This window comes from Kribbella capetownensis (genome assembly GCF_004331485.1).
GTDB classification, from domain to species: domain Bacteria; phylum Actinomycetota; class Actinomycetes; order Propionibacteriales; family Kribbellaceae; genus Kribbella; species Kribbella capetownensis.
In genome coordinates this window covers 110622-165359 of record NZ_SJKD01000011.1, presented here as the reverse complement: position 1 = coordinate 165359, position 54738 = coordinate 110622, and the positions used below count along the sequence as shown (strand labels likewise).

Here is a 54738-nt window from a genome sequence, read left to right as displayed (position 1 = left end):
ACGCCAACCGGTCCCACTTCAACCGGTCCTCGGCAGTCCGGTTCCGCACAGTCCGGTCCCGCACAGGGTGGTCCGGGACAGGCCGGCCCCACGTGGTCCGGTCCCACGCAATCCCGTCCTGCCCAGGGTGGTCCCGCACAGGGTGGTCCGGCCCAGGGTGGTTCCGCGCAGGGTGGTTCGGCGCAGTCCGGTCCGGCGCAGGGTGGTCCTGCTCAGGGTGGTTCGGCGCAGTCCCGTCCGGCGCAGGGTGGTCCCTCGCAGCCTGGGCCTCAGTCTCGTGCTGCGCAGTCCGGTGCGGCTGGCCCCGGCCAGGGTCAGCCGCCGCAGCAAGGGGGACCGTACTCTGAGGGGTCTTACCTGTGGGGCCCGCCGGAGCTCGGTAAACCACAGCAGGAAGGCTCCTCGGCCTGGAGCGCCACGCCGAGCGCCCAGCAAGGCGCTCGCTCCAGCGGCGCCCGTCACGCCGCCACGCCAGGCAGCCAGACCGGACCGATGGGTCAACCCGTCCAGCAGGCACCGACGTGGCAGTACCCGCCCGTCCCGATCCCCCAGCCACCCGGCTCCGGCCGCGGCCACCGCGCGAAGCGCAACTCCCGCACTCTCCTGATCGGCCTGGTCGTCCTCGCCGTACTCGTGGTCGGCTCCGGCATCACCCTGCTCGTCCGCAACGCCGGCGACGACACCCCGCAGGCGACGAACACCCCATCGACGGCAACGTCGGAGTCCCCATCGGAGTCACCGTCCCCGAGCCCGACCCCGACCGAGCAGGTCCCGTCGCGCGACGACCAACTCGTCACCGCGAACAAGCTCTACAAGATCGGCCCGATCGCCACCGCGAGCTGCGCCGAGCCGCCGTTCGCGCCGGTCAACTTCGCCGCCGCGCGGAACTACTACAACCGCTTGCTGCCCTGCCTCAACCGCACCTGGTCGCTGGCGATGAAGAAGGCCGGCATCCGGTTCGTCCCGCCGAAGGCGGTCGTGTACGCCGGCCAGATCCCCAGCCCGTGTGGCATCCAGCGCAGCATCCGGGCGGCGTACTGCGCCACGAACCTGACCATCTACATCCCGTACGCCGTGGACAACAAGAACTTCAAGTCCAACGCCGTCTACTCCCGCGCGCTGCGGCTGAACACGTTCGCGCACGAGTACGGCCACCACGTGCAGTACCTGACCGGCATCCTGGTCGCGTCGATGGCCCGGGCACAGAAGATGAACCCGACCCAGAAGCTGCTCGAGAGCCGGCGTCGTGAGCTCCAGGCGACCTGCCTCGGCGGTGCGTACCTCGGGGCGAACGCCGCGGTCATCCCGATGAACGGTCCGCTGCTGGTGAACTGGAAGTTCCTGATCGCCCACACCGGTGACGACTACTCGCGGCCGCGGGTACACACCCACGGCAACCGGGTGAGCAACTACCAGTGGCTCGTTGCCGGATACAACCGCAAGTCGCCCAACTACTGCAACACCTACACCGCCGCCCCCGCCCGGGTGGGTTAGAACAACCGGCGGCCGGCGGACACCGAACCGCCGAACGCCATCACGAAGTTGCTGAGCGATTCGCCGACGTCGGACAGGTTCCAGTTCTCCGGACCGGAGTACCAGCCGATGCCGGCGTCCGCTTCGGCGTCGTCGTCGGTCGCTGCGATCTCCAGCGCCCACTTCTCGGTCAGCCCGAGGACAGCGGCGTACGGGAGGCACCGGGAGGCGAACTCGAGGCGGTGGCTCTGCGGCAGGTCTGCCGACGTCTCGTTGGCCAGGTACTGCTGCAGGCCCGCCACTCGGCCGAGTACGGCGGCGCCGCGGGCAGTGCGGGCCGGTGCGATCTGTCCGACGAGTGCGAGCGCCAGCCCGGCCAGCATCACCGCGAAGCCGACCAGTCCGAACTTGCTGACGATGGCGAGCACGATGGTCAGTACGACGCCCGCACTCAGCAGCACGAGGCCCGCAGTGGTCCAGCGGTTCCGTACCGCGTCCGGCCGGCTGCTGAACCAGCCCTGAGTGACGACATCGGCGTACAGCTGCTCGCGTACGAGATTCAGCCGCGGCCGCAGCGACGGTCCGAGCGCGGAGACGACCGCTGTGTCGCCGTCGGCGAACACCGCGTCGAGCAGAGCCTTCTCGTACGGCAGCAGCTCCGAACCGCCCTGGTTGAGGCGGTGCAGCTCCCAGTCCAGCTTGCCGAAGTGTGTCTCCCGCGGCAGCTCGACGATGGTGAGGTAGTTGCGGACAGCAAGGTCCAGCAGCGTCGCGGTGATGTCGACGACGTCGGCGGTCTCGTCAACCACCGTGCCGACCTGACCCGGGCGGATCCCGTCCGGTGCGGCGAACTGCGGACCGTCGGAGCCGTCCAGCACAGGCCGCTCCGGCGCGCCGCCGACGACCTTGCCGGCGTCACGCCCGCGGAGGAACCAGAGTGCCACCGCAGCGAGCAGTCCGATGGCCAGCACGATCACTGCGAGGCCGATCGTGCTGGAGTCGGCGGTGAACGCGTGGCCGAGCGTCCAGCGGGTCTTGAACTCCGCGTTCGGCTGCACCGTCGCCTGGTCGCTCAGTCCGGTCAGGAACGTCAGCCGTCCACCGGCCGGTACGCCGTTCTGCTCGATCTGCAAGGCGGCGGACTCGGCCAGCTGCGACGACGTACACGGCATGCTGGAACCGACACGTCCGGCGATGCAGGTCACCCAGGTCGCGAACGGCACGTTGACGGTGACGCTCGCCTTCGGGACCGCCGTACCGAAGCCCTGCAGGATCGGCCAGCTGACCTCACGGCCCTCGGTGGAGTCGGCCACCACGTTGTCCACGGTGTAGCTGTAGACGACCTTGGACTGACCGGACACGTTCACAGTGAGCCGGCGGCCGTCGTCGGTGCTGTCGTTCTGGAAGCCCTGGGCCGGCTGGCCGTTCACCGTCGCCGACACGTCGCTCAGACCGTACGTGCGGTCCCGCTCGGCGTCCGCGCGAACCCGCGTGGCCAGCGTCCGGCTGAACGTGCTGCCAGCGGCGGCCAGGTCGACCGTCTCCTTGACCTGCAGCTTGCCGTCCTTCGTCAGCGTCGCCTCGGCCGAGTACGCGGTGATGCTGTCGTCCGCGGCCTGCGCGGGCAACGTGCTCAGGGCAACGATCGGGACGGCCAGAGACAGCAGCAGGGCGGCCGGCAGGAGGCGGCGCTTCAGTGACATGGGTCGAGGGTAGTCTCGTGCCGGTTCGTCCAGTGCAGGGGCAGGAGGGCAAGATCCGTGAGCAGCCAGTACGGCTACGGCGGTCGTCCACAGGACCGGCCGGTGGGTCCGCCGCCCGGCGTTCTGCCACCTCCACAAGCGGCACCGCAGTTCCAGCAGCAACCGCCGTACCAGGGCCAGTGGGGCCCGCAGCAGCCGTACTACGGCGGCGGTCCGGGCCAGTTCAACGGGTTCCATCCACCGCCGCGCCGGTCCGGTGCACTCCGGCTGATCCTGTTCGGCGTGTTCGTCGTCGTGGTCCTCGGTGTCTCGCTGACCGTGATCAGCATGATCATGTCCGGCGGCAACGGCGACGACAACACGGCTGGCCCCGGTGTGACCGGCCCGTCGATCGTGCCGACCGCCACCACGCACCCGCAGGAGGGCACCGCCGAGGACTTCCTGCTCCACGCCGACATCTACGACACCGGTGCGCTGCCGGAGCAGAGCTGCAAGGCTGCCGACCTCGGTGACGGAAGTCTTGCCGCGCAGAAGGTGTACTACGAGAAGCTGTTCGGCTGCCTGAACGAGGCCTGGCGGCCGATCTTCAAGGAGATCGGGCAGGAGAAGCCGGACCCGGGTCTGGTCGTGTTCGACAAGCCGGTGACCACGCCGTGCGGCCGGTTCGAACCGCTGTCCGGCCGGGTGCTGGCCTTCTACTGCTACGGCAACCAGGTGATGTACACCGACGTCGCGCAGATGAACAAGGCGTTCGGTCCGACCGAGGATCTGGCGTACCTGATGACCATCGCGCACGAGTACGGTCATCACGTTCAAGGCGTCAGCGGCCTGTTCTATGCGCGAGCGGTCTACCTGCAGGACCACCCGGACCAGAAGCTGGAGTCGTCGCGCCGCAACGAGTTGCAGGCGTCCTGCTTCGCCGGTGTGTTCAGCAAGGCGGTCGAGCAGTCGTATCCGCTGACCGGCCGGCTGGACGAGTTCAAGCGCCAGTCCAGCAGCAGTTTCGGCGAGTCGTCGGACACTCCGGAGGACGAGCGGACCCACGGCCTGGCGACCAGTCAGGGCTTCTGGATCCAGAACGGGTTCAACATCGGTGAGAACAAAGCCTGCAACACCTTCGCGGTAGCGGCGGATCTGGTGAAGTGACCGATCGGCTGATCGGGGGCCGCTATTTACTGGGGCAGCCGCTCGGCACGGGGGCATGGGATCGGTCTGGCGTGCCCCACGACCGGCAACTGGACCGCGAGGTCGCGCTGAAGCGTGCGCGACGAGCACTGGCTGGTGCTCGAGTACCTGCCGTCCCGCAGTCTGGACGAGTTGATCGCGGACCGCGGCACACTGCCACCGGACGAGGTCGCACGGATCGGTCTGCAGCTCGCACTGGCGTTGCAGGCGGTGCACGCGGCCGGAGTGATCCACCGCGATCTCAAGCCCGGCAACGTCCTGGTCACGACGGACGGTACGGCGAAGCTGGCCGTCTTCGGGATCTCCCGCCGGCTGTGGGCCGAAGCGACGCTGACCGACAGTAACACCGTCGGTACGCCGGCCCACCTTGCCCCGGAAGTGGCCAACGGCAATGAACCGGCGGCGGCCTCGGACGTCTTCTCGCTCGGCGCCGTGCTCTACACGGCACTCGAAGGGCATACGCCGTTCGGCGCTGTCCACCACCCTCGTTCCGTCGGACGTCGACAGACTGGACGACTGAGCTCGGGAGGGTTCCCAGCAACATGACTTAGCTTCGCGGCACAGCCCGCCAGAAGCAGGAGTCTCCAATGCCCCCGCAGCTCACCGCCATGAACCCGCGCCGAGACAATTCCATCAACACCCCGGTCTAGTTCTGGCAGCCGAAGAGCCTGACGAGCAGATCGTAGGTCTGGGGCGGCGCTGCGTCGGTGGTGTTGATGGACAAGGTGACCTGGCGGGTGGCATCGGCCGAGTGATAGCTCCAGGTGCGGTAGCCGAAGATACCGCCGCTGTGGCCCCAGAGGACCAGTCCGGGCAGGCTCAACCGGCTGATGCCTAAGCCGCCGGTGTGGAAGGCGGCGTCGGTTGGCACGGTCATCTGCATGGCTTGGAATTCAGCTGGGCGAAGCAGTTCGCCGTTCAACAGGGCGGCGTAGAAGTGGTTGAGCTCCGTCGCGGTGGAGACGATCCCGCCGGCGGACCATGCTTGGGAAGTGTTGAGCTCGGTCATGTCTACCAGTTCGCCGTCCGTTGACATGTAGCCGTGGGCATGCGGTTCCGGAAGCGTGGCGTCGTCACCGGGGAGGAAGGTCTGCCGCAGATCGAGAGGGCTGAGGATGCGGTCCTCGAGCTCTGTCGCGTACGGCTTGCTCGTGGCTGCTTCGATGATCAGCGCCAGCAGGATGTAGTTGGTGTTCGAGTACGACCGCCTGGCGCCGGGCTCGAACGAGGGCTCGTGTCCGGTCGCCATGCTGACCGCACGCATTGGCTCCCAGTGCAGGAATCGGTCCCGGACAATCCCGGCGGCCTCCGGCAGGTCGTCTGTGTAGTTATAGAGGCCGGTGGTGTGGTTGAGGAGCTGGCGGAGGGTGATCGCGTCGCCGGCAGGCACGACGCCGGGCAGCCATCGGTCGACCTTGTCTTCCAGGCCCAGCGCGCCCTCGCCTATCAGCTGCAGTACGACGGTCGCGGTGAACGTCTTGGTGACGCTGCCAATGCGGAACGATCCCGTCGGATCGACCGGATCCTGCGTGCCGAGTTCTGCCACCCCGCTCGCGCCGCTCCAGGGACCGTCGGCATCGCGGTACTGCACGAGCACCCCAGCTGCGCCCGCGGCAACCAGTGAGTCGAGGACTTCCTGCAGACGCTGCTCCCGAAGCCGCATGCTCTACTACTACACGAACGCGGACCCTTCGGCACTCGGTTACATGGGATGGCTTGTGGGGGTTGGGGTTTCACGGAGGAGGGGTGGTTGCGGGGTGGGTGTCTGGTGGTTGGTTGGGATGAGGGAATTGTCAACTTTGCGGCGTATTATCCGGCCGTGACGTTGCGACGCGGGGAGCTGGCGGCGCCCGCGCGAACGTTGGTGGGGGTGCTGCAGGACACGGCCGACAAGTACGCCGACGAGCCGGCGCTTGATGACGGCAGCGTGAGCCTGAGCTACCGCGAACTGCTGGCCCAGGTCACCAAGTTCGCCGGACGCCTGACCGCAGCCGGCCTCGGCCCGGGCGATCGCGTCGGCGTACGCATCTCGTCCGGTCACAACGACCTGTACGTCGCCATCCTCGGCACCCTGCAGGCAGGCGCGGCGTACGTCCCGGTCGACGCCGACGACCCGGACGAACGCGCCGAACTGGTCTTCGGTGAGGCCGCCGTGGCCGCGACCGTCGCCGACGATCTCGAGCTGACTCTCCTCCGCCCACAACCAGGCCCCATCCCGGACAACGAGAACGCCGACGGCTACTTCGACTACCCGTACAGCGCTCGGATGGACTCCCCCAGTACGACGGACGCCCGGCCATCGCACCAGGACGGTCCGCGACCGGAGGACGACGCGTGGATCATCTTCACGTCGGGCTCGACCGGCGTACCGAAGGGTGTCGCGGTCACCCACCGATCGGCGGCCGCGTTCGTCGACGCCGAGGCGCGACTGTTCCTCCAGAAGGAGCCGATCGGTCCGGACGACCGCGTACTCGCCGGCCTGTCGGTCGCGTTCGACGCGTCCTGCGAGGAGATGTGGCTGGCCTGGCGGCACGGCGCCTGCCTGGTCCCGGCGCCGCGATCGCTGGTGCGCAGCGGCATGGACCTCGGCCCCTGGCTGGTTGCCCAAGGCATCACTGTCGTCTCGACCGTGCCGACCCTGGCCGCACTCTGGCCGGCCGACGCGCTCGACCAGGTCCGGCTGCTGATCTTCGGCGGTGAAGCTTGTCCGCCCGAGCTCGCGGAGCGGCTCGCGGTCGACGGCCGCGAGGTCTGGAACACCTACGGCCCGACCGAGGCGACCGTGGTCGCGTGTGGCGCACAGCTGACCGGCGAAGGCCCGGTCCGGATCGGTCTCCCCTTGGATGGCTGGGATCTCGCCGTCGTAGATGCCGAAGGCAACGAAGTGGCCGAAGGTGGCATCGGCGAGCTGATCATCGGTGGCGTCGGCCTGGCCCGGTACCTCGACCCGGCCAAGGACGCCGAGAAGTTCGCCCCGATGCCGGCCCTCGGCTGGGATCGCGCGTACCGCAGCGGCGACCTGGTCCGCTATGAACCCGAGGGCCTCCTGTTCCAGGGCCGCGCCGACGAACAGATCAAACTGGGCGGCCGCCGGATCGAGCTCGGCGAGGTCGACGCCGCGCTCCAGGCCCTACCCCAGGTCACCGGCGCGGCAGCCGCGGTCCGTGCAAGCGCGGCCGGTAACCAACTGCTCGTCGGGTACGTCGTACCCGACGACCCCGAGACATTCGATCAAGGCAAAGCGACCGAGCGGCTCCGCGAAGCTCTCCCTGCCGCGCTCGTGCCGCTGCTGGCCATCGTCGACACCCTCCCCACCAGAACGTCGGGCAAGGTCGATCGCAACGCCCTCCCCTGGCCGCTGCCCGGCATGGATTCCGACGGCCCGGCCGCCATGCTCGACGGCACGGCCGGCTGGCTGGCCGAGCGCTGGACGAAGGTCCTCGGCGCCAAGGTCACCGGCCCGGACAACGACTTCTTCCTGCACGGCGGCGGCAGCCTCGCCGCGGCGCAGCTGGTGTCAGCACTGCGCGAGCGCTACCCCGACGTGACCGTCGGCGACATCTACGAGTACCCGCGACTAGGCGCACTGGCCGACCGGCTCGACGAGTCGACCGTCCTGATCACCGGACCGGTCGAGGTCCGCGAGATCAGGCCAACGCCGAAGTCCACGCAGCTGCTCCAGACCGCGCTGACCCTGGTGCTCCAGACAGTCGTCGGCATCCGCTGGCTCGTCTACCTCTTCACACTGAACAACCTGCTCGGCGAGCTGGCCGGTCCACTGCCCTGGCTGCGGACGGTCTCGTGGTGGTGGATCCTGGCCGGCTGGCTGATCCTGATCACCCCGGCCGGGCGGATGGGGATCGCCGTCGTCGGCGCCCGCCTGCTCCTGCGCGGCGTGAAGCCCGGCACCTATCCACGCGGCGGCAACGTCCACGTCCGGCTCTGGGCAGCCGAGAACCTCTCCGACGCGGCCGGCGCGGCCAACCTGGCCGGCGCACCCTGGATCGCGTACTACGCCCGCGCCCTCGGAGCGAAGATCGGCCGCGGCGTCGACCTGCACACACTCCCACCGGTCACCGGCATGCTCACGATGGGCCGCGGCGCGTCGGTCGAGCCTGAGGTGGACCTGTCCGGCTACTGGATCGACGGCGACCAACTCCACGTCGGCACGGTGAGCGTCGGCGCCGAGGCGGTCGTCGGCTCGCGCAGCACACTGCTCCCCGGTGCCGAGATCGGCCGGAACGCCGAGATCGCCGCCGGCTCGGCCGTCTCCGGCAAGGTCCCCCCGAGCGAGCGCTGGTCCGGCTCGCCCGCGACCCGCGTCGGCCGAGCCCGGCACCCCTGGCCGGACCATCGCCCCGCCCGCGCGCCGTGGTGGGTTCTCGCGTACGGCGCTCAGTCCGCGGTCATGTCGTTGATCCCGGTAGCCGCTGCCGCCGCCGCGATCGTCGTACTGGGTCGTGCTCTCCAGGGAACGGACACACTGCAAGCGGCCGCGCTCAAGGCCCTGTCCGCCATCCCGCTGATGACGCTGGTCGGGTTCGTCACGCTGGCCCTGCTGACACTGATCGGCGTACGGCTGCTCGGCATCGGCATCAAGCCCGGCCACTACCCGGTGCGCAGCCGGATCGGATGGCAGGTGTGGGCGACCGAGCGACTGCTCGACTCGGCCCGCACCCTGCTGTTCCCGCTGTACGCGAGCCTGCTGACGCCATGGTGGCTGCGCGCCCTCGGCGCGAAGATCGGCCGGGACGTCGAGGCCTCGACCGTGCTGCTGCTGCCGAAGATGACGACGGTCGGCGAGGGTGCGTTCCTGGCCGACGACACGATGATCGCGTCGTACGAGCTGGGCGGCGGCTGGCTGCACGTGGCCGGCGCGAAGGTCGGCAAACGCGCCTTCCTCGGGAACTCCGGGATGACCGCACCGGGCCGCTCGGTGCCGAAGAACGGCCTGGTCGCGGTCCTGTCGGCGGCGCCGAAGAAGTCCAAGGCGGGTACGTCGTGGCTCGGTTCACCCCCGGTGAAGCTGCGCCGGCAGGCCGTCGAGGGCGACCAGAGCCGCACGTTCAACCCGCCGACGCGGTTGAAGGTCGCCCGGGCGCTGGTCGAGCTGTGCCGGTTCGTGCCGATGATGTGCACGGTGCTGATCGCGCTCGGCGTGCTGTTCGCCCTGCAGGGGATGGATCTGTGGATCGGCCCGTGGGCGACGTTCCTGCTGTCCGGCGCGGTGATCCTCGCCGCCGGCGCGGTCGCGGGCGGGATGGCGACGGTCGCCAAGTGGCTGATCGTCGGCCGGACCCGCGCGATCGAGTACCCGCTGTGGAGCTCGTTCGTCTGGCGCAACGAGGTCGTCGACAGCTTCGTCGAACTCGTCGCGGCGCCCTGGTTCGCCAACGCGGCCGCGGGTACGCCGGTGCTCGCGCTCTGGCTGCGGTCCCTCGGAGCCAAGATCGGCAAGGGCGTCTGGTGCGAGACGTACTGGCTGCCGGAGGCGGATCTGGTCACCCTGGGCGACGGCGCCACGGTGAATCGCGGCTGCGTGCTGCAGACGCACCTTTTTCATGATCGAGTTCTCTCCATGAGCACAGTCACCTTCGGACCAGGCGCCACCCTCGGGCCGCACGGCATCGTCCTGCCGGCCGCCACGGTGGGCGCGGGAGCTACCATCGGTCCGGTGTCTTTGGTGATGCGTGGTGAAGGTGTGCCGGCCGGGACGCGCTGGGCCGGGAACCCGATCGCCCCCTGGCAGGGCTGATGGTTGCCCGCACGACAGGGCAGCCCGGAGCGTCGACCGCAGGCGATCCCTACGTGCCCTCCCACGGCAACGGCGGCTACCACGTGGAGTCGTACGAGCTGGACCTGGACTACAGGGTCAACAGCAATCGGCTGAGCGGCAAGGCGACGATCACCGCGGTCGCCAACCAGGCGCTGTCCCGGTTGACCTTCGACCTGACCGGTCTGCGGGTCACGAAGGTGTCGGTGAACGGCCGTCGCGCCGCCCGCTACACCCACCGCGCCGGCAAGCTGCACGTGACGCCGCCGGCCGCGATCATGGACGGCGCCGAGTTCGTCGTCGACGTCCAGTACGCCGGCAACCCCAAGCCGGAGGACAGCCCGTGGGGTGAACTCGGCTGGGAGGAACTCACCGAGGGCGTGATCGTGGCCAGCCAGCCGAGTGGCGCGGCCACCTGGTTCCCGTGCAACGACCACCCCGGCGACAAGGCCCACTACCGGATCACGGTGACCACCGATTCGCCGTACCAGGTGGTCGCGAACGGCCGGCTCGTGTCGCGCCGGGTCAAGGCGAGCCGCACCACCTGGGTGTTCGACCAGGCCGCGCCGATGGCGACGTACCTGGCGACGGTCCAGATCGGCCGCTATGACGTCCTCGACCTGGCCGCGTCACCGGTGCCGACCCGGGCGGTGCTGCCGGCCGCGCAACTGCGGGACTTCAGGACGGACTTCGGCCGGCAGCAGGAGATGATGAAGCTGTTCTGCCGCCAGTTCGGGCCGTATCCGTTCGAGGGCTACACGGTCGTGGTCACGGACGACGACCTGGAGATTCCGCTGGAGGCACAGGGGATCTCGATCTTCGGCAGCAATCACGTCGACGGCCGGCGTACGTCCGAGCGGCTGGTCGCGCACGAGCTCGCCCACCAGTGGTTCGGCAACAGCCTGACTCCTTCGACCTGGCAGCACATCTGGCTGAATGAGGGCTTCGCCTGTTACGCCGAGTGGCTGTGGTCGGAGGCGGCCGGCGGCCCGACCGCCGACCAGCAGGTGTCCAAGGCATACACGCGGATGCGGGGCCTGTCCGCAGACCTGATGCTGTCGGATCCCGGGCCGGAACTGATGTTCGACGACCGGCTGTACAAGCGCGGTGCGATGACGTTGCATGCCCTGCGCAAGCATCTCGGCGACGACGCGTTCTTCGACCTGCTCCGCACCTGGACCAGGACGCACCGCCACGGCTCAGTGACCACCGACGACTTCATCAGCCTGGCCGCGACCTTCAGTCCCGACGAGACCGCGCTCCAGGAACTGTTCGCCGCCTGGCTGGACAACTACGAACTCCCCCGCCGGCGCTAGCTGAGCGCTAGGCGCGCGCAACCTCTGCCGCGCCCTTCAGGAAGCGTTCGGTGAGCGGCGTCCGGGTCGACCACGCGGCGCCGATCCACCACGACGCGGCGCGCCCGGGAAGCGGAGTCAGCCGGAGCTCCGGTGGGGCGATCCGTTCGGCGGACTGCGGTACGACGGACGGCCCGGCACCGGCAGCCGTGAGAGCGAGCACCGTCTGCAGGTCGGCGGCCTCCTGAAGCACTTGCGGATGGCAACCGAGTTCGGCGTACAGGCCGTTGATCTGGGCGGTCAGGCCCGGACCCCGCGACGGCGTGAGGCGGACCAGCGGACGGTTGTCGAGCCAGCGGCCGACGTCGCGCGGTACGTCCTGGCCGGCCGGGAGGGCCAGGGCGAGCCGATCCCTGCGGAGCCGGAGGCGTTCGAGGCCGGCCGGGACCGGCAGCCGGACGAAGCCGACCTGGAGGCTGCCGGCGAGCAGGCGTTCGCATTGCACCGCTGAAGACATGTCGTCGAGGGAGATCGACACTCCCGGCCAGCGGCTGCGGAACAACGCGACGGCTCGCGGCGCGAGGTCGATCGCGGACAATCCGAACCCGATCGCCAGCGACCCCTCGTCACCCGCAGCGACCTGCACGGCGCGCCGGTCGAAGGCCTCGGATCGCTCGAGCAGTTCGAGTGCGTCGGGTAACAACAACTCCCCGGCCGGGGTCAGCCGGGCGCCGTGCCTACCGCGAGTGAACAGGACGGATCCGACCCTGCGCTCGAGAACCTGGATCTGCTTGGTCAGTGCCGGTTGACTGGTCGCCAACTCGTCGGCCGCGGCCCCGAAGTTCCGCAGCCGCGCCACCGTGACAAAGGTCCGGAGCAGCCGGAGATCCATAACCCCAGGATATGGAATGTCGACCAATCGCTATTGGACGTCATGGATCGATCGGCGTTTCGATGGGCGCATGACCCTCTTCCGCAGCGCCGTCGTCCAGTTCGAGCCGGTCCCGGATCAGCCCGCGGCCAACCTCGCGACCGTCGAGCGGCTGGCTCGCGAGGCGGTCGCCGACGGCGCCCAGCTCGTCGTACTCCCGGAGATGTGCCTGCTCGGGTACTGGCACCTCCGCAACCATTCCGCCGAGCGGCTGCACGAACTGGCCGAGCCCGCCGACGGACCGCTGGTGAGCCGGATCGCTGCCCTGGCTCAGGAGTTGGAGGCCGGCCTCGGCGTCGGCTTCCTGGAAGCTGCCGACGGCAAGCTGTTCAACTCCTACGCCGTCTGCCTCCCCGACGGCGCCGTCCACGTGCACCGGAAGCTGCATGCGTTCGAGCACGAGGAGATCGCGAGCGGGTCGTCGTACACGGTGTTCGACACGCCGTGGGGCTTCCGGGCCGGCGTGCTGATCTGCTGGGACAACAACCTGGTCGAGAACGTCCGGATCACCGCGTTGCTCGGAGCAACTGTCCTGATCGCGCCCCACCAGACCGGCGGGACGAACTCGCGCAGCCCGTATGGGATGAAGCCGATCCCGGTGGAGGTGTGGGAGAACAGGAAGCAGGATCGGGCGGCTGTCGAGGCCGCGTTCAACGGGCCGAGCGGCCGGGAGTGGCTGATGCGCTGGCTGCCGGCGCGGGCGCACGACAATGGTCTGTTCCTGCTGTTCAGCAATGGTGTCGGGCGGGACGACGACGAACTGCGGACCGGCAACGCGATGATCCTGGACCCGTACGGCCGGATCGTTGCCGAGACCCCGGTACCGGACGAGGCCGTGGTCACCGCGGACCTCGATCTGGATCTGGTGCCGTTGGCAACCGGACAGCGCTGGATGCGCGGCCGTCGGCCCGAGCTGTACGGCCTGCTGACCCAGGTGATGGGCAACGAGCTCGATCCGCGGGCAGCCCGGTTCTCGAGCGCGCCGGTCAGTAGATAAGGGCGGTCGCGAACGCCGCGATGCCTTCACCGCGGCCGGTGAACCCAAGGCCGTCTGTGGTTGCCGCGCTCACCGACACCTCCGCATCGCAGCCGGCGGTCAGCACCTTCTCGGCCTCCTCGCGGCGGGGTCCGATGCGAGGCCGGCTGCAGACGATCTGGACCGAGACGTTGCCGATCTCGAACCCCGCGGCTCGAACCCGCCGCGCCGCCTCGGTCAGCAAGGCGATCCCGGACGCGCCGGCCCACTCGGGCTCGGCGGTGCCGAAGTTCGACCCCAGGTCACCCAGCCGGGCCGCACTCAGCAACGCGGTGCAGATCGCATGCGCGGCCGCGTCGCCGTCGGAGTGACCCGCGAGCCCAGCCGTCTCCTCCGGCCAGTGCAGGCCGGCCAGCCACATCGGACGGCCCTCCTCCAGCGGATGTACGTCGATACCGTTCCCGACCCGTGGGATGTTCACCCGAGCCGCCTCTCCGCCAGCAGCGCCTCGGCCAGCAACAGGTCCTGCGGCCTCGTCACCTTGAACGCGTCCTGGGATCCCTCGACCGTCATCACCGGCACCCCGAGCCGCTCACACATCATCGCGTCGTCGGTCGCCCCAACGATGCCGGCGGCATGCGCACGCCGCAGTACGCCGGGCTCGAAGCCCTGTGGAGTCTGTACGGCGACCAAAGTCGAACGGTCGGGCGTGTCGACCACCTCGCCCGTCGCCGACACTCGCTTGATCGTGTCCGTCACCGCAACCGCCGGCACGACAGCCGGCGCGCCGCCACGAACCGCCGCGACCACCCGCTCCACCACTTCGGCCGGGACGAACGCGCGGGCGGCGTCATGGACCAGGATGCAGTCGATGCCCTCGGTCGGCACCACGTCCAGGGCCGCCCGGACCGAGTCGGGGCGTTCCGCGCCGCCCGGGACCACGAGCAGCCGGGCGGCACCGGCGTACGGCTCGAGTTCCTTGGCCACCGACTCCTCGAACCCGGGCGGAACGGCGACCACGAAACAGACGAGGTCGGCGGCGGTCGCTGCCTTCAGTCCACGAACCGCGTGGACCAGCAGCGAATCGCCACCGACCTCTCGAAATGCTTTGTAGTTCTCACCACCGAGTCGCAGTCCCAGTCCGGCCGCCGGGATGATGGCCGCAGTGCTCATGCGACGCGATCTGACCGAAGTCAGGAAGCGAGAACCTCGTCGAGGATGGCTTCCGCCTTGTCCTCATTGGTGTGCTCGGCCAGGGCCAGCTCGGAGACCAGAATCTGACGTGCCTTCGCCAGCATCCGCTTCTCACCGGCGGAGAGACCGCGGTCACGCTCACGGCGCCACAGATCGCGAACGACCTCTGCCACCTTCATCACGTCACCGGAGTGCAGCTTCTCCAGGTTCGCCTTGTAGCGACGCGACCAGTTGGTCGGCTCCTCCGTGTGCGGTGCGCGCAGCACGTCGAAGACGCGCTCCAGGCCAGCCTGATCCACGACGTCACGCACGCCGACGAGATCGAGGTTGCACGCGGGGACCCGGACGACCAGGTCGTTCTGAGCGACGATCCTCAAGACCAGATAGGTCTTGTCCTCACCTTTGATCTGACGGGTCTCGATGTCCTCGATGACGGCCGCTCCGTGATTGGGGTAAACAACCGTCTCGCCGACTGTGAAAGTCATATGTCACGTGCCCCTTTCCGAGATCCATCTTACCACGTGCTGGGTGGTCCGGTTTCGGCGTTTGCGCTGGTCAGAGGCCACTTCGTGCCTTGACAAACGCTGGCGGCCGTGCCTCGTGCGCGCGTGAATGGTTGCCGGGGACACCGTCGCGACACCCCGTGACGGGCATCCCGCCGTCGGGGCCGGAGCAGCCGCGGGCTACGCTTTCCTGCGCCGGAGGCCGCTGCCTGACGGCGTCGAACAGCTTGCAGAAGAGGGATTCCAGTGCCGATCACGTTGTCCTCGCGGTTCGTCCGGCGTACCGCGCTGGCCGGTGCCGCCGCCACTCTCAGTATCGCGCTGGCGGCGTGCGGCGCGAACTTCAACGCCCAGACCGCGAAGCCGTACCAGGCCGCCGAGGGCACCAACGCCGACTCCGGCTCGATCAAGGTTCGCAACATGCTGGTGCTGGCCACCGCGGACGGCAAGGGCGAACTGCACAGCGCGATCGTCAACGACGGCAGCACCGACGACACCCTGGTCAAGATCGAGCAGGCCCCGCCCGGCACGCAGGACGGCCAGGCCGGCGGCGACCAGCCGGGCCAGGTCACGTTCAGCGAGTTCGCACCCATCGACCTGAAGGCCGGTACGTCGACCCTGCTGCCGCCGGCAGCCGGTCCGGAGACGGCGAGCGCGACCCCCACCGAGACGCCGACGGAGACGCCGACGGAGACGCCGTCGGCGGACCCGACCGCGACCCCGACCGAGACGCCGAGCGGCGACTCCAGCAAGGGCATCACCGTCACCGGGGGCAAGCCGGGCCAGATGATCAACGTGGTGATCACGTTCGGCGAGGCCGGCCCGATCACCACCTACATCCCGGTGCTGACCGACGACCACTACTCGCCGACACCGCAGCCGGCCGAGTAGTAGCCCTCAGTCAGTCAGCGGAGGGCGGCCTGCGTCAGCCGGCCGCCTCGGCGGCCTTGGCCAGGTTCGGGATGGTCTTGTCGAGCACCCACGGGACGCTCAGCACGCTGACCGCGCTCATCCCGGAGATGACCTGCTGGTCCTCCATCGCGTACGCGCTGCCACGCTTCACCGCACCCAGCGAGGAGTAGACCGGGTCGGCCAGGAACTTCTGCGCCCCGAGGCCGTCGACGTACGCGACCAGTACGTCGGCGTCCACGTCGGCCACCTTCTCCTTGCTGATGGCCAGCGAGAACTCCTTCTTGGTGTTCGTCTTCTCCAGGGCCTCGACACCCGGCGCGTTCTTGAAGCCCATCTCGTTCAGGATCTGCACCCGCGGGTCGCCCGGCATGTACACGTAGTTCTCGGCGCCGAACGAGCCGACCGTGATGGTCTTGCCCTTGAACTCGGGATGATCGGTCGCGACCTGCTTGATCTTGTCCTGGATGCCGCTGATCAACTTCTCCGCGTCGGTCTTCTTGCCGAGCGCCTCACCGACCAGCAGGGTCTGGTCCTGCCAGGTGGTCTGCCACGGCGCACCCGGGTACGCGACCGTCGGCGCGATCCCGGACAGGGTCTTGTACGTCGCCTCGTCGAAGCCCTCGTACGGCGCCAGGATCACGTCCGGCCCGAGTGCCGCGATCTTCTCGAACGGGTACTTGTCCCCGATGTCGAGCAACTGGGTCTTCGCCGGGTCGAACTTGCCGGCGTCCCAGGCGGTCACGCCGGCCGCGGTCGGGCCGTAGGTCACCTTGGGCATCCCGACCGGCGTCTCACCGAGCGCATAGACGACATCCTGCGCGTTCCAGCCGAGCGTGACGATCCGCTCCGGCTTCTTGGTGATGGTGGTTTCACCGAACGTGTTCTTCAACGTGACCGGGAACCCGGCGGCCGCCGTACTGGCGGAGCCGCCGGCCTGCTCGTCGGCGTCGTTGCCGCACGCGGCCAGCGTGGCGGTCGCGACCACCACGGCGGCAACCGCGCTGACCACCCGGGAACGGGACCAGGACATGGTGACTCTCCTTAGACAGATTGCCTCAACTAAGGAGAGCCTAAGCTAACCCCAAAGGTCGTCGCGACCCGCGGGGCTGTGACTCAGGACTCGAACTTGTAGCCCAGACCACGCACCGTGACCAGGTGTTGCGGGTTCGACGGGTCCTTCTCCAGCTTCGAGCGCAGCCGCTTCACGTGCACGTCCAGGGTCTTGGTGTCGCCGACGTAGTCGGCACCCCAGATCCGGTCGATCAGCTGCCCGCGGGTCAGCACCCGGCCGGTGTTGCGCAGCAGCATCTCGAGCAGCTCGAACTCCTTGAGCGGGAGCCGGATCTCGGTCCCGGACACGGTCACCACGTGCCGCTCGACATCCATCCGGACCGGACCGGCCTCCAGCGTGTCGGGCAACAGCTCGACGTCCTGGCCGCGGCGCAGCACCGCCCGGATCCGGGCCAGCAGCTCGCGCGGACTGTAGGGCTTGGTGACGTAGTCGTCGGCGCCCAACTCCAGGCCGACCACCTTGTCCACCTCGGTGTCCTTGGCGCTGACGATGATCACCGGGACGTTGCCCCGGCTGCGCAGGGCCCGGCACACCTCCGTGCCGGACAGACCCGGCAGCATCAGGTCGAGCAGGACGATGTCCGCACCGGCCCGGTCGTACTCGTCCAGCGCGTCCGGCCCGGTCTCCGCGACGGCGACCTCGAACCCTTCCTTGCGCAGGACGTACGACAACGCGTCGCTGTAGCTCTCTTCGTCTTCGACGACCAGCACTCGGGTCACGAAGCTGCCTCCTTGGTTCTTTCCGACGGGGTGGGCGTCAGATAAAGGGCCGGCTCATCCTGGCTGGAGGAGTCGGTCTGACCCGCCGCGGGTTCGAGCCGCAGCGGGAGTCTCACGGTGAAGGTGGAGCCCTGGCCCTCGACACTCCAGACCCGTACGTCGCCGCCGTGGATGGAGGCGATGTGCTTGACGATCGAGAGGCCGAGACCGGTGCCGCCGGTCTCCCGGCTGCGGGCCCGGTCGACCCGGTAGAAGCGTTCGAAGATCCGCTCCAGGTCGCCGGTCGGAATGCCGACACCCTGGTCGCTGACGGTCACCTCGACCAGGTCCCCGATCGGGTGCGCGGCGACCGCGACCCGGGTGCCGTCCGGGCTGTAGTTGACCGCGTTCTCCACCAAGTTGCCGATGGCAATGGACAGCTGGTCCTCGCTGCCCATCACCTCCAGGTCGGGCTCGGTCTTCACCACGATCTTGATGTCGCGGTCCTCGGCGTCGACCCGGCAGCGGTCCACCGCGGCCTCGATCACGCCGTTGATGTCGACCGGGCCGGGGTTCTCCAGCGGGTCGTCGCCCTGCAACCGGGACAGCTCGATGATCTCCTTGACCAGCCGGCTCAGCCGGGCCGCCTCGACCTGCATCCGGCTGGAGAACCGCTGCACCGCCTCCGGGTCGTCGGAGGCCTCCGAGACCGCCTCGGCGAGCAGGATCAGGGCGCCGATCGGCGTCTTCAGCTCGTGGCTGACGTTGACGGTGAAGTCGCGCCGGATCGCTTCCAGGCGGCGCTCCCGGGTCCGGTCCTCGACCAGGACGAGTACCAACTGGCTGCCGAGCGGGGCCACCCGGGCGCTGACGTACTGCGTCGCACCCAGCCGGCCGCGGACGATCTCCAGGTCCTGCTGCCGGATCTCGCCGTCGCGGCGGACCGCGCGGACCATGGTCAGGATGTCGTCGACCACCAGGCGTTCGCCGCGCACGATGCCGAGCACGTGGGCCGGCGCACTCGCCTGCAGGACCTGGTCCTCCGGGCCCATCACGACGGCGGACGAACGCAGTACCGACAGAACCGTGGCGACGCCGGTCGGAACGATCGGGTCCGGGGACTCCGGGATCTTGCGCTGGGCCCGCTCGCTGAGCATCATCGCACCGAGTGAAAGCAGAGCCAGGGCCGCGCCGATGACGCCGCCCAGCACCGCAGCCAGCGTGGGGTCCACGGCAACGATGCTACGCGGGCAACCAGCAGGGAAAGACCGAATGATCACGGGATGACCGGGACGCGACCTAACTGTTCATCAGGCGTTCACCACTCGTCGCCATCCGGCAACCTCGACGGCATACGGTCACCGGTGGGCGGTACCGGGCCGGCACTGGCCCGCTCCGCACCTCGCGGCAACCGGACACCAGAGATCGGAAACGAACACAATGCGTGACACCTACCACGAGCAGCTCGACGACATCCTCGCCGAGCTGGAACGGATGACCCGCACGGTGTCCACCGCCGTACGCCGCTCGACCTCGGCCCTGCTGGAAGCCGACATCCGGATGGCCGAGGAGGTCATCGCGTCGGACATCCAGCTGGACGCGGCCGGCGAGGGCGTGGAGGAGAAGGTCTTCGAGCTGATGGCGCGGCAGTCGCCGGTCGCCAACGAACTGCGGATGCTGGTCGCCGCGCTGCGGATGGTCGCCGACCTGGAGCGGATGGGCGACCTGGCCGCGCACGTGTCGAAGATCGCCCGGCTGCGCTACCCGTCGCCGGCCATCCCGGACGAGCTGCACGATGTGATCCAGGAGATGGGCACGGTAGCCGGCAAGATGGTCGACGCCGCCGGTGACGTGATCAAGAGCCGCGACGTCGAGGCGGCGAGCCGGCTGGAGTCCACCGACGACCAGATGGACAAGCTGCGCACGAACCAGTTCCGGCTGATGATGGACGACGACTGGCCGCACGGTGTCGAGGTCGCGGTCGACATCGCCCTGCTCGGCCGGTACTACGAGCGCATCTCCGACCACGCGGTCTCGATGGCCCGCCGGGTCGTCTACCTGGTCACCGGGGAGCTCCCGGTCGCCATCGGCGGTACGGCGGCAGGCTCCGGCGCGGGCGCCTCGACCCCGAACCCCAACGGCACCAACTGACGGCCCCGATGGTTGCCGGGGGCTACTTTTGCGTACCTGCAGCGTAGGAGTGGCGTCGCGGACGCATGCCACTCACCAACCACGCGCTGCCGAAGCGGATCCCGCTCAGCTCGGCGGCCGGAGGGTGGCGGATCGCGCACTTGGTGAGTGCCACAGGTCCGGCCGGGCCCGTCGGCGGAAGCAGGGATGTTTGCCACGACCGTCGTGCTGCTGCGCCCCTGGGTGTGCAGGTCGACAGGTAGTGCACCTGCCATACGCCCGACGCGTGGACGCAGTCACGCTCAGGTGCACTACCGGCTACCAGACACCACCTGTCGGCTTGCCCGCCGGCGCGTGACGATCAGGCGGGTGTTTCCGATAGCTTGCTCGGCATGGACGAATCTGTGACCGAGCGGCTGGTCAACGCCGACGTGTCAGCGATGGACGGCGCCGAGATGCTCGCGCACGTCGACGCGGTGCAGCAGCAGCTGAGAAGCCTCCAGGAGAGCAAGCTCGCACTCCTGGAGGACAATCCTCAGCTCGTGGCCCAGAGTCCCGAGCTGCAGGTCCTGCTCGAGCAGCTGCGGGCCGAAGTCAGCGGCCCTGGTTCTTGACGGCTTCGATGGCTTCCTTGGCGGCCACCGGGTCGAGGTACTCGCCGCCCGGGGTGATCGGCTGGAAGTCCTCGTCCAGTTCGTAGTACAGCGGGATGCCGGTCGGGATGTTCAGGCCGACGACGGTCTTCTCGTCCAGCTTGTCCAGGTGCTTGACCAGGGCGCGCAGCGAGTTGCCATGGGCGGCGACCAGGACGGTCTTGCCGGCCCGCAGGTCCGGCACGATCGCGTCGTACCAGTAGGGCAGCATCCGCTCGACGACGTCCTTCAGGCACTCGGTCGCGGGCATGATGTCGGACGGGAGCCCGGCGTACCGCGGGTCGCCGGCCTGGTCGTACTCCGAGCCGCGCTCGATCGGCGGCGGCGGGGTGTCGTAGGAACGGCGGAACAGCATGAACTGCTCCTCGCCGAGCTCCTCCAGCGTCTGCTTCTTGTCCTTGCCCTGCAGGCCGCCGTAGTGCCGCTCGTTCAGCCGCCAGGACCGGCGTACGTCGATCCACTGACGGTCGGCGACCTCGAGGGCGATGGTCGCGGTCCGGATCGCCCGGCGCAGCACCGAGGTGTGCAGTACGTCGGGCAGCAGGTCGCGGTCACGCAGCAACTCGCCACCGCGCTGCGCCTCCTCGACGCCCTGGGCGTTCAGGTCGACGTCGACCCAGCCGGTGAAGAGGTTCTTGGCGTTCCAGTCGCTGTGGCCGTGGCGGAGCAGGATGAGGCGATAGGTCATGCGGCTCAGCCTACTTGGGCTCCAGCCAGCCTTTGAAAGCGTCCAGGTTGCGGGTGGATTCGCCGCGGGAGACGCGCCACTCGTACTCCTTGCGGATCGAGGACGCGAAGCCGAGTTCGAGGATCGTGTTGAACGACGAGTCGGCGTACTCGAGCACCGCACCGAGCAGCCGGTCCACCTCGGTCGGGGTGATCGCGTGCAGCGGGACCTTACCGTCCAGGTGGATGTCACCCAGGTGGTCGACCGCGAACGCGACGCCGTACATCTTCAGGTTCCGCTCCAGCAGCCAGCGATAGACCGCCTCGTGGTTCTCGTCCGGGTGCCGGGCCACGAAGGCGTGCACCTGCAGCGCCTGCGCTCCGACGATCAGCGAGACGGTGGTCTTCAGCTTCCGCTCGCCCGGCAGGTCGGCGCTGAACTCCCCCGGACTGGTCTCGGTGAACTCGAGCTCGTTCTCCGTCAGCACCTGGCGGATCACGTCCGCCGCCGAAACTCTCACCCAGCCACCTCCGCGGCCAGCTCGGCCGCCATCGTCTCCGTGGCCGTCCGATACGCGGCCAGCGTCTTCTTGGCGGTCAGTTCCCAGCCGAAGGCCTGCGCATGCTTGACCGCCGCCCGGCTCATCGTCTCGCGGGTGTGCGGATCCGTCGCGATCCGGGCCAGCGCGTCGGCGAACTCACCGACTCCATGGCCGCGCACCAGCAACCCCGTCTGCCGGTCGACGACCGCGGTCGTCAGGCCGCCGACAGCCGCCGCGACAACCGGCGTACCGCAGGCCTGTGCCTCCAGCGCGACCAGCCCGAAGGACTCCGAGTACGACGGAACGCAGACGACCGATGCGGCTCGGTACCACTGCGCCAGGCCGGGCCGCTCCATCGGCTTCACGAACCGGGTCACATCATCGACGCCGAGCGCCCGGGCCAGCTCGGCGTGCGACTCCGGGTGCTCCATCCCGTTGCCGGACGGGCCGCCGATGATCGCGACGACCAGCCGGCTGCGCAGCGACGGGTCCTGCTCGAGCATCCGCGCGGCGGCCCGGATCAGCAGATCGGGGGCCTTCAGCGGCTGGATCCGGCCGACGAACGTCAGTACGACGGCGTCCTCGGGTACGCCGACCGCCCGCCGGGCCGCGGCCTGGTCGCCAGGGCTGAACATGTCCAGATCCACGCCAGGGTTGACCACACCGACCTTCGCGGGCTGAGCGCCGTACAAGGTGATCAGCTCGTTGGCTTCGTCGTCGGTGTTGGCCAGCAGCCGGTCCGCGGCCTCGACCACCTGCTCCTCGCCGAGCAGCCGCGCCGGTGGCTCGGGTACGTCGTCCTCCGCGAGGCTCGCGTTCTTCACCTTCGCCATGGTGTGCATGGTGTGGACGAGCGGCACGGCCCAGCGGTCGCGGGCGAGCAGCCCGACCTGGCCGGAGAGCCAGTAGTGCGAGTGGATCACGTCGTACCAGCCGGGCTCGTGGATCGCCTCGGCCCGCAGTACGGCCCGCGCGAACGTGCACAGCTGGGCGGGGAGCTCGTTCTTGCTCAGGCCCTCGTACGGCCCGGCGGCGACGTTGCGGACCATCACGCCCGGCATCAGCTCGACCCTGGCGGGCAGCGCCGACGAGGTCGCCCGGGTGAAGACGTCGACCTCGATCCCCAGCCCGGCCAGCCGTTTGGACAACTCCACCACGTAGACGTTCATCCCGCCGGCATCACCGGTACCCGGCTGATCCAACGGCGACGTGTGCAGGCTGATCATCGCAACCCGCCGAACGGGACGGTCAGCGGACGGTACGGTCACGTGGTCAGCGTAACTCCGCCGACCCTGAGTGCGCTTCGCCGGCAAGGTACACCGCGGCTACGGCGGTCAGCGCGGAGATGTCCCGGGCCGGATCGCCCTTGACCACCAGCAGATCCGCGTCGTACCCGGGGCGGACGCGGCCTTTGCGGAGACCGAGAACCTCGGCCGCGGTCGACGTCGCCGCGGTCAGTGCGGCAACCTCGGACAGCCCCGCGAGCACGTACTCGGCGAGGGTCGCGGGGAGCAGTCCATGCGGTTTGGGCGGCGCGATCCCACCATCGGACCCTGCCACGATCCGTACGCCGCCGTCGTACAGCCGCCGCGTGGTCTGCTGCAGCCCGGCCTGGCTGATGCCGGACTTGGCCGCCATCTCCAGGACCTCCGGCGGTACGACGATCGACGGGTCCGAACCCAAGGTCGCGCAGACCGCGATCCCGGCCGCGGCGAGCCCGTCGAGCAGGTCCGCGTCGATCCGCACTCCGTCGGGGGTCAGGCAGGTGCAGTGCTCGATCCCGTCGACGCCCGCCTCCAAAGCCTGGCGTACGGCGGACAGCGCGTGCGCGTGCGCGGTGATCGGCAGGCCCAGGTCGTGCGCCTGGTTCACCGCCGCTCTCAACTCGTCGCCGGTGAACTGCGGACTCATGGTGTCGGAACCGGGCGTCATGGCGCCGCCACTGGCCATGATCTTGATGACATCGGCCCCAGCCTCGGCCCGGACCCGGACCGCTGCCTCGAGCTGTTCCACGCCTGCGGCCTCGCCGCCCAGGTACCAGCAATGCCCACCGACACTGGTGATCGGAGCACCGGCCGCGACCACGTGCGGCAGACCCGCGACCCCGCGGGCCCGCCAGGACAACACGGCGTCGTTGTGGTCGCCGAGATCGCGGACGGTGGTGACGCCGGCCGCCAGGTGGATGCGCAGCGACTGCTCGATCGTCGCCGCCAGATCCCCTTCGCTCGTCTGCGGCAGGCGATCGAGCGCCCCGGGACCACTGTCCGCGCACAGGTGCACGTGGGCGTCGATCAGCCCCGGCAGGATCGTGCCGCCCGGCACCTCCTGCACCTGCCAGTCCGAGGGAACGGTCGCAGCCACACCGGCGATCTTGCCGTCCTCCACCAGCACCACCCCCGGGCCGGAGAACCGCTCCCCGTCGAAGGTCCGGTCAGCCTTCAGCGCGATCCTGTTCATGTCGGCAGTGTCTCCGAGCCAAGGTCCAGGTGGGTCTACCTCCACCACGATCGAGGGATTCGCTCCACTGCGCTCGAAGCCCCGCGCCGAAAGCATGGATCACATGCGTAGAGTCCTCGAAGAAGTGCGGTCCTGGCATCGTCCGCTGATGGTCATGGTGCTGGCCATGGCCGGTCTCGTCCTGGTGGCCGGCGTCGGCCTGGTCGCCGACCATCGCGAGATCCTCAACGAGTCCGTGTGGCTCAAACCGTTCAAGTTCGCCATCGCGTTCGTCCTGTACGGCGCGACCCTCGCCTGGCTGGTGTCCCGGCTGCGCAAGGCGAAGCGTTTCGGCTGGTGGGTGGGTACGGCGTTCGCGGTCACCGGCGCGGTGGACGTCGGGTTCATCGCCGTCCAAGCGGCCCGCGGCACGTTCAGCCACTTCAACGACAACACCGACACCTTCAACCAGGTCGGTCAGCAGATCTTCATGTCCGGCGTCCTCGGCCTGTTCGGCGCCAGCCTGGTGATCGCCGTCATGCTGCTGTTCCAGCGGGTCGGCGACGCACCGCTGAACCGTGCGATCCGGGTCGGCCTCGGCCTGGCCGTGGCCGGGATGGGGATCGCCTTCTACCTGGTGGGCGCGAACTCCGACCGGCAGCAGGTGACCGACGCCTACGGCCACCCGGTCACGCTCGCGGGCAGCCATGGCATCGGCGTCGAGGCGGGCGGTCCCGGGATGCCGTTGACGCACTGGAGCACCGTCGGTGGCGACCTGCGCATCCCGCACTTCGTCGGGCTGCACGCGATCCACGCGCTGCTGATCGCCGTACTGATTCTGACCCTGCTGTCCCGACGGGTGGCGTGGCTGCGTCCCGAGCGGGTCCGGGCGCGCCTCGTGGGTGTGGCCGCCTTTGCCTACACGGGGTTCATGGTCACTGTGACGGTCCAGGCGTTCCGTGGTCAGTCGCTGATCCACCCCGACGTACAGACGCTGGGCATGCTGGCGGGCTTCATCGCGATCAGCCTCGCGGCCCTGGCCGCGGTGGTCGGATCGGCTCGTCGGCAGGCCGCGGCCGTGGATGGGACAGAGCGCGTGCTGGTTCAGCAGGTTTGAGAGACTCGGCCTATGACTTCGAGCAGCCGTCCTCTTGCCGTGGTGACCGGGGCTAGCAGTGGGATCGGGGCCGCGTCGGCGCGGTATCTGGCCCGGGCGGGGTTCGAGGTGGTGTGTGCGGCCCGCCGGCTGGACCGGATCGAGGCGCTGGCCAAGGAGATCGACGGGCGCGCGGTGCAGTGCGACGTCACGTCCGCCGAGGACGTGGCGTCGCTGGCCGAGGCGGTTGGTGAGCAACTGCAGGTGCTGGTGAACAACGCCGGGGGCGCGTTCGGGTTCGAGCCGGTCGCGGACGCGGACCTGGACGCCTGGCGGCAGATGTACGAGGTGAACGTGATCGGCGTCGCGGCGGTCACCAAGTCGTTGCTCCCGGCCCTTGTCGCCGGGCAGGGCACGATCATCGTGATGGGATCCACCGCCGGCCAGGTCGCCTACGAGGGCGGCGGTGGGTACGTCGCCGCGAAGCACGCGGCCAAGGCGGTCGTCGACACCCTGCGCCTGGAACTGTTCGACCAGTCGGTGCGGGTCTGCGAGATCGCCCCCGGCATGGTCCGCAGCGAGGGCTTCGCGCTGACCCGCTTCAGCGGCGACCAGGTCAAGGCCGACGCCGTGTACGCCGGAGTGGCCGAACCGCTCACCTCCGAGGACATCGCCGACATCGTCGCCTGGATCGCGACCCGTCCGTCACACGTGAACATCGACCGGATCACGGTCCGCCCGCGCGCCCAGGCCGCGCAGCACAAGGTTCACCGGGTGCAGTAGAAGCGCCGTACCTTCCTGACGTGAGCGGCCTCACGGCCGGCCTGCTTGCAATTGCAAGCACTCTGCTAGCACACTGGACGCATGGCCAGGTTGAGTGATCGCGTTGCGGGTTCGGTGGGCTCCGTCGGGGAGTACCTCGCCGAGCAGCGGCGGAACGCGCAGCTGTCGTTGCGGCAGTTGTCCGACCTGGCCGGTGTGTCGAACCCGTACCTCAGCCAGATCGAGCGCGGCCTGCGGAAACCGTCGGCCGATGTGCTCCAACAGCTCGCGAAGGCGCTGCGGATCTCCGCGGAAACGCTGTACGTGCGGGCCGGCATCCTCGATCCGGACGACGGTTCGGACGGCCGGAGCGCTTCCGGTGTGGTCGACGCGGTGCTGCTCGATCCCGTCCTGAACGAGCGGCAGAAGCGTGTCCTGCTGGACGTCTACGCGTCCTTCGTGCGCGAGAACACGCCCGACGAGCCGGCCGCGGCCAAACCGACGGCCAAGAAGTCCCCGGCAAGCAAACGCACCACCAAGTAATCGCATCCTGCTGCAAACATCCGAGGAGAAGCCCGATGGCTACCCGTACGCCTGTCACCCCGTTCTACGCGATCGCCGGCGCCGGCGACCTCGCGGTGGAGAAGTTCCGCGCGGTCAGCGAGGACGTCACCGCCCGGTTCGCCAAGCTGGACCAGAAGACTCTGCAGACCGAGCTGACCAAGGCGCAGTCCGAGGTCACCAAGCGCTTCGACGCCTTCGTGGCCGACGCGAAGACCGCCCCGGCCAAGCTGCGTGAACTGCCCGCCGTCGCCCAGGCCGGCTTCACTACCGTCCTCGGCCAGGCCGAGGAGACCTACGAGGACCTGGCCGGCCGCGGCAAGGACCTGGTCGAGCGGATCCGCAGCCAGAAGGCGACCGAGGACCTCCTCACCCAGGCCAAGACCACGGTGAGCAAGACGAAGGCGACCCGCACCACCGCGAAGAAGACCGCCCAGACCGCGACCCGCAACGTCAAGGCGACCGCGACCAGCGCCCGCAAGACCGCGAAGACGGCCTCCAAGGCCGCCACGGACGCTGCCGACAAGGTCGGCGACTGACGGTAGTTTTCCTGACCGGGTGGCCCCGATCTGCGACCGAGCAGAGGTGGGCCGCCCGGTCTTTCGGTTAGGCTCGTGTGCATGCTCCCACTCGCTACGTTCCCGAACCTCTTTCCCGGGTTCGCAGGTCCGCTCGAGATCATCTGGTGGGTGCTGCTCGGACTCAAGCTGGTCGCGCTGCTGGACGCCGCGTTCCGGCCGCGGGCGGTGTTCGTCGCCGCGGACAAGCTGACCAAACCCGGCTGGATGCTGATCCTGATCGTGTTCACGCTCAGTCAGATCTTCCAGGGCTGGCTCAGCTTCTTCGGGCTGATCGGCATCGTCGCCGCCGGTGTCTACCTGGTCGACGCCCGACCGGCCCTGCGCGCGGCCTCCGGCCGTGGCCGCGGCGGCTGGGGTATCCGGCGCCGCCGCGGACCGCGCCCGCTCTGAACGCTCTACGAGCGGTAGACGATGACCTTGTCGCCGACGTTGACCTCGTCGAACAGGACCTTGATCTTGCCCAGGTCCCGGACGTTCACGCAGCCGTGCGAGGCGCCGTTGTAGCCGCGGGCCGCGAAGTCCGAGGAGTAGTGCACCGCCTGGCCGCCACTGAAGAACATCGCGTACGGCATCTTCGAGTCGTACAGCTTGGAGACGTGGTTCCTGCTCTTCCAGCCGACCGTGAAGCTGCCCTCGCGGGTCGCCGTCTTCACCGCGCCGAACCGGACGTCCAGCTGCATCTTCACCACACCGTCGACGACGTACCGCAGCTTGCGGGTGGTCTTGTCGATGCAGAGCGCCACCCCGGTCGCGCAGCGCGCGTCCAGCTTCTTGCCGTTGACGACCGGCGCCGGCGGGAAGAGCTCGGCCTGGGTCGGCTCGTGGGTGGCCGCGGACAGCTTGTTCCAAGTGTTCTGGTCGACGTACCCGAGCTGCGGGATGCCCTTCGACTTCTGGAACTTCTTCACCGCGGACCGGGTCATGGTGCCGAAGTCGTTGTCCTGGTAGCGCTTCTCCAGCAGCTTGAGCTGGACCAGCCGGGCCTCGACCTTGCGCACCGAGGTGCCGGAGGAGCCGTTCTTGTACAGCGCCTTCGGATAGATCGGCAGCTCGCCACTCACCTCGAACGGCACCGTCTTCAGGTCCGTCGTGGCGGCCGGCGCCGCAGTTGCGCTCATTCCTAGACCAGCAAGTGCCGCAATCACGGTGCCGGCGACAACACCGGCCAGCACGTTGCGAATGATCAGCGCGCGCATCGGAAAACCCCTTTGGTAGACCCCGTCCTACCTACATAGGACGTCCTCACCGGTCTTTTGGTTGGCGGTCCAGCGTAGGTTGAGAATTGCGGATTGTGCAGCTCTTGTGAGCAAGTCGTGACCGAGCGGGGGTGTTGACCGCTGTGACAACCAGTTCGTTCGACGAGGTCGAGGTGTACGGCGTCCGGATCGCGTACCGCTCCGCGGGGAGTGGCCCGCCGGTGGTCTTCCTGCACGGCAACCCCACCTCGTCGTACCTGTGGCGCAACGTCCTCGGTCCCGTCTCCACTGTCGCGCACTGCCTGGCGCCTGATCTGGTCGGAATGGGACGCTCCGGCCCATCGACGGCTGAGCCGGCCGAGCGGTACCGATTCACCGACCACCGGCGGTACGTCGACGGGTTCTTCGAGGCGATGGGGCTGACGAGCGGCATGATCCTGGTCGGTCACGACTGGGGCGGAGTGCTTGCGACCGACTGGGGCCGCCGGCATCCGGGCGCCGTTCGCGGCATCGCCTACCTGGAGACCTTGATCGCGCCGGTGACGTGGGACGGGCCGAACGCACCGGCGCCGGAGCTGTTCCGCAGGCTCCGGAGCTCCGAGGGCGAGCAGATGGTGCTCCAAGAGAACGTCTTCGTCGAAACGGTGTTGCCGAGTGGGATCCTGCGCACCTTGCGGGACGAGGAGCTGGCGGTCTATCGCGCGCCGTACGAAGAACCGGGTGAGTCCAGACGCCCCACCTTGACCTGGGCCCGGGAGATTCCCATCGACGGTACGCCGGGTGACGTGCACGAGATCGTCGCCGCCAACGCCGCCTGGATGGCCGCATCGCCGGTCCCGAAGCTGTTCGTCAACGCAGAACCCGGTGCTTTGCTGACCGGCCCGCTGCGCGAACAGTGCCGGCGTTGGCCGAACCAGCGCGAGGTGACCGTGGCAGGCTTGCACTTCCTGCCCGAGGATTCCGCGGCAGCGATCGCCGCCGCGCTCCTCGACTGGCTGCCGACCTGTTCCGACTGACGAGGAGACGCCATGGAGATCGTCCTGAGTACGGCGGACATCACCACGATCCCGGCCGATGCGATCGTCAATGCGGCCCATCACGCGCTGCGCGGCGGGGGCGGCGTGGACGGCGCGATCCACCGCGCCGGCGGGCCGGAGATCCTCGCCGAGCTCGTCGAGCGCTACCCGAACGGGGCCGCGACCGGGGAGGCGGCTTGGACGACCGCGGGAGCCCTGCCGGCGTCGTACGTGATCCACGTGGTCGGGCCGAACTACACCGCAGGACAACGGGATCCGGCGTTGCTCGAGTCCTGTTACCGCAACGCGTTGCGGATCGCGGACGAGCTCGGGGCGAAGACGCTCAGTCTTCCCGCGGTGTCCGCGGGCATCTACGGCTGGCCGGCCCAGTCAGCGGCGGAGGTCGCCGTACGGACACTTCTCCGTACGACGACCTCCGTCAGCAAAGCCACCTTCTGCTTGGTCGAACCGCGGCTCTACACGGCCTTCCAAACGGCGCTGCAGTCTCGTCAGGCGTTGTAGACGACGACCTTGTCGCCGACCTTCACCCGGGCGAAGATCCAGGCGATCTTCTTCTTGTCGCGGATGTTCACGCAGCCGTGCGACGCGCCGTTGTACCCGCGGGCCTTGAAGTCCGCCGAGTAGTGCACGGCCTGGCCGCCGCTGAAGAACATCGAGTACGGCATCGGCGAGTGGTACAGCGACGACACGTGGTTCTTCGACTTGCGCTGGACCTTGAAGACCCCCTGCCGGGTCGGCGTCTTACGGGCGCCGAACCGTGCGTCGGTGATCTGGATCGGCTTGCCGTTGACCATGTACACCAACTTGCGGGTGCGCTTGTTGATGCACAGCACCCGGCCCTTCGTCATACACCGCTTGTCGATCCGCAACTTGCCCGGCACGAGTGCGGTCGACGACGCCGCCGCGGTCGCCTTCTGTGGCGCGACCACGGCCTGGGGCGCAACCTTCGGTGCCACTACGGCGGCCTCGGCCGTCGTGGTCGCGGTCAGTGCGCCCACCCCCACGAACGCGGCTGCCGTGACGGTGGCGCCGAGCTTACGCAGAATTCCCATGCTCCTGTTTCCTTCCCCCAAAGAGTTGCTTGCACATGACAGACGTCAGTCCCCCACGTCCGGTTGGTAACGATCCGGATCTTCTTCCCCCACGGACCGACCGAGGAATGGTGTATCACACCGGTGTAGTTCGCCCAACGGGTCCCACCGCCCGTTGCCATTTCGTTTTCTTGCCCGCGGACATGCGGCACTCACCAACCTCCCGCCGGGCGTGGAAACCAGTGCAAGCTGAGCGTGGCGAACGCGGTCGCCAGGAGGTCGGTGAGTGGCACAGGTCCGCCGCAACCTCCGGCGAGCAGGCCGGGAAGGATCAGCTCTTGTTCTTGCGTCCCAGCTTCGACCGCTCGACCTGCGTGAGCGCGACCTTCCGCATCCGGATCGCGTCGGGTGTGACCTCGACGCACTCGTCCTCGCGGCAGAACTCCAGCGACTGCTCGAGTGACAGCTTGCGCGCCGGGACGAGCTTCTCGAACTCGTCCGCGGTCGACGACCGGACGTTGGTCATCTTCTTTTCCTTGGTGATGTTCACGTCCATGTCGTCCGAGCGCGAGTTCTCGCCGACGATCATGCCTTCGTACACCTCGGTGGTCGGCTCCACGAACATGGTGCCGCGCTCCTGCAGGTTGATCATCGCGTACGACGTCGCAGCGCCGGACCGGTCCGACACCAGCGAGCCCGACGGCCGCGTGCGCAGCTCGCCGAACCACGGCTCGTACCCCTCGAACACGTGGTGGGCGATACCGGTACCGCGGGTGTCGGTCAGGAACTCGGTCCGGAACCCGATCAATCCGCGAGCCGGGACCAGGAACTCCATCCGGACCCAACCGGTGCCGTGGTTGGTCATCTGCTCCATCCGGCCCTTGCGGACCGCAAGGAGTTGGGTGACCGTGCCGAGGTACTCCTCCGGGCAGTCGATCGTCAGCCGCTCGACCGGCTCGTGCCGCTTGCCGTCGATCTCGCGGGTGACGACCTGCGGCTTGCCGACGGTCAGCTCGTAGCCTTCGCGGCGCATCTGCTCGACCAGGATGGCCAGCGCCAGCTCACCGCGGCCCTGCACCTCCCAGGCGTCCGGACGCTCGGTCGGGAGGACCTTCAGCGACACGTTGCCGACCAGTTCGCGGTCGAGCCGGTCCTTGACCAGCCGCGCGGTCACCTTGGTGCCCTTGACCCGGCCGGCCAGCGGCGAGGTGTTGGTGCCGATGGTCATCGAGATGGCCGGCTCGTCGACGGTGATCAACGGGAGCGGCTTGGGGTTGTCCGGGTCGGTCAGGGTGTCGCCGATCATGATCTCCGGGATGCCCGCGATCGCGACGATGTCGCCCGGACCGGCCGAGTCGCCGGGCACCCGCTCGAGCGCCTCGGTGACCAGCAGTTCGGTGATCTTGACCCGCTGGGTCGAGCCGTCGTGGCGGCACCAGGCGACCTGGGCGCCCTTCTTCAGCGTGCCTTCGTGCACCCGGACCAGCGCGAGCCGGCCGAGGAACGGCGAGGCGTCCAGGTTGGTGACGTGCGCCTGCAGCGGCGCTCCCTCGGTGTACTCCGGGGCCGGCACGTTGGCCAGGATCGTCTCGAACAGCGGCTCGAGGTCCTCCGAATCCGGCATGCCACCGTCGGCGGGCTGGGTCAGCGAGGCCCGTCCGGCCCGCGCGGAGGCGTAGACGACGGGGAAGTCGAGCGCGCTCTGGTCCGCGTCGTGGTCGAGCAGGTCGAGGAACAGTTCGTACGTCTCGTCGACGACCTCGGCGATCCGGGCGTCCGGGCGGTCCACCTTGTTGACCACCAGGATCACCGGCATCTGCCGGGCCAGCGCCTTGCGCAGCACGAACCGGGTCTGCGGCAGCGGGCCCTCCGAGGCGTCCACCAGCAGCACGATCGCGTCCACCATCGACAGGCCACGCTCGACCTCGCCACCGAAGTCGGCGTGGCCGGGGGTGTCGATGATGTTCAGCGTCATCTGCTCGCCGTTGGCCATCTTGTGCCGGACGGCGGTGTTCTTGGCCAGGATCGTGATGCCCTTCTCACGCTCCAGGTCGCCGGAGTCCATCGCCCGCTCGTCCACGTGCTGGTGAGCGCCGAAGGCGCCGGACTGCCACAGCATCGCGTCGACCAGGGTGGTCTTGCCGTGGTCGACGTGGGCCACGATCGCGACGTTGCGCAGGTCGTTACGGACAGGCATGGGGAAGCGCTCCAAGCAATGGGGACTGGGTGTCAGGCGGCGGCTACGGCGTGTTGTGTCGCACGAGATGGCCACTCGACGCAGGGCGCAGCCCCTTCATCTTACCGGTGACGGCACGTGTCCACGAAACGGGACGACCTTTGACATTTGTTGACTGGACGTCCAGTCTATAAACGGCGCCTGGGGAGGGGCCTGAAAAAAGAACGGGGGGTCCGAACCCGGGAGCGCCGAGCACTCGATGGGAGGGTGACTCGGCCTCCGGGGTAACGACCAGCAGGGAAGGAACTGTGCCGCGCTCGGCCACCGTGAATCAGGAGCTGCGAGAGCGCTCCCGGGAGCGCATCCTGGCCGCCGCTCTGGAGGTCTTCGCCGCCAAGGGCTACGAGGCCGCATCGATCTCCGAGATCACCGAGGCAGCCGGGGTGTCCCGTGGCCTGGTTTCGTACTACTTCGCCGCCAAGGAAGAGCTGGCTGCCGAGCTGCTGGACCGGTGGCTGGACGGCATCGCCGGGATCCTGACGATCCAGGGCAGCCCGGACGAGCGCCTGGCCGGCATCATCGACGGCGCGCTGATGGCGGCCGCCACCACGCTCCCGATCCAGCGGCTCGCGATCACCCTGATGATGCAGCCCACCACCCACGACGTCTTCGCCCGCGTCGAGGCCGACAAGTCGGTCCGCGTCAGCCAGGTCGAGGACGCGATCCGGTCGGTCTTCGCCGCCCGCGGCGCCGCCGACCCGGCCGTCGAGGAGATGTTGCTTAGAGCAACTTTGGAGGGTGTCACGGTGAAGCTCGCGATCTACCGCGAGACCTTTCCGGTGGAAGACATCCGACGCCGTCTGTACGCCGGTTACAACCTGCCCACACCGGCCGCGCCACTTCCGATCAGCTCACCCCAGGTGGACCGCCTCCGCGCTAAATGACCGGCGGTGTCCAGTCGAGGTGCCGCGTACCGCCGCGCGCAGCGAGACCGGCCGGAGTGAGCCGCAGCATCGCGTTCCGCACCCTCTGCCCGAGTCCAGGACCAAGGTGGGCGCCCACCCGCGCCATCTGTGCGGACCGGCTGACGAGTCCCTGCGTACGGCGATACCGCTGCGCCTCGTAGTCACGAAGAGCACCGGCAAGATCCTCGTCGGGACGGAACACCGCTCCCACAGTCACGCCATCTTCCAGCGCCGAGTTCGCCCCTTGCCCGAGGGTCGGAAGCATGGGATGGGCCGCATCGCCGATCAGAACGACACGACCAACGGCGTACTGCGGTAGCTGCTTCCCGAGCTGCCACACGTCGTGCCGGATCAACTCGTCCGGCCCGGCCCGTTCGGTCAACGCCCGTACGTCGGAAGCCCACGAGGCGAAGTACTCCCGGACCGCCCGCACCTCGTCAGGAAACTTGTGTCCCGCGGGCAGTCGGACGTACCCGTACCAATACACCTGCTCCGCACTGATCCGCAGGGCGCCGAACTCGGCGTGCGGCCCCCACACCATCGCGAAACGGTCGTCGACCGTCGCGGTGTCCGCAACGACGGCCCGCCAACTCGAGTAACCGCCGTAGGCCAACTGATGTCCAGGGAAGACCACACCACGGACGACGCTACGGATGCCATCGGCAGCGACCACCAGGTCTGCACGAGCGCTGTGCGAGCCGTCGGCCGAATCCCAACTCACCCGCGCCGCTTCACCATCAGGACTCCCTGGTACGACGGACGTGACGCGAGCCCCGGTGACGAGCTCGGCTCCCACGGCGGACTCGGCGAGCGCACCATGAAGCCGCTGCCGATGGATCCCGATCATCCGGCTGAGCCCGTTCCCATCAGGTGCCCTGAGCAACCATTCTCCGTCGGACCGGCGTGACCCGGCCGGACGTACGGCGTACCCGTCCCGCCGGACCCGGTCGCCGGCACCGATCGCGTCGAGGGCGCGGGCCCCGTTCACGGTGATGGCCAGGCCGGCGCCGACCTCACCCAGCTCGGGTGCACTCTCCAGCACCTGCACGCGCCAGCCCGTCCGGATCAACGCGGCCGCCGTGGTCAGGCCGGCGATCCCGCCGCCGACCACGATCGCCTTCTGCTCGGTCATGCCGTCGACGATAAGAGTCCGGCGGACGCCGTGCGTACGACAGACGGCGTATCTGTGAAGCCCTCCACCGGCGGATGCCCGGAGCGCCTCGCCCGGCCAGAGTGGTGTGGCATGACCATCACACGAAGAACGTTCCTGGCCGGCTCGGCGGTAGGTGTGGCGGCCGCGACCGGACTGGCGCCGGCACAGGCTTCCGGCGACCCGATCACGAGCTGGATCGCCCGCAACGCCATGCCATTGGGAGATCTGGACCACCTGCGCCGGTCCATCGGTGGCGCACAGATCGTGGGGCTCGGGGAGGCCGTGCACGCGACGGCCGAGCTCACCCACCTGAAGCTGCGGGTGGTCCGCTACCTCGTGGAGCGGCTCGGCTTCCGGGCGATCGCGTTCGAGGACGACTGGTCGCTGGGCACGCAGCTCAACGAGTACGTGCTGACCGGACGCGGCGACCTCAACGCACTCGTCGGCCAACTGAGCACCGAGAGCCGGACCCACGAGATCGCCGAGCTGTTCGCCTATCTGCGCTCGTACAACGCCACGCACCGGGACAAGGTGCGGTTCGCCGGCGCCGAGTACTTCGCCACCCGCCAACTCGCGTACGACGCCATCGACGACTACGCCGCCCGCCGCGCCCCGCACCGGCTGGCCGAACTGCGCCGCAGCCTGAAGCCGATCCGGCCGCATCTCGAGGACATCGGTGCGTACGTCCAGTGGTATTGGAAGGAGGTCAAGGACAAGGCGCCGTACGTCGCCAAAGCGCAAGCGGTGCACACGCTCGTCCAGAAGCTGCCGCATCGGCCGAACGACCGGGACTATGCGATCACCGAGCACCACGCCCGGCAGATTCTCTCGTTCTACACAGCGTTCAGCCTGCCGGAGGCCGAGATCTGGAGCTATCGCGACGCCCGGGCAGCGGAGAACGTGCGCTGGTGGCACGGCTTCACCCGGAACAAGGTCATCTACTGGGCCGCGAACGCGCACACGGCCAACGCCCCTGGCCTACGCGTCACCGTCCCACCGGACCCGGAAGTCGTCTTCCGCAACGCCGGTTCGTACCTTCGCGACTGGTACGGCAACCGCTACCGCTCCGTCGGCTGCACCGTCGACCACGGCACGACACTCGGCCCGATCACTCTGCCGCCGGCACCGTCCGACTGGTTCGAGCATCAACTCACGGCCGCCAGAGACGGGCAGTTCGTCCTCGATCTGCACAGCCGTCCGCAACCGGACGCGGTCCGCGCCTGGCTGCACGGCACCGCCAAGACGCGCGGCTTCCCGGAGTACGGCGCGGAGTCCTACATGACGGGCAACAGCCTGTCCGACTGGTTCGACGTCGTGATCCACACGCCGGAGGTGACCCCGACGCACCCGCTGATCAGCTGAACGCCGGAAGGTGTGGCTGTACGGCGCCGACGTCGACGCCGCCGCCGTACAGCGGGAAGCGGAGCTGGCCCTCGACAACGTCGTCGGTGAAACCGAGACGCTGGAGGACGGCGGCCATCACGACCTTGCGGGGCCGGGCGGCGCCGTCCTCGATCTTGAGGGCGATGCCGCGGCCGTCGGCCAGACCGACGGCGTACACGCCCTCCGCTCCGGCCTTGCAGAACAGGCCGTCGACGCCGCGCATCAACTCGGCCTCGTCCCGCGTGGTCCCGCTGGCGTACTCCGGGTAGGACCGGTAGGCGTCCTTAACCCGCGCCTCGAGCGTGCCCGGGGCCGCAGCGGCGAAGTGGCCGAAGGACCGGGCCAGGCCGGCGAGACTGAGAGCGAAGATCGGCGCGCCGCAGCCGTCGACCGCGACGTACGAGGCGTTCTCCCCCGCCGAGTCCTCGATCGCAGTCCGGATCACCTTCTGCAGTGGGTGATCCGGGGCACGGTAGTCGTCGAACGACCACCCGTTGACGTAGCAGGTCAGGAGCATCGCGGCGTGCTTGCCCGAGCAGTTCATCGTGATCCGCTCCGGGCCGTGTCCCGCGCGTACCCACGCGTCCCGGGCCGCGTCGGCCAGCGGGTAGGCCTCTGGGGTCCGCAGGGAGGTCTCGTCCGTGCCGGCCATCGCGAGGATCTCGCGGACGCCGTCGACGTGGATCTGCTCGCCCGAGTGGGAGGCGCCGGCCAGCGCCAGCAGCTTGCCGTCGAGGGTGAGTCCGTTGCGGAGCATGCCGAGCGCCTGCATCGGCTTGTTCGACGACCGCGGGAACATCGGCTGGTCCACCACGCCGGCCGCCCACGCGACAGAGCCGTCGGGGTCCGTCACCACGACGGAGCCATGGTGGTGGCCCTCCACGAAGCCGCTGCGGACGACGTCGGCCAGGATCACAGGTTCGGTCACGGCTGAAACAGTACAGGTGCAAAAAGCAGTGTTGCGAATGATCCGGCTCACAGCCGCGAGCGCACGTGCAGCCCCACCTCGGGGTCGACCAGGACCTCCTGGGTCGCGGTCACGGTCGGCTGTTCCTCGGCGACGACCTCGATCACGGCGTCGGGGTCCACGTTCCGCTTCACCAGCGCCAGCGCGATCGGACCCAGCTCGTGATGCCGCGCCGCGGATCCGATGAACCCGACCTGCTTGTCCCCCACACGTACGGCGTACCCGTGCGCGGGCAGGTGGTCGACCGAACCGTCCAGGTGCAGCCGCACCAGCCGGCGTGGCGGACGGCCGAGGTTGTTCACCCGGGCGACCGTCTCCTGGCCGCGGTAGCAGCCCTTGTCCAGATGTACGCCGACGCCGAGCCAGCCCAGCTCGTTCGGGATCGCGCGCTCGTCCATGTCCAGGCCGAACCGTGGGTTGCCGGCCTCGATCCGCAGCGCCTCGTATGCCCAGACTCCGGCCGCCGGACCTTCCAGATCCGCCAGCTCGGCGCGCGGCAGGAACACCTCGTGCCCGCCGAGCGAGTCCGCACCACTGCGGGTCAGTGGACCGTCCGCGGGAGCCTGTCCGGGCCGCCAGACGATCGCGTAGTCGTCGGTCACGTCCGCGATCTCCACCCGGGACATGAACACCATCTTCTGCAGCCACTCGACCAGGTCCGCGGCCGCGCCGGGCTCGGTGTGCAGCCAGAACGTCTCGCCGTCGTCGACGCCGTACATCACGTGCTCGACATGACCCGTCGGCGACAGCAGCAGCGCGGTTGTCGACGTACCGGGTGTAAGCCCCTCGAAGTACTGCGTCGTCAGCGCGTGCAGCCACGTCAGCCGGTCCGGTCCGGAGATCGTGACGACCTCACGGTGGGACAGGTCGACGAACGCCTTCCCCGCGACCAGGGCGCGTTGCTCCCGCAGATCCGAGCCGTAGTGGGCCGCGACCCCGGCGTCGAGTCCGTCGGCCTCGACCGCGCCGGGGCGGTCGAGCAGGGGGCTACGCATCCGTGACATGTCACCAGAGTACGTCGGCCGGCGTACGGCGAACGCCTCCCGTCGTGGGATGTGGACAACCCCGCCCGGCGGCAGGGTGGAGGTATCGAATCCAGTGAAGGGAGCAAGGCGATGAGTGACAAGCGATTCCGCTTCGGCGTCGTGGGCAGCCCGACGACCGCGGAGCAGTGGACCACGACGGTGCGACGAGCCGCGGAGCTCGGCTACGCCAGCGTGCTGATGCCCGACGGCCTGCAGCTTCCGTCACCGTTCGCCTCGCTCGCGATGGCAGCGACGCTGGCCGACATCCGGGTCGGGACCTTCGTGGCCGCGGCTCCGCTGCGGACGCCCCGGCAAGCTGCCTGGGACGCGCACACGCTGACTGTCCTCACCGACGGGCGGTTCGACTTCGGCATCGGGACCGGACGGCCGGGTGTCGAGCAGCAGGCGGCCGAGATCGGCCTGCCGTTCGGATCGGGCAAGGAGCGCCGCGACCAGGTCCGGGAAACCCTCGACCTGCTGGCGGACCTAGACGGCGACCGGCGTACGCCGATCATGCTCGCCGCCGGTGGACCGCGGGCGCTGGCGCTGGCCGCGGCCAGGGCTGACATCGTCTCGATCGCCAAGGACGCCTTGACACCGCGTGCGGAGATCCTGCGACTCGTCCAGGACCTGCGTGAGCTGGCCGGACCGCGCGCGGAAGAGATCGAGCTGGCGATGAACCTCTTCGCGGCCGGGACGCGCGAGCTCCCGCCGTGGACGAAGCAGGCCTCCGGCGTCGACCCGGAGGAGCTGGAGGCGAGCGACTCGCTGATGATGCTGCGCGGTACGCCTCAGCAGATGGTGGACGAACTGGAGCGCCGGCGGGACACCTTCGGTACGACGTACATCACGGTCAACTCGACGTACCTCGACGACCTGGCCCCGGTGGTCCAGAAGCTCGCAGGCAGCTAAACCCCAACCCCAACCCAGCCCCAACCCGCCCCAGCCCACGCCAGCCCCAGCCCACGCCAGCCCGCCCCAGCCCACGCCAGCCCCGAACCGGGCACGGCCGCCAACTCGCTCACCGCCCCCGGGTGCATTTGAGCGGATACCCCCTGATCTTGCTGGTTCTCCGCCCGAATTCCGACGGGAGAACCAGCAACGCCAGGGGATATCCGTTCAAATGCACCAACGGGCCGGGGTGGCGGGTGGCGGAGGTGGGGCCGGGGTGGTGGGTGGCGGAGGTGGGGCCGGGGTGGTGGGTGGCGGAGGTGGGGCCGGGGTGGTGGGTGGCGGAGGTGGGGCCGGGGTGGTGGGTGGCGGAGGTGGGGAGACGGCACTGCCCGTCAGCGGGGGGGAGCTGACGGGCAGTGCCGGAGGGGTGGGACAGGTGGCTCAGTGGTCGATACTGCGGCTGGGCTCGGTACTGCGACTGTCTTCCAGGGGAACGTCCCCCGCGTGGGTGTCTCCGGCCGCGAAGGCGGCCTCGTCGAACGGATCGTCACCGGCGAAGACCTGTTTGGCCTGCTCCTTGTCGAACGCCCCGACCCAGTGCCCGACCAGGACCGTCGCGACCGCGTTGCCGGCGAAGTTCGTCAGCGCGCGGGCCTCGGACATGAACCGGTCGATGCCGACGATCAAACCGACGCCGTCGACCAACTCCGGCCGGTGCGACTGCAAGCCGCCGGCCAGCGTGGCCAGGCCCGCACCGGTGACACCGGCGGCGCCCTTCGAGGCCACGATCATGAACAGCAGCAGGGAGATCTGCTGGCCGATCGAGAACGGCGTGTCCATTGCCTCGGCGATGAACAGCGACGCCATCGTCAGGTAGATCGCGGTGCCGTCCAGGTTGAACGAGTAGCCGGTCGGGACGGTGATACCGACGACCTGCTTGCCGACGCCGAGATGCTCCATCTTGCCGATCAGCCGCGGCAGCGCGGTCTCCGACGACGAACTGGACACGATCAGCAGGAACTCGCGGCCCAGATAGCGCAGCAGCTGGAAGATCGACATCCCGGTGACCACGCGGAGAACGGTGCCCAGGACAACGATCACGAACAGCAGACAGGTGATGTAGAAGGCCAGCATGATCTTGCCCAGGCTGACCAGCGCGTCCCAGCCGGTGGCGCCGACGACGGCCGCGATCGCACCGAACGCACCGATCGGCGCGGTCCACATGATCATCGACAGGATCTTGAACACCAGCCGCTGGATGTGGCCGATGGCGGTCAGGATCGGCTCCCCCTTGGCAGCCATCGCCTGCAGCGCGAAGCCGACCAGCAGGGCGACCAGCACGGTCTGCAGCACTTCACCCTCGGTCAGCGAGGACAGCAGCGACTTCGGGATGATGCCGAGGATGAAGTCGGTCGTGCTCTCGTGGGCGCCGGCGGCCTGCTTCTGGCCGGTCTCCCGGAGCTTGTCGGTCAGGTTCAGACCGGAACCCGGCTGGACGATGTTGCCGACCACCAGGCCGATGGCGAGCGCGACCGTCGACATCACCAGGAAGTAGAGCAGCGCGAGACCGCCGACCTTGCCGACGCTGGCGGCCTGCCGGACCGAGCCGATGCCGAGCACCAGCGTGCAGAAGATGATCGGGCTGATCAGCATCTTGATCAGGTTCACGAACCCGGTGCCGAGCGGTTTCAGCTCGACCGCGAAGTCCGGGAACAGGAAGCCGACACCGATGCCGAGCAGGACGGCGACGATGACGGCGATGTAGAGGAAATGGGTCCGGTCGTTGCGGACCGGGGTCGGTCGCGGTTCGGTCGGGCTCGACATGGTGGGACTCCCTGTATCGGCCGGCGGGCAGTGGAGGAGGGGCCGGATGCTGCTTGGGTAACTGTGACGTGACGCACAGGCGAAGTGCGCGTTTCGTTCATATCGTTCTCGGTGCAGACTGTCCGCATGCGTCGCCGGCCGTGGGAACTGCGCCGCCAGGTTCTCTGGCTGCAGACGGTCACGGTCGCGGTCCTGATCCTGATGGTGGCGATCACCATGGTCAGCCGCTCCCGAGCCCAGGCCGAGCGGGACGCGGCGGCTGCCGGTGTCGCGCCACCCGGCTGGTGGGAGCTGATCCAACTCGACATGCGCTCGATGCTCGGCGTCGCCAGCCTGATGCTCGGGGTCGCGATCGCCGGCAACGCGCTGGTCACCTGGCGGGTTCGCCGGGCCACCCGCGGGATGGGCACCCAGTCGCTGGCCCGGATGCTCGACTTCTACGAGGGCGTGCTGCACGCCGCCCGCGAAGGCCTGATCCTGCTGGACGCCGACGGTCGCGTCCAGCTCGCCAACGACGAAGCCCTGGAGCTGCTCGGCCTCAGCGAGGTCGTCCCGGGTACGCCGATCGAGGACCTGCATCTCCCCGCCACCCTCGCGGAGTTGCTGGGCGCGGGCAGGACGGCGTACGACGAGCTTCACCTCGGGAAGCAGGGTGTCGTGGTCGTGAACCAGCAACCGTCACGCTCCGGCCGGATCGTGACGCTGCGAGATCACACCGAGCTGCAGCGGCTGCTCGGTGAGCTGGACGCGGTGCGCAGTCTGGCCGAATCCCTGCAGGCGCAGAACCACGAGGCATCCAACCGGCTGCACACCGTGGTCAGCCTGATCGAGATCGGCAGACCGGAACGGGCGCGCGAGTTCGCGGTGTCCGAGCTGCAGTTCGCGCAGGCGATGACGGATCGCGTGGTCGGCACGGTCGGTGATCCCGTGCTCGCGTCGCTGCTGCTCGCGAAACTCGCGCAGGCGCAGGAACGCGGTGTCGTGCTGACGCTGGAGCTCGGCCAGGAGCCGCTGAACACGCGGCTGCCCGCGCAGGACGTGGTCACGGTCGTCGGCAACCTGCTCGACAACGCGATCGAGGCCGCGCGGGGTGGTCCCGCTCCACGCCGGGTCGAGCTGCGGGCCGGTACGACGCGCGACGCGATCGACCTGATCGTCACGAACACCGGAGCGGAGCTGGGTGCGACCGAGCTGGCCCGCATGTTCGACCGGGGCTGGACGACGAAGGCGGAGCCAGGCCACGGACTCGGCCTTGTGCTGGTGCGCAGCACGGTCGAGCGCTGGCAGGGCACGCTGATGGTCGACCCGGACTCCGAGCTGGACGACGTACCGGCGCTGACTGTCCGGGTCCGGCTGCCGCGGGCGGTGAGCGCCAGTGCCTGACCTGCGGGTCCTCGTCGTCGAGGACGACCCGGTCGCGGCAGAGGCCCATCGCACGTACGTCGACCGCCTGCAGGGCTTCACCTGCATCGGCGTCGCCGGTACGGCGGCCCGTGCGCTGCAGGTGCTGACCCGTGGCGAGATCGACCTGGTGCTGCTGGACATGAACCTGCCCGACGGCCACGGGCTCGACGTGGTCCGCCGACTGCGGGCCCTGGGCAACCAGATCGACGTGGTCGCGGTGACGTCGGCGCGCGAGGTGGCGGCGGTGCAGGCCGCGGCGCGGATCGGCGTCGTGCAGTATGTGCTGAAACCCTTTGCCTACGAGACCCTGCGGGACCGGTTGACGGCGTACGCGCGCCAGCGGCGAGCGGCGGAGGCGGGGCAGGTGGTCGCCGATCAGGACGAGGTCGACCGGTTGTTGCACCCAGCAACCGTCTCGTCGGTGCCGAAGGGCCTGGCGGGATCAGTGCTGGATCGCGTCGTCCAGCTACTCGGCAACCGGGAGGGCTGGACCGCGGAGGAGGTCGCGACGTCGCTCGGCACGTCCCGGATCACCGCGCGCCGCTACCTCGAGCACCTCGCCGACCAGGGCCAGGCGCTCCGCACCCAGCGATACGACGGCCGCAGCGGACGCCCGAAAGTCGAGTACTCGTGGGTGGCCGAGAGTTAGCTGGAGCGGACGAGCGTGGCCCAGAGGTGGGGTTGGAGGGGCTGGCCCTCGGCGGCCATGTCGTAGGCCCAGAGCAGCTCGCCCTTGACCAGGCCGTAGAGGCGGTGGCCGGCGGTGACCTCCTTGGCGCTCACGGTCCGGGCGATGACGTCGGTCTCCAACTCGATCTTCGCGCCGTCGATGTCGCCGTACCAGATCTCGGCGAAGCCGGTGGGGTGGGCCAGGATGACCTCGACCTTGTTGTCCGGCTGCGGCCGCCAGAAGCCGGTCTCGACCGCCAGCGGGCGCTCCTTGGTCCCGTCCTCGCCGACCACGTAGGTCTGGCTGACGTAGTGCAGGTACGGCTTGCCGTTGTGGCTGAAGTCGATCTGCTGACCGAACTCGAACTTCTCGATCGTCGGGTAGTCGCCGTGGCCGCGGCCCTCCCAGCGACCGAGCAGCCACGCGAGTGGGATCAGGTCGGGGTGCAGGTCCTGCGGGAGCTCGAACGCCATCAGGTCACTCAGTTCGCGCTGCGGCCGCGGTACAGCCGGTAGACGACGAATGCCGAGAACCAGCCCATGAACACACAGACCAGGACCAGCAGCGTGGTGAAGATGACGTGCAACACGTCGGCCAGTCTAGGGGATACCGGCCCGGAAGCTTCGGTTACCGTGGCGTGATGTCCCGCACCCTGGTGATCAAGCTGACCGCAGGCGCCGAAGAGGCCGAACGTGCGAACCAGGCGTTCACCGTCGCTGCCACCGCAGTGACCGCCGGAGCCACCGTCTCCTTGTGGCTGACCGGCGACGCCGTCTGGTTCGCCGTTCCCGGGCGCGCCGAGTCCTTCGAGCTCCCGCACGCGGCGCCGCTGGCGGACCTGGTCGGCGCGGTTCTGGCGGGCGGACAGCTCACGGTCTGCACCCAGTGCGCGAAGCGTCGCGGGCTCGCCGAGGACGATCTGCTCCCCGGCACCAGGATCGCCGGCGCTCCGGCGTTCACCGAGGAGATCCTCACCGACGGGACCCAGGCGATCGTCTACTGACGGTCCGGCCGTTCGCGAGCAGTAACCGGTGAACGGCGTTCGGAGCACGTGATCTGCGTTGTAGTGGAAGCATGAAGCTTCCGGCGCCCCCGACGGAGAAGTCGTTCCGCTCACCGCTGCACCATCCACGGGTGGCGATAGTGATCGGACGCTGGCTCGGGATCGCCGTGACGATCTGTTTCCTCACCGGGCTGTTCAGCCACTTCCAGCAGGAGACCCCTGGTTGGCTTCACATCCCGAGCCGGCCGGCCAACTTGTACCGCGTGACGCAGGGCCTGCACGTCCTCAGCGGCACGGTCGCGGTGCCGTTGCTGCTGGCAAAGTTGTGGACCGTCTACCCGAAGCTGTTCGCCAAACTCCCTTGGCCACCCAGCCGACAGGCACTCGCGAACGTCCTCGAGCGGCTGTCGATCCTGGTCCTGGTCTCCGCGCTGGCGCTCGAGCTCTTCATCGGGTTCGTCAACACGCTGCAGTGGTATCCCTGGCCGTTCCCCTTCAAGCAAACGCACTATGCCCTGGCCTGGATCATCGTCGGGGCACTGCTTGTCCACCTCTCGGTCAAGCTCCCACTGATCGTCGCGCATTGGCGCGCAACGCCCGAGCCCGTCGCCGACTCGTTGCCACCAGCAATCACCGGACTGACCCGCCGCAGGCTGTTCCGGACCGTCGCCGGGGCGGCTGCGCTGGCCGGCATCACGTCGGTCGGGCAGTCCGTTCCGGCCCTCGGACCGGTCGCGGTGCTGGCGCCTCGCAAGCCGAACGTCGGTCCGCAGGGTCTGCCGGTCAACCGTACGGCGCACGACGCGGGTGTCACCGGGATCGGACCGGACTGGCGTTTCACGATCAAGGGACCGCAGGAGCTGTCGTACACGCTCGACCAACTGCGGCAGCTGCCGCAGAGCCGGTCCGCCCTGCCGATCGCGTGCGTCGAGGGCTGGAGTCAGGGCGCTCGCTGGGAAGGCATCCGGATCCGTGATCTCCTGCGGCTGTGCGGTGCGCCGGAGGGCTCCCGGGTCCGGGTGGTCTCGATGGAGAAGGGCGGCTTCTACGGGACCAGTGAGCTCCCGCCCGAGTTCGTCGATGATCCACTGACCCTGCTCGCGCTACGCCTGAACGGCAGTGAGCTGGCCCTCGACCACGGGTACCCGGCTCGCGTTATCGCCCCGAACCGCCCCGGCGTACTGCAGACCAAGTGGGTCCACCGCCTGGAGGTGATCGCATGAAGCTCCGGGCATCCCTCGCAGCTGTCGGTATCGGCGTCGGTCTGTGGGGACTGTGGCTCCTGCTGCACACGGTGCAGGTCCAAGCGCTCATCCGGCTGCCGCTCTGGCTCGCCGGCGCGGTGCTGGCCGACGACTTCTTCCTGGTTCCGCTGACCGTTGGAACCGGCTGGCTGGTCACGCGCTGGTCGGCCGGTCCGGACCATCACCGCACCATCAGCGCGGTCCGAACCACCTTGCTGTACGTCGGTCTGACCACTCTGATCGCGATCCCGCTGCTGCTGCGACAGGGCAAGGGCGTCAACCCGACCGTGCTCCCGCGCGACTACCTCCGCGACTGGCTATTGCTGGAGGCAACGATCGTGGTGGCCGGCGCGGTGTGGTTCGTGGTTCAGCGGTCCCGCTTCACGTTCAAGAGGTCGCGCGCCTCGTCCGGCGACATCGGCGGGCGCTGAGCCATCGTCGCAAGGGCCGCGGCGCGCTCGACCAGTTCGGCGTTGTGCGTGACCGGCTGCCCCTTGGCCAGCGTCAGCGTGTCCTCCATGCCGACGCGGAGGTGGCCACCCTTCGACAAGGCGGCCAGCGCGACGCTGAGCGACGTACGCCCGATCCCTGTCGCCGACCAGGACGTGACCGCGGCGGGGAGCGCGTTGACGGCTGCCACGAGGGCGTCCGTCGTACCGGGCATGCCGCCTGGGACGCCCATCACCAGGTCGCAGTGCACGCGACCGCCGTACGGCAGACCGAACTTGTCCAGCAGCCGGTGCAGCGCGGCCACATGCCCGAGGTCGAACAGCTCGAACTCCGGCACCACCTCACGCTCCTGGCTGAGTTGGTAGAGCTCGGCCACGAACGGCCACGGGTTCATGAACACGTCGTCACCGAAGTTGACGGTCCCCATCGTCAGCGAGCAGGAGTCGGGACCCGCGTCCAGCACCCGGAGCCGGTGGTCGTACGGATCGGTCACCGCGCCACCGGTCGACAGTTGGACGATGAGCCCGGTGTTCTCCCGGATCGCGGCGACCGCGTCGGTCAGGCGGCTCAGCTCGAGCGTCGGCCGGTGCTCGCCGTCGCGGATGTGCAGATGGATCATCGCCGCGCCGGCGGCTTCACACCGTTTCGCCGCCTCCACCAGCTCGTTGAGCGTGGTCGGCAGGGCCGGGCAGTCCGCCTTCGCGGTCTCGGCACCGGTCGGGGCAACGGTGATCAGAGTGGACGCCATGACCGGACCATATCCCGCAGGGCAGGATGGTTCCATGAGAGCTGTAGTACAGCGGGTGAGGCAGGCGTCGGTGACCGTCGACGGTGAAGTGGTCGGAGCGATCGAGGGCCCGGGGCTGGTCGTCCTGCTCGGCGTCACCCACGACGACACCGAGGAGAAGGCGAAGACCCTCGCCGCCAAGATCTGGACCCTGCGGATCCTCCACGACGAGCGGTCCGCCTCCGACGACCAGGCACCGATCCTCGCGATCAGCCAGTTCACCCTGTACGCCGACACCCGCAAGGGCCGCCGCCCGTCGTGGAGCGCCGCCGCTCCCGGCCCGATCTCCGAACCCCTGTACGACGCCTTCTGCGCGGCCCTGGAGTCACTCGGAGCCAAGGTCGAACGCGGCAGGTTCGGCGCCCATATGGACGTCGCCCTCGTCAACGACGGGCCCGTCACCCTCATCCTGGACGCCTGACCGCCCGTGACCGCCGCCCGCGCTGTTGCCCGCCGGCTCCCACCGGAGCCGGGCGTCTACCGCTTCCGCGACGACACCGGCAAGGTGCTGTACATCGGCCGCGCGGTCAACCTCCGCCGCCGGGTGCAGTCGTACTGGACCCACCTCGGCGACCGGCCGCGGCTGGCCCGGATGGTCAAGCGGATCGCCCGGATCGAGAGCGTGTGGTGCGACTCGGAGCACGAGGCGGCCTGGTTGGAGCGCAACCTGCTGGAGCACTCGAAGCCGCGGTGGAACCGCACGGAGGGCGGGGCCGAGGTCGTCGGCTACATCCGCTTCGACGACGGACCCCAGCGGCCGGGCCTGCGGTTCACGCATACCGTCAGCCCCGCGGCACCGCACTTCGGTCCGTACCTCGGCGGATTGCGCGTACGGCAAGCGATCTCGGCGCTTCAGCGGGTGCTGCCGTTGCAGTACACGGCGGACTCCAACGGTTCGGTCCGTGAGTTCGCCGAGGTGTTCGGCATCGGGCCGGACGACCGCGAGGCGCTGGCCCGTACGGCGTACGCCGTACTCGAGCGTGATCCGGCCGCGGTGACGGCGTTGCGCGCCGAGTTGGTCCGTCGCCGGGACCGCGCCGCGGCCGGGCTCCGATTCGAGTTCGCGGCCAAGTTGCAGGACGAGATCGCGGCGTTCGAGTGGATCGTCGCGGAGCAGAAGGTGTCCCGGCTCGAGCCACACGATGTCGACGTCCACGGCTGGTCGGATGGTGTGCTGGTGCGGTTCCGGATGATCGGTGGCCGGATGCAGACGTGGACGCAGCAGGCGGTGACGGAGACGACCGCCCGCGACCGGGTGGAGGCCACGCCGGTTGCCTGGCGGACGTTCGCGCAACGCAACGCGGAGCTCGCGGCCCGGCTGCGGCAGGAATAGCACCGGCCCCGGGCTCGGATCGTGAGATCCGGGCCCGGGGCCGGGTGTGTGCTGTTCTGGGTCGGTGAGGTTCGACTCAGAAAGGTGCGTCGAGCTGGATCAGCTGACAACACCGGCGGCCGAGTGGCCGACGATGACCTTGGTGTTCAGGCTGTAGACGTCGATCACCAGGGCGTTCACGGAGATGTACCGCTGCTGCCGCATGACCTGGTTGAAGGTCAGCCGGGCAACACCCGGGATGTCCAGCGTCTTGTTCTCGCCGGTCGCGATCGGGTAGGTCTTGTTGCCGACCTTGATCGAGGCGATGCTCGAGGACGAGCTCACGCCGCCCTTGCCGTCCTTGGTCTTCCACGCCGACGCCGAGGACTCGATGGCGCCGATCGACAGGTTGCCGACCTTCACTCCACCGACGTGCGAGGTGAAGTTGATGTAGGACTTGTTCTCGCCGATGGCGCCGTTCTTCGTGGTGTAGACCGCACCCACGTAGGCGACCTTCGGGATGTTCAGCTCGCCGACGGCCACCTTCACCGTCTTGCCCTCAGTACCCTGGCAGGTGGTCTGAAGCGACGTCGGGCCGGAGACGACCAGCTTGTCGGCGTTGGCCTTGGTGCCGTACGCGTCACCGATCACCAGCGCGGTGGCCGGCTTGGAGATCTCCGCGCGGGTCTTCAGGACCGCGACGTCGACACCCTCGGGGATGTACTGGTTCTTCACCGTCGCGTGCAGCACGACCGCCTGCGCGTACGAGTAGATGCCGGAGCTGGTCTTCACGCCACCGACCCGGTTCAGCACGATGTAGCCCAGGCCCGGAACGGCGACCTTGGTGTTCCACTTCGGCTTGATCAGCGACGGCACCGAGATGGCGCCGATCTTCACGCCGGCGAACGTCGTGTTGCCGGTGTAGGACAGCTGGCCCTTGGAGTACTTCGCCGTGGTGGTGGTCTTCACACCCGTCAGCGTGAGCAGGTCGCCGACCTTGATGTCGACGGCGGTCGCGTTGCTGGTGACGCCGGTCCCGCTCTTGTCGTTGAACGCGTGCGTGTCGGTCCGCACGCTGCGGGCGATCGCCTGGTTGTTCACGTTCGCCGTGGCGATGTCGTTCCTGTCAGCCTTCGTGGCGTCCGTGGTGCAACCGAACTTGCTGACCACCTGCGGGCCGCTGTTCGCCAGCCCGGATTCAACGTCGGTCCCGTACGAGTAGCCGCTGTATCCGAAAACCGGCGAGGCGGACGCAGAACCCGAAGTCAGCGCGATCGTAGAAGCCACGCCGACAACCGCCGCAACTCCGACGGCGGCGAGCTTCTTGTATCCGATGCGGGGTCGCATTGACCCCTCCTCCCTGAGTGATGACGTGACCCGAAGTGCGGGTCAGGACACAGACACAACTCAGCCGATTGCGGTAGGTGACGAGCTGACCCCGCTCCGAGACCAAACCGTTACCTGGCCGCCCGGCAGCCGAGATTTCCCGCCGGACCCGTAACCCGGGAACGATGACCCGCAAAGCCCTGTACGGCGGCGGATCCGGACATGCCGAAGGGCCCGAACGCGCAAGGTCCGGGCCCTTCGGGGCTTACTTCAGGGTGGGCCACCGTCGGGTGGAGGTGGCACCATCAGTAACGATCGACGGCTCAGACGGTGACGGACACTTCCGCGACCGCGCCGTACTGGGCGACGACCTGGCGGTCGACCGGGTCGGCCTTCGGCGCCAGCGTGCGCAGCGTCCAGCTGCCCGGCGCCGCGAAGAACCGGAAGTGCCCGGTCGCCGACGTCGGCACCTCGGCGGTGAACTCACCGGAGGAGTCCAGCAGCCGCACGTACGCGCCACCGACCGGCTCCTCGCCGCGCAGGACCTGGCCCTGGATGACGGCCTCCTTGTCGACGTCGACACCCTTGAGGTCGAGGCCGCCCTTCTTCGCTCCGCACATGTGTCAGGCCTTTCCGGGCTCGTCGCCGAGGGCAACGGGTACGCCGACCAGCGAACCCCACTCGGTCCAGGATCCGTCGTAGTTCTTCACGTTCGCCTGGCCGAGAATCTCGTGCAGCACGAACCAGGTGTGCGCCGAGCGCTCGCCGATCCGGCAGTACGCGATCGTGTCCTTGCCGAAGTCGACGCCCGCGTCGGCGTACAGCTTCTGCAGTTCGTCGTCGGAGCGGAAGGTGCCGTCGTCGTTGGCCGCCTTGCTCCACGGGATGCTCGCCGCGGTCGGGATGTGCCCGGCGCGCTGCGCCTGCTCCTGCGGCAGGTGGGCCGGGGCCAGCAGCCGGCCGGCGTACTCGTCGGGGCTGCGGACGTCGACCAGGTTCTTCACGCCGATGGCGTCGTTCACCTCGTCGCGGAACGCGCGGATGTTCAGGTCCTGCGCCTTCGCCTTGTACTCGGTGGCCTCGCGCTTGACGACCTCGTCGGTCAGCTCGCGGCTGTCCAGCTCCCAGCGCTTGCGGCCGCCGTCCAGCAGCCGGGCGTCACCGTGCCCGTACAGCTTGAAGTACCAGTAGGCGTACGCCGCGAACCAGTTGTTGTTGCCGCCGTAGAGCACGACCGTGTCGTCGTTCTTCACGCCGCGGTCGGACAGCAGCGCCTCGAACTGCTCCTGGTTGACGAAGTCGCGCCGGACCGGGTCCTGCAGGTCGTCCTTCCAGTCCAGCTTGATCGCACCGGCGATGTGGCCGCCGTCGTACGCCGAGACGTCTTCGTCGACCTCGATCAGGACGACCCCGGCGTCGTTCTTGTGCTCCTCGACCCAGTCGGCCGAGACGAGCGCGGATTCCCTGCTCATGTGTGCTGCCTCTCAGTTGGTAGCGGTTCTTGGCGTACGAATGCGGTGGATCAGCAGATAGGCCTCGCAACCGAGGCAGAGCCCGACGGCCGCGTTCACGAACGCGGCGACCAGGGCGAATCCGGTGGCGACCACGCCAAGCACCGTCGCACCGGTCAGGTACCCGACCAGACCGACGACTGCGAAGACGAGGCCGACCAGCTGGGCGAACCGCGGCGGAGCGGCATCCTCCAACTCCTTGGGCGGACCGAGCCGTGGCCGGATCAGCCGCTTGAACAGTTGCCCGTACGGCGAGGTCTGGACGCCGAACGCGACCGAGATCGCGAACACCACGGTCTGCACCGCGAGCGGCCAGGCATTGTTCAGTACGAGCGTCAACGCCAGGAGCACCGTGGTGACGCCGGCCGCGAACCGGAGTCCCCGCGGATCGACCTGGGGGTGTTTCACCGTGTGCTGTTGCGCCGTCGAGGAGGACATGACGACTCCCGGAGAAGGAGTGGTTCGAGCCGGGCCCGCCCGGGTCTGCGGGGAGACGACGTACGCGGAACCGTGCTCAGCGACCGGTTCCGCAGCGCTCGGGACGCCGCCTGGTCAGCGGCGACGACACAGCGACGAGCGCACCCGGCAGTTGTCCACTGCCCGGCGCTTGGTCAGCCATGTCGTGTATGCCACGGATCGAGACTACGGAAGCCCGGCCACCCGGCCGGGCCTGGTCCCACTGAGTGAGACAACTGATCAGATTACGGACAGGCTAATTCGTCCGGACCACGTTCGTGCCGGCGACCTTGTCGTGCAGGGCCTGCTTCTTGTCGTCCCAGAGCGGCCAGAGGTAGTTGATCAGCGCGATGAAGCCGAAGAGCGTCCCGACCAGCGGGATGGCGCCGAGCAGGCTGAGGCCGACGATGAAGCCGTACCGCTTGGCCACGGCCGGACCCGGCGGCAGGCCGGGGACGTCGCGCAGCCGGACCGCGATACCGAGGGCCTTCTTCCCCGGGGTCGCGCCCTTCTTGGTCAGGAAGAGGTACTCGTAGGCGAAGGAGACCAGCAGGCCGATCAGCACCGCCGGGATCATCCACTGGTACGCCTCGGTCGGCAGCGTCGTGCTGGGCTGGGTGTTCCCCGCGGCCGCGGAGTCCATGGTGTCTTCGAGGTAGTCCCAGATCACCTGGAAGTACTGGTAGTAGAAGTAGCCGGTCAGCGGCAGACCGATGATCCCGACGATGATCGAGTCGAGGACGCGGGCCCAGACGCGGCGCCACCAGCCGGACAGCGGCTGACCGTCAGGAGTCGAGGGCACTCGCAGGCCGGGGTAGCCGTAGCCCTGCTGCTGTTGCGGGTACGCCGGGTAGCCGCCCTGCCCCTGTTGCTGCGGTTGCCCGTACTGCGGTTGCCCGTACTGCTGCGGCTGACCGTACTGCGCCGGCTGTCCGTACTGCGCTGGTTGGCCGTACTGGGCGGGTTGGCCGTACTGCGGTTGGGTCGGCTGGCCGGACTGCCCTGCGCCGTACACCTGGCCGTGCTGGGCGGGCTGCCCGTACTGCTGGCCCTGGTACGGACCGGGACCCTGCTGGCCGCGGCGCTGATCAGTCCAGGCGTTACCGTCCCAGTAGCGCTGCTGGGTCGGGTCCTGTGGGTCGTCGTACCAACCGGCTGGGTAGCTCACGTGGGACAGCATTCCCTACGAGCCGGTGCATCCGCCATCGGGTTGCAGCTACCGGACACTGTCTACTGCGGCTGGCGGTCGAGCGCGGTCGCCAGCGCGGCGATCACGTCGGGCTTGCGCGGCGCACCACTGGCGCGTTTGACGACCGCTCCGGTGCGGTCGAGCACCAGCGTCGTCGGAGTCCGCAGGATGTCGAGCCGCCGGACCAGCTCCAGGTGCGACTCCGCGTCGAGCTCGACGTGCCGGACGCCGTCGACCATGCCCTCGACCTCGGCCAGCGTCCGCCGGGTCGCCCGGCACGGTGCACAGAACGCCGACGAGAACTGCAGCAGCGTCGCCCGCTCCCCCAGCTCCACACCGACCTCCGCCGCAGAAACCCGCTCCACGCCGTCCACTTCCCGCGTCACGACCTTCCGGAACCGCCCGTCCCACCACACTTTCGCCAGGCTGAACAGGACACCGGTGGCAACCGCCGCGACCAGTACCCACGTCCCCAGGCTCATGGAAATCCACAGTACGTCGCTGTGTTTACGCCTCAACCAGCCGTTTCACCCCTCGGACTGGACAATGGGCGGGTGGAGAACGGGCTGGTGGTGCGGGCGGGGGTGGTCATTCCGGACAGTGAGTTGGGGTGGAGGTTCTCGCGGTCCAGCGGTCCGGGTGGGCAGTCGGTGAACACCACGGACAGCCGGGTGGAGCTGAGTTTCGACGTGGCGGCGACCACGGCGTTGAGCGACGTACTGAAGTCGCGGGCGCTGGAGCGGCTGGGGTCGCGGCTGGTCGATGGTGTGGTGACGATCGCGGCGTCGGAGTACAAGTCGCAGTGGCGGAACCGGGAGGCGGCGCGCGAGCGGCTCGTGGTGCTGATCCGGGAAGCGATCGCGCCACCGCCGAGGAAGCGGCGTCCGACCAAACCGAGCAAGTCGTCGGTCCGGCGCCGGCTCGACGACAAGAAACGCCGAGGCCAGACCAAGCGCCTCCGCAGCCGCCCGGAGGACTGAGAGGTCAGGCCGGCGCGTCAGCTGTCTCGCGGGTGGTGGTGACCGGTGGGACGACGAAGCGGTAGCCGACGTTGCGCACGGTGCCGATCAGGGACTCGTGCTCCGGGCCGAGCTTCGCGCGCAACCGTCGTACGTGCACGTCGACCGTCCGGGTGCCACCGAAGTAGTCGTAGCCCCAGACCTCCTGCAGGAGTTGCTCGCGGGTGAACACCCGGCCCGGGTGCTGCGCGAGGAACTTGAACAGCTCGAACTCCTTGTAGGTCAGGTCGAGCGCCCGCCCGTTCAGCTTCGCCGTGTACGACGCCTCGTCGATCACGACGTCGCCGGTGCGGATCAGGCTGGAGTCGGGGTCCTCGTCACGAGCCGCGGCGAGGCGGCCGATCACCAGCCGCAGCCGCGCCTCGATCTCGGCGGGACCGGCGGTGTCGAGCAGTACGTCGTCCGCACCCCAGTCGGCGTTCACCGCGGTCAGACCGCCCTCGGTGACCACCAGGATCAGCGGCACCTCGATCCCGGTGGTGCGGATCAGGCGGGACACGCTCCGGACGGCGACCAGGTCACGGCGTGCGTCGAGTAGAACGGCATCCGCGTCGGGAGCATCGACCAGCGCCGCGACCTCGGCGGGCAGGATCCGGATCTGATGCGGAAGCAGCGCGAGCGACGGCAGCACCTCCGTGGAGGCCTGCAGTGCGTTCGTCAGCAGCAGCAACGTACTCACGCTGTCTCCTCGTGCCCGGTCGTCAGGCCCCGGCGGCGTCGTTGCCGCGGACCTGAGACACACTGGGTAGCAACAGCAAGCTGACATAATAGCGGAAGAGCTATCGACCAGTGAGGCGAACTCCCAGATGCCGGAAGTGACCATCAGGTACTTCGCCGCCGCGCGCAGCGCCGCCGGCGAGTCCTCCGCGACGGCCGACGCCGACTCGATCCGCGACCTGATCGGCACCGTCTCCACGAACCGGCCCGAGCTGGCCCGGGTGCTCGGCATCTGCACGTTCCTGCTGGACGGCCGGCGGGCCGATCCCGGCACGCCGCTGCACGCGGGTGCCCAGGTCGATGCTCTGCCTCCGTTCGCGGGCGGCTGAGACTTTTACCTTCTGGGGAAGATGCTGCTACCTTGCGTACTCGGTTCTTTTCGGAAGGTGACCGATGGCGCACGTTGCTCCGACATCGCATCGCCGTGCGACCCGAGCGTCGCATCGTGGGCATCGCAGTGACGACGGGCCGATCCAGATCACGACCTGGCTCGGGCTGACGTTCGCGTTCGTCCTTGGCCTGGTGCTGACCGGGCGGTCGCACGTCGGCGTACACGCGGCCGGGATCACGCTGCTGGTCATGCTGGTGCCGCTGACGATCGCCGTGTTCGGCACCGCGTTCAAGCGCGGCTTCGGCTCAGGGAAGGCGGCGTTGACCACCGCCGCCTCCCTGGCCTTCGTGCTGGTGAAGTTCTTCTTCTGACGTCAGGAACCGATCGAGATCCGGTCCGTCGCCACCGGCGTGTACGGGTCGTGCGCGGTCAGGTAGTTCGCGAACGCGTCGATGTCGAGGCCGCCGAAGAACTTGCTCGTCGCGGTCGTGAAGGCCGGGAAGCCGTCACCGCCGTCGGACAGGAA

The 54738-nt window shown here is 68.8% G+C and carries 60 protein-coding genes (1 of these 60 cut by a window edge); 29 read left to right on the top strand and 31 right to left on the bottom strand.

Features of this window, described 5'->3' with window-relative positions; all coding sequences use genetic code 11:
- Window positions 1-18 precede the first annotated feature (18 nt).
- Complete coding sequence (locus tag E0H75_RS45145; protein ID WP_420323314.1) at window positions 19-462, bottom strand: pentapeptide repeat-containing protein; 444 nt, start codon at window positions 460-462, stop codon at window positions 19-21.
- Between the two features lie 30 nt (window positions 463-492).
- Here E0H75_RS45145 and E0H75_RS37315 point away from each other — a divergent pair, with 30 nt between their 5' ends.
- Window positions 493-1494 (top strand): neutral zinc metallopeptidase, encoded by a 1002-nt coding sequence (locus E0H75_RS37315; RefSeq protein WP_131518434.1) that lies wholly within the window; start codon window positions 493-495, stop codon window positions 1492-1494.
- On the opposite strand, the gene E0H75_RS37310 is transcribed toward E0H75_RS37315, so the two are convergent.
- Window positions 1491-3176, bottom strand: coding sequence for a DUF2207 domain-containing protein (locus tag E0H75_RS37310; RefSeq protein WP_131518433.1), 1686 nt, complete (start codon window positions 3174-3176; stop codon window positions 1491-1493). The genes E0H75_RS37315 and E0H75_RS37310 overlap by 4 nt on opposite strands.
- Before the next feature lie 57 nt (window positions 3177-3233).
- Between E0H75_RS37310 and E0H75_RS37305 the strand changes: the two genes are divergently transcribed.
- Window positions 3234-4322 carry a neutral zinc metallopeptidase gene (locus tag E0H75_RS37305; RefSeq protein ID WP_131518432.1) on the top strand — a complete coding sequence of 363 codons (1089 nt, stop codon included), beginning with the start codon at window positions 3234-3236 and terminating at the stop codon, window positions 4320-4322.
- Window positions 4323-4436: 114 nt separating this feature from the next.
- Window positions 4437-4907: a serine/threonine-protein kinase gene (locus tag E0H75_RS37300; protein WP_131518431.1), complete on the top strand. Its 471-nt coding sequence runs from the start codon at window positions 4437-4439 to the stop codon at window positions 4905-4907.
- A 100-nt stretch (window positions 4908-5007) separates the two neighbouring features.
- On the opposite strand, the gene E0H75_RS37295 is transcribed toward E0H75_RS37300, so the two are convergent.
- Window positions 5008-6024, bottom strand: coding sequence for a serine hydrolase domain-containing protein (locus E0H75_RS37295; protein ID WP_131518430.1), 1017 nt, complete (start codon window positions 6022-6024; stop codon window positions 5008-5010).
- A gap of 156 nt (window positions 6025-6180) precedes the next feature.
- On the opposite strand from E0H75_RS37295, the gene E0H75_RS37290 reads away from it, so the two are divergent.
- Together E0H75_RS37290 and E0H75_RS37285 are read left to right on the top strand one after the other, a co-directional pair.
- On the top strand, window positions 6181-10116 hold the full coding sequence (locus E0H75_RS37290) for a Pls/PosA family non-ribosomal peptide synthetase (protein WP_202873368.1): 3936 nt from the start codon (window positions 6181-6183) through the stop codon (window positions 10114-10116).
- Window positions 10116-11450 (top strand): M1 family metallopeptidase, encoded by a 1335-nt coding sequence (locus tag E0H75_RS37285; protein ID WP_131518428.1) that lies wholly within the window; start codon window positions 10116-10118, stop codon window positions 11448-11450. The genes E0H75_RS37290 and E0H75_RS37285 overlap by 1 nt, the downstream gene beginning before the upstream one ends.
- A 7-nt stretch (window positions 11451-11457) precedes the next feature.
- Here E0H75_RS37285 and E0H75_RS37280 read toward each other — a convergent pair whose 3' ends face one another.
- Window positions 11458-12321: a LysR family transcriptional regulator gene (locus E0H75_RS37280; RefSeq protein WP_131518427.1), complete on the bottom strand. Its 864-nt coding sequence runs from the start codon at window positions 12319-12321 to the stop codon at window positions 11458-11460.
- A gap of 16 nt (window positions 12322-12337) precedes the next feature.
- Here E0H75_RS37280 and E0H75_RS37275 point away from each other — a divergent pair, with 16 nt between their 5' ends.
- On the top strand, window positions 12338-13357 hold the full coding sequence (locus tag E0H75_RS37275) for a nitrilase family protein (protein WP_420323313.1): 1020 nt from the start codon (window positions 12338-12340) through the stop codon (window positions 13355-13357).
- Here E0H75_RS37275 and ispF read toward each other — a convergent pair.
- From ispF to E0H75_RS37260, 3 genes are read right to left on the bottom strand one after another with little or no spacing between them, the layout of a single operon-like run.
- Window positions 13347-13757: a 2-C-methyl-D-erythritol 2,4-cyclodiphosphate synthase gene (gene ispF, locus E0H75_RS37270; RefSeq protein WP_238163519.1), complete on the bottom strand. Its 411-nt coding sequence runs from the start codon at window positions 13755-13757 to the stop codon at window positions 13347-13349. The two genes, E0H75_RS37275 and ispF, sit on opposite strands and share 11 nt — an antisense overlap.
- A gap of 56 nt (window positions 13758-13813) precedes the next feature.
- Window positions 13814-14509, bottom strand: a complete 696-nt coding sequence (ispD, locus tag E0H75_RS37265; RefSeq protein ID WP_131518424.1) for a 2-C-methyl-D-erythritol 4-phosphate cytidylyltransferase — start codon at window positions 14507-14509, stop codon at window positions 13814-13816.
- A 20-nt stretch (window positions 14510-14529) separates the two neighbouring features.
- Window positions 14530-15015, bottom strand: coding sequence for a CarD family transcriptional regulator (locus E0H75_RS37260; RefSeq protein WP_012918679.1), 486 nt, complete (start codon window positions 15013-15015; stop codon window positions 14530-14532).
- Between the two features lie 264 nt (window positions 15016-15279).
- Here E0H75_RS37260 and E0H75_RS44745 point away from each other — a divergent pair, with 264 nt between their 5' ends.
- Window positions 15280-15924 (top strand): hypothetical protein, encoded by a 645-nt coding sequence (locus tag E0H75_RS44745; protein ID WP_165554317.1) that lies wholly within the window; start codon window positions 15280-15282, stop codon window positions 15922-15924.
- A gap of 34 nt (window positions 15925-15958) precedes the next feature.
- Here E0H75_RS44745 and E0H75_RS37250 read toward each other — a convergent pair whose 3' ends face one another.
- From E0H75_RS37250 to E0H75_RS37240, 3 genes are all read right to left on the bottom strand, one after another.
- Window positions 15959-16975: an iron-siderophore ABC transporter substrate-binding protein gene (locus tag E0H75_RS37250; protein WP_131518423.1), complete on the bottom strand. Its 1017-nt coding sequence runs from the start codon at window positions 16973-16975 to the stop codon at window positions 15959-15961.
- An 83-nt stretch (window positions 16976-17058) separates the two neighbouring features.
- The gene (locus E0H75_RS37245) at window positions 17059-17736 is read right to left on the bottom strand and encodes a response regulator transcription factor (protein WP_131353111.1); all 678 of its coding nucleotides are present in this window, start codon (window positions 17734-17736) and stop codon (window positions 17059-17061) included.
- A complete protein-coding gene (locus E0H75_RS37240) occupies window positions 17733-18947 on the bottom strand; it encodes a sensor histidine kinase (RefSeq protein WP_131518422.1) in 1215 nt (404 codons plus the stop codon). The genes E0H75_RS37245 and E0H75_RS37240 overlap by 4 nt, the downstream gene beginning before the upstream one ends.
- Before the next feature lie 208 nt (window positions 18948-19155).
- On the opposite strand from E0H75_RS37240, the gene phoU reads away from it, so the two are divergent.
- Both phoU and E0H75_RS37230 read left to right on the top strand, forming a co-directional pair.
- The gene (phoU, locus tag E0H75_RS37235) at window positions 19156-19866 is read left to right on the top strand and encodes a phosphate signaling complex protein PhoU (protein WP_131518421.1); all 711 of its coding nucleotides are present in this window, start codon (window positions 19156-19158) and stop codon (window positions 19864-19866) included.
- A gap of 371 nt (window positions 19867-20237) precedes the next feature.
- A complete protein-coding gene (locus E0H75_RS37230) occupies window positions 20238-20459 on the top strand; it encodes a hypothetical protein (protein ID WP_131518420.1) in 222 nt (73 codons plus the stop codon).
- On the opposite strand, the gene E0H75_RS37225 is transcribed toward E0H75_RS37230, so the two are convergent.
- Genes E0H75_RS37225 through E0H75_RS37210 form a run of 4 tightly spaced genes read right to left on the bottom strand, consistent with a single transcriptional unit; the run spans window position 20440 to window position 24163 of the window.
- Window positions 20440-21186 carry a phosphoglyceromutase gene (locus E0H75_RS37225; protein ID WP_131518419.1) on the bottom strand — a complete coding sequence of 249 codons (747 nt, stop codon included), beginning with the start codon at window positions 21184-21186 and terminating at the stop codon, window positions 20440-20442. The two genes, E0H75_RS37230 and E0H75_RS37225, sit on opposite strands and share 20 nt — an antisense overlap.
- Window positions 21187-21196: 10 nt before the next feature.
- Window positions 21197-21685, bottom strand: a complete 489-nt coding sequence (locus E0H75_RS37220) for a type III secretion system chaperone family protein (protein ID WP_131518418.1) — start codon at window positions 21683-21685, stop codon at window positions 21197-21199.
- Window positions 21682-22932: a D-inositol-3-phosphate glycosyltransferase gene (gene mshA, locus E0H75_RS37215; RefSeq protein ID WP_131518526.1), complete on the bottom strand. Its 1251-nt coding sequence runs from the start codon at window positions 22930-22932 to the stop codon at window positions 21682-21684. The genes E0H75_RS37220 and mshA overlap by 4 nt, the downstream gene beginning before the upstream one ends.
- A gap of 46 nt (window positions 22933-22978) precedes the next feature.
- Window positions 22979-24163, bottom strand: a complete 1185-nt coding sequence (locus E0H75_RS37210) for an amidohydrolase family protein (protein WP_131518417.1) — start codon at window positions 24161-24163, stop codon at window positions 22979-22981.
- 103 nt (window positions 24164-24266) lie between these two features.
- Between E0H75_RS37210 and E0H75_RS37205 the strand changes: the two genes are divergently transcribed.
- The 5 genes from E0H75_RS37205 to E0H75_RS37185 all read left to right on the top strand — a co-directional run bounded on the left by E0H75_RS37205 (window position 24267) and on the right by E0H75_RS37185 (window position 27532).
- Window positions 24267-25259: a hypothetical protein gene (locus E0H75_RS37205; RefSeq protein ID WP_202873367.1), complete on the top strand. Its 993-nt coding sequence runs from the start codon at window positions 24267-24269 to the stop codon at window positions 25257-25259.
- A gap of 12 nt (window positions 25260-25271) precedes the next feature.
- On the top strand, window positions 25272-26021 hold the full coding sequence (locus tag E0H75_RS37200; protein ID WP_131518415.1) for an SDR family NAD(P)-dependent oxidoreductase: 750 nt from the start codon (window positions 25272-25274) through the stop codon (window positions 26019-26021).
- An 81-nt stretch (window positions 26022-26102) separates the two neighbouring features.
- Window positions 26103-26543, top strand: a complete 441-nt coding sequence (locus tag E0H75_RS37195; RefSeq protein WP_131518414.1) for a helix-turn-helix domain-containing protein — start codon at window positions 26103-26105, stop codon at window positions 26541-26543.
- A gap of 35 nt (window positions 26544-26578) precedes the next feature.
- Window positions 26579-27100 carry a hypothetical protein gene (locus tag E0H75_RS37190; RefSeq protein WP_131518413.1) on the top strand — a complete coding sequence of 174 codons (522 nt, stop codon included), beginning with the start codon at window positions 26579-26581 and terminating at the stop codon, window positions 27098-27100.
- 81 nt (window positions 27101-27181) lie between these two features.
- Window positions 27182-27532, top strand: coding sequence for a DUF2516 family protein (locus E0H75_RS37185; RefSeq protein ID WP_131353121.1), 351 nt, complete (start codon window positions 27182-27184; stop codon window positions 27530-27532).
- A gap of 5 nt (window positions 27533-27537) precedes the next feature.
- Here the strand turns inward: E0H75_RS37185 and E0H75_RS37180 are convergent, their stop codons facing one another.
- Complete coding sequence (locus E0H75_RS37180) at window positions 27538-28338, bottom strand: L,D-transpeptidase family protein (protein WP_131518412.1); 801 nt, start codon at window positions 28336-28338, stop codon at window positions 27538-27540.
- A gap of 143 nt (window positions 28339-28481) precedes the next feature.
- Between E0H75_RS37180 and E0H75_RS37175 the strand changes: the two genes are divergently transcribed.
- Together E0H75_RS37175 and E0H75_RS37170 are read left to right on the top strand one after the other, a co-directional pair.
- Window positions 28482-29354 (top strand): haloalkane dehalogenase, encoded by an 873-nt coding sequence (locus E0H75_RS37175; RefSeq protein ID WP_131518411.1) that lies wholly within the window; start codon window positions 28482-28484, stop codon window positions 29352-29354.
- 12 nt (window positions 29355-29366) lie between these two features.
- Window positions 29367-29876, top strand: coding sequence for a macro domain-containing protein (locus tag E0H75_RS37170; RefSeq protein WP_131518410.1), 510 nt, complete (start codon window positions 29367-29369; stop codon window positions 29874-29876).
- Here the strand turns inward: E0H75_RS37170 and E0H75_RS37165 are convergent.
- Complete coding sequence (locus tag E0H75_RS37165; protein ID WP_131518409.1) at window positions 29864-30427, bottom strand: L,D-transpeptidase; 564 nt, start codon at window positions 30425-30427, stop codon at window positions 29864-29866. The two genes, E0H75_RS37170 and E0H75_RS37165, sit on opposite strands and share 13 nt — an antisense overlap.
- A 310-nt stretch (window positions 30428-30737) precedes the next feature.
- Entirely contained in the window at window positions 30738-32603 is a 1866-nt protein-coding gene (gene typA / locus E0H75_RS37160) for a translational GTPase TypA (RefSeq protein WP_131518408.1), read from the bottom strand.
- Window positions 32604-32890: 287 nt separating this feature from the next.
- Here typA and E0H75_RS37155 point away from each other — a divergent pair, with 287 nt between their 5' ends.
- Window positions 32891-33526 carry a TetR/AcrR family transcriptional regulator gene (locus E0H75_RS37155; protein WP_131518407.1) on the top strand — a complete coding sequence of 212 codons (636 nt, stop codon included), beginning with the start codon at window positions 32891-32893 and terminating at the stop codon, window positions 33524-33526.
- Here the strand turns inward: E0H75_RS37155 and E0H75_RS37150 are convergent.
- On the bottom strand, window positions 33519-34679 hold the full coding sequence (locus E0H75_RS37150) for an FAD-dependent monooxygenase (protein WP_131518406.1): 1161 nt from the start codon (window positions 34677-34679) through the stop codon (window positions 33519-33521). The genes E0H75_RS37155 and E0H75_RS37150 overlap by 8 nt on opposite strands.
- A gap of 111 nt (window positions 34680-34790) precedes the next feature.
- Here E0H75_RS37150 and E0H75_RS37145 point away from each other — a divergent pair, with 111 nt between their 5' ends.
- Window positions 34791-36062: an erythromycin esterase family protein gene (locus E0H75_RS37145; RefSeq protein WP_131518405.1), complete on the top strand. Its 1272-nt coding sequence runs from the start codon at window positions 34791-34793 to the stop codon at window positions 36060-36062.
- Here E0H75_RS37145 and E0H75_RS37140 read toward each other — a convergent pair.
- Window positions 36055-37011, bottom strand: a complete 957-nt coding sequence (locus tag E0H75_RS37140) for an asparaginase (protein WP_131518404.1) — start codon at window positions 37009-37011, stop codon at window positions 36055-36057. The two genes, E0H75_RS37145 and E0H75_RS37140, sit on opposite strands and share 8 nt — an antisense overlap.
- A gap of 47 nt (window positions 37012-37058) precedes the next feature.
- Entirely contained in the window at window positions 37059-38054 is a 996-nt protein-coding gene (ygfZ, locus tag E0H75_RS37135) for a CAF17-like 4Fe-4S cluster assembly/insertion protein YgfZ (protein ID WP_131518403.1), read from the bottom strand.
- A gap of 111 nt (window positions 38055-38165) precedes the next feature.
- Between ygfZ and E0H75_RS37130 the strand changes: the two genes are divergently transcribed.
- Window positions 38166-38987 carry an LLM class flavin-dependent oxidoreductase gene (locus tag E0H75_RS37130; RefSeq protein WP_131518402.1) on the top strand — a complete coding sequence of 274 codons (822 nt, stop codon included), beginning with the start codon at window positions 38166-38168 and terminating at the stop codon, window positions 38985-38987.
- Between the two features lie 423 nt (window positions 38988-39410).
- On the opposite strand, the gene E0H75_RS37125 is transcribed toward E0H75_RS37130, so the two are convergent.
- Window positions 39411-40793, bottom strand: coding sequence for a cation:dicarboxylate symporter family transporter (locus tag E0H75_RS37125; protein ID WP_131518401.1), 1383 nt, complete (start codon window positions 40791-40793; stop codon window positions 39411-39413).
- Window positions 40794-40919: 126 nt separating this feature from the next.
- Here E0H75_RS37125 and E0H75_RS37120 point away from each other — a divergent pair, with 126 nt between their 5' ends.
- Entirely contained in the window at window positions 40920-42176 is a 1257-nt protein-coding gene (locus E0H75_RS37120) for a sensor histidine kinase (RefSeq protein WP_131518400.1), read from the top strand.
- Window positions 42169-42846, top strand: a complete 678-nt coding sequence (locus E0H75_RS37115) for a response regulator (RefSeq protein ID WP_131353136.1) — start codon at window positions 42169-42171, stop codon at window positions 42844-42846. The genes E0H75_RS37120 and E0H75_RS37115 overlap by 8 nt, the downstream gene beginning before the upstream one ends.
- On the opposite strand, the gene E0H75_RS37110 is transcribed toward E0H75_RS37115, so the two are convergent.
- Window positions 42843-43340, bottom strand: a complete 498-nt coding sequence (locus tag E0H75_RS37110) for a heme-binding beta-barrel domain-containing protein (RefSeq protein WP_131518399.1) — start codon at window positions 43338-43340, stop codon at window positions 42843-42845. The two genes, E0H75_RS37115 and E0H75_RS37110, sit on opposite strands and share 4 nt — an antisense overlap.
- Window positions 43341-43507: 167 nt before the next feature.
- Here E0H75_RS37110 and E0H75_RS37105 point away from each other — a divergent pair, with 167 nt between their 5' ends.
- The 3 genes from E0H75_RS37105 to E0H75_RS37095 all read left to right on the top strand — a co-directional run bounded on the left by E0H75_RS37105 (window position 43508) and on the right by E0H75_RS37095 (window position 45545).
- Entirely contained in the window at window positions 43508-43870 is a 363-nt protein-coding gene (locus tag E0H75_RS37105; protein ID WP_131518398.1) for a DsrE family protein, read from the top strand.
- A 71-nt stretch (window positions 43871-43941) separates the two neighbouring features.
- A complete protein-coding gene (locus E0H75_RS37100) occupies window positions 43942-45093 on the top strand; it encodes a molybdopterin-dependent oxidoreductase (protein ID WP_131518397.1) in 1152 nt (383 codons plus the stop codon).
- On the top strand, window positions 45090-45545 hold the full coding sequence (locus tag E0H75_RS37095) for a hypothetical protein (RefSeq protein WP_131518396.1): 456 nt from the start codon (window positions 45090-45092) through the stop codon (window positions 45543-45545). Before E0H75_RS37100 ends, E0H75_RS37095 begins: the two co-directional genes overlap by 4 nt.
- On the opposite strand, the gene E0H75_RS37090 is transcribed toward E0H75_RS37095, so the two are convergent.
- On the bottom strand, window positions 45482-46312 hold the full coding sequence (locus E0H75_RS37090) for a beta-keto acid cleavage family enzyme (RefSeq protein ID WP_131518395.1): 831 nt from the start codon (window positions 46310-46312) through the stop codon (window positions 45482-45484). The genes E0H75_RS37095 and E0H75_RS37090 overlap by 64 nt on opposite strands.
- Before the next feature lie 34 nt (window positions 46313-46346).
- On the opposite strand from E0H75_RS37090, the gene dtd reads away from it, so the two are divergent.
- Window positions 46347-46772 (top strand): D-aminoacyl-tRNA deacylase, encoded by a 426-nt coding sequence (dtd, locus tag E0H75_RS37085; RefSeq protein ID WP_131518394.1) that lies wholly within the window; start codon window positions 46347-46349, stop codon window positions 46770-46772.
- A gap of 6 nt (window positions 46773-46778) precedes the next feature.
- Window positions 46779-47684, top strand: coding sequence for a GIY-YIG nuclease family protein (locus tag E0H75_RS37080; RefSeq protein WP_131518393.1), 906 nt, complete (start codon window positions 46779-46781; stop codon window positions 47682-47684).
- A 99-nt stretch (window positions 47685-47783) separates the two neighbouring features.
- Here E0H75_RS37080 and E0H75_RS37075 read toward each other — a convergent pair whose 3' ends face one another.
- From E0H75_RS37075 to E0H75_RS37050, 6 genes are all read right to left on the bottom strand, one after another.
- Window positions 47784-49010 (bottom strand): choice-of-anchor P family protein, encoded by a 1227-nt coding sequence (locus E0H75_RS37075; protein ID WP_131518392.1) that lies wholly within the window; start codon window positions 49008-49010, stop codon window positions 47784-47786.
- 302 nt (window positions 49011-49312) lie between these two features.
- A complete protein-coding gene (locus E0H75_RS37070; protein ID WP_131518391.1) occupies window positions 49313-49609 on the bottom strand; it encodes a DUF1416 domain-containing protein in 297 nt (98 codons plus the stop codon).
- A 3-nt stretch (window positions 49610-49612) separates the two neighbouring features.
- Window positions 49613-50461 carry a sulfurtransferase gene (locus tag E0H75_RS37065; protein WP_131518390.1) on the bottom strand — a complete coding sequence of 283 codons (849 nt, stop codon included), beginning with the start codon at window positions 50459-50461 and terminating at the stop codon, window positions 49613-49615.
- Between the two features lie 12 nt (window positions 50462-50473).
- Window positions 50474-50938, bottom strand: a complete 465-nt coding sequence (locus E0H75_RS37060; protein WP_131518389.1) for a DUF4395 domain-containing protein — start codon at window positions 50936-50938, stop codon at window positions 50474-50476.
- 274 nt (window positions 50939-51212) lie between these two features.
- Window positions 51213-52124 (bottom strand): RDD family protein, encoded by a 912-nt coding sequence (locus E0H75_RS37055; protein WP_165554312.1) that lies wholly within the window; start codon window positions 52122-52124, stop codon window positions 51213-51215.
- Window positions 52125-52186: 62 nt separating this feature from the next.
- Window positions 52187-52627 carry a TlpA family protein disulfide reductase gene (locus E0H75_RS37050; protein ID WP_131518387.1) on the bottom strand — a complete coding sequence of 147 codons (441 nt, stop codon included), beginning with the start codon at window positions 52625-52627 and terminating at the stop codon, window positions 52187-52189.
- A gap of 72 nt (window positions 52628-52699) precedes the next feature.
- Here E0H75_RS37050 and arfB point away from each other — a divergent pair, with 72 nt between their 5' ends.
- Window positions 52700-53125: an alternative ribosome rescue aminoacyl-tRNA hydrolase ArfB gene (gene arfB, locus E0H75_RS37045; RefSeq protein ID WP_131518386.1), complete on the top strand. Its 426-nt coding sequence runs from the start codon at window positions 52700-52702 to the stop codon at window positions 53123-53125.
- Window positions 53126-53129: 4 nt separating this feature from the next.
- On the opposite strand, the gene E0H75_RS37040 is transcribed toward arfB, so the two are convergent.
- Complete coding sequence (locus tag E0H75_RS37040) at window positions 53130-53843, bottom strand: winged helix-turn-helix transcriptional regulator (protein ID WP_131518385.1); 714 nt, start codon at window positions 53841-53843, stop codon at window positions 53130-53132.
- Window positions 53844-53970: 127 nt separating this feature from the next.
- On the opposite strand from E0H75_RS37040, the gene E0H75_RS37035 reads away from it, so the two are divergent.
- Both E0H75_RS37035 and E0H75_RS37030 read left to right on the top strand, forming a co-directional pair.
- Complete coding sequence (locus E0H75_RS37035) at window positions 53971-54210, top strand: MoaD/ThiS family protein (protein ID WP_131518384.1); 240 nt, start codon at window positions 53971-53973, stop codon at window positions 54208-54210.
- A 64-nt stretch (window positions 54211-54274) separates the two neighbouring features.
- Window positions 54275-54583, top strand: a complete 309-nt coding sequence (locus E0H75_RS37030; protein WP_131518383.1) for a hypothetical protein — start codon at window positions 54275-54277, stop codon at window positions 54581-54583.
- Between the two features lie 2 nt (window positions 54584-54585).
- On the opposite strand, the gene E0H75_RS37025 is transcribed toward E0H75_RS37030, so the two are convergent.
- Window positions 54586-54738, bottom strand: partial view of a bifunctional metallophosphatase/5'-nucleotidase gene (locus tag E0H75_RS37025; RefSeq protein WP_131518382.1) — the final stretch only. Its footprint extends 1626 nt past the window's final position; the window shows 153 of its 1779 coding nt (coding positions 1627-1779); its start codon lies off the right edge, out of view — the gene reads right to left on this strand; its stop codon occupies window positions 54586-54588.

Coding starts and splice junctions, on each gene's coding strand:
- E0H75_RS37315 (WP_131518434.1), top strand. CDS start 493: ATGGGTCAACCCGTCCAGCAGGCACCGACGTGGCAGTACCCGCCCGTC.
- E0H75_RS37310 (WP_131518433.1), bottom strand. CDS start 3,176: ATGTCACTGAAGCGCCGCCTCCTGCCGGCCGCCCTGCTGCTGTCTCTG.
- E0H75_RS37295 (WP_131518430.1), bottom strand. CDS start 6,024: ATGCGGCTTCGGGAGCAGCGTCTGCAGGAAGTCCTCGACTCACTGGTT.
- E0H75_RS37285 (WP_131518428.1), top strand. CDS start 10,116: ATGGTTGCCCGCACGACAGGGCAGCCCGGAGCGTCGACCGCAGGCGAT.
- E0H75_RS37280 (WP_131518427.1), bottom strand. CDS start 12,321: ATGGATCTCCGGCTGCTCCGGACCTTTGTCACGGTGGCGCGGCTGCGG.
- E0H75_RS37275 (WP_420323313.1), top strand. CDS start 12,338: ATGTCGACCAATCGCTATTGGACGTCATGGATCGATCGGCGTTTCGAT.
- ispF (WP_238163519.1), bottom strand. CDS start 13,757: ATGTGGCTGGCCGGCCTGCACTGGCCGGAGGAGACGGCTGGGCTCGCG.
- ispD (WP_131518424.1), bottom strand. CDS start 14,509: ATGAGCACTGCGGCCATCATCCCGGCGGCCGGACTGGGACTGCGACTC.
- E0H75_RS37260 (WP_012918679.1), bottom strand. CDS start 15,015: ATGACTTTCACAGTCGGCGAGACGGTTGTTTACCCCAATCACGGAGCG.
- E0H75_RS37250 (WP_131518423.1), bottom strand. CDS start 16,975: ATGTCCTGGTCCCGTTCCCGGGTGGTCAGCGCGGTTGCCGCCGTGGTG.
- phoU (WP_131518421.1), top strand. CDS start 19,156: ATGCGTGACACCTACCACGAGCAGCTCGACGACATCCTCGCCGAGCTG.
- E0H75_RS37230 (WP_131518420.1), top strand. CDS start 20,238: ATGGACGAATCTGTGACCGAGCGGCTGGTCAACGCCGACGTGTCAGCG.
- E0H75_RS37225 (WP_131518419.1), bottom strand. CDS start 21,186: ATGACCTATCGCCTCATCCTGCTCCGCCACGGCCACAGCGACTGGAAC.
- mshA (WP_131518526.1), bottom strand. CDS start 22,932: ATGATCAGCCTGCACACGTCGCCGTTGGATCAGCCGGGTACCGGTGAT.
- E0H75_RS37210 (WP_131518417.1), bottom strand. CDS start 24,163: ATGAACAGGATCGCGCTGAAGGCTGACCGGACCTTCGACGGGGAGCGG.
- E0H75_RS37205 (WP_202873367.1), top strand. CDS start 24,267: ATGCGTAGAGTCCTCGAAGAAGTGCGGTCCTGGCATCGTCCGCTGATG.
- E0H75_RS37200 (WP_131518415.1), top strand. CDS start 25,272: ATGACTTCGAGCAGCCGTCCTCTTGCCGTGGTGACCGGGGCTAGCAGT.
- E0H75_RS37195 (WP_131518414.1), top strand. CDS start 26,103: ATGGCCAGGTTGAGTGATCGCGTTGCGGGTTCGGTGGGCTCCGTCGGG.
- E0H75_RS37190 (WP_131518413.1), top strand. CDS start 26,579: ATGGCTACCCGTACGCCTGTCACCCCGTTCTACGCGATCGCCGGCGCC.
- E0H75_RS37185 (WP_131353121.1), top strand. CDS start 27,182: ATGCTCCCACTCGCTACGTTCCCGAACCTCTTTCCCGGGTTCGCAGGT.
- E0H75_RS37180 (WP_131518412.1), bottom strand. CDS start 28,338: ATGCGCGCGCTGATCATTCGCAACGTGCTGGCCGGTGTTGTCGCCGGC.
- E0H75_RS37170 (WP_131518410.1), top strand. CDS start 29,367: ATGGAGATCGTCCTGAGTACGGCGGACATCACCACGATCCCGGCCGAT.
- E0H75_RS37165 (WP_131518409.1), bottom strand. CDS start 30,427: ATGGGAATTCTGCGTAAGCTCGGCGCCACCGTCACGGCAGCCGCGTTC.
- typA (WP_131518408.1), bottom strand. CDS start 32,603: ATGCCTGTCCGTAACGACCTGCGCAACGTCGCGATCGTGGCCCACGTC.
- E0H75_RS37150 (WP_131518406.1), bottom strand. CDS start 34,679: ATGACCGAGCAGAAGGCGATCGTGGTCGGCGGCGGGATCGCCGGCCTG.
- E0H75_RS37145 (WP_131518405.1), top strand. CDS start 34,791: ATGACCATCACACGAAGAACGTTCCTGGCCGGCTCGGCGGTAGGTGTG.
- ygfZ (WP_131518403.1), bottom strand. CDS start 38,054: ATGTCACGGATGCGTAGCCCCCTGCTCGACCGCCCCGGCGCGGTCGAG.
- E0H75_RS37130 (WP_131518402.1), top strand. CDS start 38,166: ATGAGTGACAAGCGATTCCGCTTCGGCGTCGTGGGCAGCCCGACGACC.
- E0H75_RS37125 (WP_131518401.1), bottom strand. CDS start 40,793: ATGTCGAGCCCGACCGAACCGCGACCGACCCCGGTCCGCAACGACCGG.
- E0H75_RS37120 (WP_131518400.1), top strand. CDS start 40,920: ATGCGTCGCCGGCCGTGGGAACTGCGCCGCCAGGTTCTCTGGCTGCAG.
- E0H75_RS37110 (WP_131518399.1), bottom strand. CDS start 43,340: ATGGCGTTCGAGCTCCCGCAGGACCTGCACCCCGACCTGATCCCACTC.
- E0H75_RS37105 (WP_131518398.1), top strand. CDS start 43,508: ATGTCCCGCACCCTGGTGATCAAGCTGACCGCAGGCGCCGAAGAGGCC.
- E0H75_RS37100 (WP_131518397.1), top strand. CDS start 43,942: ATGAAGCTTCCGGCGCCCCCGACGGAGAAGTCGTTCCGCTCACCGCTG.
- E0H75_RS37095 (WP_131518396.1), top strand. CDS start 45,090: ATGAAGCTCCGGGCATCCCTCGCAGCTGTCGGTATCGGCGTCGGTCTG.
- E0H75_RS37090 (WP_131518395.1), bottom strand. CDS start 46,312: ATGGCGTCCACTCTGATCACCGTTGCCCCGACCGGTGCCGAGACCGCG.
- dtd (WP_131518394.1), top strand. CDS start 46,347: ATGAGAGCTGTAGTACAGCGGGTGAGGCAGGCGTCGGTGACCGTCGAC.
- E0H75_RS37075 (WP_131518392.1), bottom strand. CDS start 49,010: ATGCGACCCCGCATCGGATACAAGAAGCTCGCCGCCGTCGGAGTTGCG.
- E0H75_RS37070 (WP_131518391.1), bottom strand. CDS start 49,609: ATGTGCGGAGCGAAGAAGGGCGGCCTCGACCTCAAGGGTGTCGACGTC.
- E0H75_RS37065 (WP_131518390.1), bottom strand. CDS start 50,461: ATGAGCAGGGAATCCGCGCTCGTCTCGGCCGACTGGGTCGAGGAGCAC.
- E0H75_RS37060 (WP_131518389.1), bottom strand. CDS start 50,938: ATGTCCTCCTCGACGGCGCAACAGCACACGGTGAAACACCCCCAGGTC.
- E0H75_RS37050 (WP_131518387.1), bottom strand. CDS start 52,627: ATGAGCCTGGGGACGTGGGTACTGGTCGCGGCGGTTGCCACCGGTGTC.
- E0H75_RS37035 (WP_131518384.1), top strand. CDS start 53,971: ATGCCGGAAGTGACCATCAGGTACTTCGCCGCCGCGCGCAGCGCCGCC.
- E0H75_RS37030 (WP_131518383.1), top strand. CDS start 54,275: ATGGCGCACGTTGCTCCGACATCGCATCGCCGTGCGACCCGAGCGTCG.